Origin of the sequence: Neisseria subflava (genome assembly GCF_024205745.1) — a bacterium.
Classification (GTDB): domain Bacteria; phylum Pseudomonadota; class Gammaproteobacteria; order Burkholderiales; family Neisseriaceae; genus Neisseria; species Neisseria flavescens_B.
In genome coordinates this window covers 1,897,825-1,955,495 of record NZ_CP073117.1, presented here as the reverse complement: position 1 = coordinate 1,955,495, position 57,671 = coordinate 1,897,825, and the positions used below count along the sequence as shown (strand labels likewise).

At 49.1% G+C, this 57,671-nt stretch carries 50 protein-coding genes and 2 pseudogenes (2 of these 52 only partly in view); 33 read left to right on the top strand and 19 right to left on the bottom strand.

Annotated features, from left to right (window positions below; translation table 11 throughout):
- Together corA and gshA are read right to left on the bottom strand one after the other, a co-directional pair.
- On the bottom strand, nucleotides 1-97 hold the start of the coding sequence (corA, locus tag KCG55_RS09340; RefSeq protein ID WP_254322853.1) for a magnesium/cobalt transporter CorA. Its footprint begins 974 nt before the window's first position; 97 of the gene's 1,071 nt are visible here — the first part of the coding sequence; the start codon lies at nucleotides 95-97; its stop codon lies off the left edge, out of view.
- A 101-nt stretch (nucleotides 98-198) separates the two neighbouring features.
- Nucleotides 199-1,557 carry a glutamate--cysteine ligase gene (gene gshA, locus KCG55_RS09335; protein WP_254322852.1) on the bottom strand — a complete coding sequence of 453 codons (1,359 nt, stop codon included), beginning with the start codon at nucleotides 1,555-1,557 and terminating at the stop codon, nucleotides 199-201.
- Between the two features lie 264 nt (nucleotides 1,558-1,821).
- Here gshA and leuC point away from each other — a divergent pair, with 264 nt between their 5' ends.
- From leuC to leuB, 7 genes are all read left to right on the top strand, one after another.
- A complete protein-coding gene (gene leuC / locus KCG55_RS09330) occupies nucleotides 1,822-3,231 on the top strand; it encodes a 3-isopropylmalate dehydratase large subunit (protein WP_254322851.1) in 1,410 nt (469 codons plus the stop codon).
- 129 nt (nucleotides 3,232-3,360) lie between these two features.
- Nucleotides 3,361-3,582 (top strand): hypothetical protein, encoded by a 222-nt coding sequence (locus KCG55_RS09325; protein WP_070644808.1) that lies wholly within the window; start codon nucleotides 3,361-3,363, stop codon nucleotides 3,580-3,582.
- Between the two features lie 103 nt (nucleotides 3,583-3,685).
- Nucleotides 3,686-4,051 carry a VOC family protein gene (locus KCG55_RS09320; RefSeq protein ID WP_254322850.1) on the top strand — a complete coding sequence of 122 codons (366 nt, stop codon included), beginning with the start codon at nucleotides 3,686-3,688 and terminating at the stop codon, nucleotides 4,049-4,051.
- Nucleotides 4,052-4,096: 45 nt separating this feature from the next.
- On the top strand, nucleotides 4,097-4,738 hold the full coding sequence (gene leuD / locus KCG55_RS09315; RefSeq protein ID WP_003677355.1) for a 3-isopropylmalate dehydratase small subunit: 642 nt from the start codon (nucleotides 4,097-4,099) through the stop codon (nucleotides 4,736-4,738).
- 64 nt (nucleotides 4,739-4,802) lie between these two features.
- Nucleotides 4,803-5,264, top strand: a complete 462-nt coding sequence (locus KCG55_RS09310; protein ID WP_254322849.1) for a YhcH/YjgK/YiaL family protein — start codon at nucleotides 4,803-4,805, stop codon at nucleotides 5,262-5,264.
- A gap of 38 nt (nucleotides 5,265-5,302) precedes the next feature.
- Nucleotides 5,303-6,166 (top strand): DUF1444 family protein, encoded by an 864-nt coding sequence (locus KCG55_RS09305; RefSeq protein ID WP_254322848.1) that lies wholly within the window; start codon nucleotides 5,303-5,305, stop codon nucleotides 6,164-6,166.
- A 66-nt stretch (nucleotides 6,167-6,232) separates the two neighbouring features.
- Nucleotides 6,233-7,303 (top strand): 3-isopropylmalate dehydrogenase, encoded by a 1,071-nt coding sequence (gene leuB / locus KCG55_RS09300; RefSeq protein ID WP_004520344.1) that lies wholly within the window; start codon nucleotides 6,233-6,235, stop codon nucleotides 7,301-7,303.
- A gap of 127 nt (nucleotides 7,304-7,430) precedes the next feature.
- Here the strand turns inward: leuB and KCG55_RS09295 are convergent, their stop codons facing one another.
- Nucleotides 7,431-8,840, bottom strand: a complete 1,410-nt coding sequence (locus KCG55_RS09295; protein ID WP_254322847.1) for a DEAD/DEAH box helicase — start codon at nucleotides 8,838-8,840, stop codon at nucleotides 7,431-7,433.
- 336 nt (nucleotides 8,841-9,176) lie between these two features.
- On the opposite strand from KCG55_RS09295, the gene KCG55_RS09290 reads away from it, so the two are divergent.
- From KCG55_RS09290 to gloB, 8 genes and pseudogenes are all read left to right on the top strand, one after another.
- Entirely contained in the window at nucleotides 9,177-10,121 is a 945-nt protein-coding gene (locus KCG55_RS09290) for a class I SAM-dependent methyltransferase (protein ID WP_254322846.1), read from the top strand.
- Between the two features lie 112 nt (nucleotides 10,122-10,233).
- The gene (locus tag KCG55_RS09285) at nucleotides 10,234-11,415 is read left to right on the top strand and encodes an aspartate aminotransferase family protein (protein ID WP_254322845.1); all 1,182 of its coding nucleotides are present in this window, start codon (nucleotides 10,234-10,236) and stop codon (nucleotides 11,413-11,415) included.
- A gap of 227 nt (nucleotides 11,416-11,642) precedes the next feature.
- The gene (locus tag KCG55_RS09280; protein WP_254322844.1) at nucleotides 11,643-12,578 is read left to right on the top strand and encodes a dihydroorotate oxidase; all 936 of its coding nucleotides are present in this window, start codon (nucleotides 11,643-11,645) and stop codon (nucleotides 12,576-12,578) included.
- A 90-nt stretch (nucleotides 12,579-12,668) separates the two neighbouring features.
- A complete protein-coding gene (gene rep, locus KCG55_RS09275; protein ID WP_254322843.1) occupies nucleotides 12,669-14,669 on the top strand; it encodes a DNA helicase Rep in 2,001 nt (666 codons plus the stop codon).
- Between the two features lie 306 nt (nucleotides 14,670-14,975).
- Nucleotides 14,976-18,871, top strand: a pseudogene (gene purL / locus KCG55_RS09270) (phosphoribosylformylglycinamidine synthase).
- Between the two features lie 301 nt (nucleotides 18,872-19,172).
- Nucleotides 19,173-19,991 (top strand): HNH endonuclease, encoded by an 819-nt coding sequence (locus KCG55_RS09265; protein ID WP_254322842.1) that lies wholly within the window; start codon nucleotides 19,173-19,175, stop codon nucleotides 19,989-19,991.
- Nucleotides 19,992-20,175: 184 nt separating this feature from the next.
- Entirely contained in the window at nucleotides 20,176-21,261 is a 1,086-nt protein-coding gene (locus KCG55_RS09260) for a hypothetical protein (RefSeq protein WP_254322841.1), read from the top strand.
- Between the two features lie 23 nt (nucleotides 21,262-21,284).
- Nucleotides 21,285-22,034, top strand: a complete 750-nt coding sequence (gloB, locus tag KCG55_RS09255) for a hydroxyacylglutathione hydrolase (RefSeq protein WP_254322840.1) — start codon at nucleotides 21,285-21,287, stop codon at nucleotides 22,032-22,034.
- Nucleotides 22,035-22,147: 113 nt separating this feature from the next.
- On the opposite strand, the gene KCG55_RS09250 is transcribed toward gloB, so the two are convergent.
- Nucleotides 22,148-22,498: a winged helix-turn-helix transcriptional regulator gene (locus tag KCG55_RS09250; RefSeq protein ID WP_070822122.1), complete on the bottom strand. Its 351-nt coding sequence runs from the start codon at nucleotides 22,496-22,498 to the stop codon at nucleotides 22,148-22,150.
- Between the two features lie 133 nt (nucleotides 22,499-22,631).
- Here KCG55_RS09250 and KCG55_RS09245 point away from each other — a divergent pair, with 133 nt between their 5' ends.
- Nucleotides 22,632-23,504 carry a pirin family protein gene (locus KCG55_RS09245; RefSeq protein ID WP_254322839.1) on the top strand — a complete coding sequence of 291 codons (873 nt, stop codon included), beginning with the start codon at nucleotides 22,632-22,634 and terminating at the stop codon, nucleotides 23,502-23,504.
- A gap of 134 nt (nucleotides 23,505-23,638) precedes the next feature.
- Here the strand turns inward: KCG55_RS09245 and guaA are convergent, their stop codons facing one another.
- The 3 genes from guaA to dut form a co-directional block, all read right to left on the bottom strand.
- Complete coding sequence (gene guaA, locus KCG55_RS09240) at nucleotides 23,639-25,204, bottom strand: glutamine-hydrolyzing GMP synthase (protein WP_250600435.1); 1,566 nt, start codon at nucleotides 25,202-25,204, stop codon at nucleotides 23,639-23,641.
- A gap of 148 nt (nucleotides 25,205-25,352) precedes the next feature.
- Nucleotides 25,353-25,679, bottom strand: coding sequence for a hypothetical protein (locus KCG55_RS09235; RefSeq protein ID WP_254322838.1), 327 nt, complete (start codon nucleotides 25,677-25,679; stop codon nucleotides 25,353-25,355).
- Between the two features lie 186 nt (nucleotides 25,680-25,865).
- Complete coding sequence (gene dut, locus KCG55_RS09230; RefSeq protein WP_003680707.1) at nucleotides 25,866-26,318, bottom strand: dUTP diphosphatase; 453 nt, start codon at nucleotides 26,316-26,318, stop codon at nucleotides 25,866-25,868.
- A 111-nt stretch (nucleotides 26,319-26,429) separates the two neighbouring features.
- On the opposite strand from dut, the gene pdxH reads away from it, so the two are divergent.
- The 4 genes from pdxH (at nucleotide 26,430) to KCG55_RS09210 (ending at nucleotide 30,897) form a co-directional block, all read left to right on the top strand.
- On the top strand, nucleotides 26,430-27,062 hold the full coding sequence (pdxH, locus tag KCG55_RS09225) for a pyridoxamine 5'-phosphate oxidase (RefSeq protein WP_049329035.1): 633 nt from the start codon (nucleotides 26,430-26,432) through the stop codon (nucleotides 27,060-27,062).
- A 159-nt stretch (nucleotides 27,063-27,221) separates the two neighbouring features.
- Nucleotides 27,222-28,280 carry a pseudouridine synthase gene (locus tag KCG55_RS09220; protein WP_254322837.1) on the top strand — a complete coding sequence of 353 codons (1,059 nt, stop codon included), beginning with the start codon at nucleotides 27,222-27,224 and terminating at the stop codon, nucleotides 28,278-28,280.
- A gap of 250 nt (nucleotides 28,281-28,530) precedes the next feature.
- Complete coding sequence (locus tag KCG55_RS09215; protein WP_254322836.1) at nucleotides 28,531-30,123, top strand: vWA domain-containing protein; 1,593 nt, start codon at nucleotides 28,531-28,533, stop codon at nucleotides 30,121-30,123.
- Nucleotides 30,124-30,201: 78 nt separating this feature from the next.
- The gene (locus tag KCG55_RS09210; protein ID WP_254322835.1) at nucleotides 30,202-30,897 is read left to right on the top strand and encodes an aldose 1-epimerase; all 696 of its coding nucleotides are present in this window, start codon (nucleotides 30,202-30,204) and stop codon (nucleotides 30,895-30,897) included.
- Between the two features lie 433 nt (nucleotides 30,898-31,330).
- Here KCG55_RS09210 and ygiD read toward each other — a convergent pair.
- From ygiD to KCG55_RS09190, 3 genes and pseudogenes are all read right to left on the bottom strand, one after another.
- Nucleotides 31,331-32,112, bottom strand: a pseudogene (gene ygiD, locus KCG55_RS09205) (4,5-DOPA dioxygenase extradiol).
- A 498-nt stretch (nucleotides 32,113-32,610) separates the two neighbouring features.
- Entirely contained in the window at nucleotides 32,611-33,183 is a 573-nt protein-coding gene (locus tag KCG55_RS09195; protein ID WP_254322834.1) for a DUF4276 family protein, read from the bottom strand.
- Nucleotides 33,177-34,406, bottom strand: a complete 1,230-nt coding sequence (locus KCG55_RS09190) for an AAA family ATPase (RefSeq protein WP_254322833.1) — start codon at nucleotides 34,404-34,406, stop codon at nucleotides 33,177-33,179. The genes KCG55_RS09195 and KCG55_RS09190 overlap by 7 nt, the downstream gene beginning before the upstream one ends.
- Before the next feature lie 238 nt (nucleotides 34,407-34,644).
- Here KCG55_RS09190 and KCG55_RS09185 point away from each other — a divergent pair, with 238 nt between their 5' ends.
- Nucleotides 34,645-34,803: a LysR family transcriptional regulator gene (locus tag KCG55_RS09185; RefSeq protein ID WP_254322832.1), complete on the top strand. Its 159-nt coding sequence runs from the start codon at nucleotides 34,645-34,647 to the stop codon at nucleotides 34,801-34,803.
- Between the two features lie 64 nt (nucleotides 34,804-34,867).
- Nucleotides 34,868-35,821 (top strand): L-lactate dehydrogenase, encoded by a 954-nt coding sequence (locus tag KCG55_RS09180; RefSeq protein ID WP_049351069.1) that lies wholly within the window; start codon nucleotides 34,868-34,870, stop codon nucleotides 35,819-35,821.
- Between the two features lie 372 nt (nucleotides 35,822-36,193).
- On the opposite strand, the gene rlmB is transcribed toward KCG55_RS09180, so the two are convergent.
- The 3 genes from rlmB to KCG55_RS09165 all read right to left on the bottom strand — a co-directional run bounded on the left by rlmB (nucleotide 36,194) and on the right by KCG55_RS09165 (nucleotide 38,021).
- Nucleotides 36,194-36,943 carry a 23S rRNA (guanosine(2251)-2'-O)-methyltransferase RlmB gene (rlmB, locus tag KCG55_RS09175; protein ID WP_254322023.1) on the bottom strand — a complete coding sequence of 250 codons (750 nt, stop codon included), beginning with the start codon at nucleotides 36,941-36,943 and terminating at the stop codon, nucleotides 36,194-36,196.
- A gap of 62 nt (nucleotides 36,944-37,005) precedes the next feature.
- Nucleotides 37,006-37,314, bottom strand: a complete 309-nt coding sequence (locus tag KCG55_RS09170) for an AzlD family protein (RefSeq protein WP_003680717.1) — start codon at nucleotides 37,312-37,314, stop codon at nucleotides 37,006-37,008.
- Nucleotides 37,311-38,021: an AzlC family ABC transporter permease gene (locus tag KCG55_RS09165; protein WP_254322831.1), complete on the bottom strand. Its 711-nt coding sequence runs from the start codon at nucleotides 38,019-38,021 to the stop codon at nucleotides 37,311-37,313. The genes KCG55_RS09170 and KCG55_RS09165 overlap by 4 nt, the downstream gene beginning before the upstream one ends.
- A 102-nt stretch (nucleotides 38,022-38,123) precedes the next feature.
- On the opposite strand from KCG55_RS09165, the gene KCG55_RS09160 reads away from it, so the two are divergent.
- Nucleotides 38,124-39,098, top strand: a complete 975-nt coding sequence (locus KCG55_RS09160) for a PhoH family protein (RefSeq protein WP_070590856.1) — start codon at nucleotides 38,124-38,126, stop codon at nucleotides 39,096-39,098.
- Nucleotides 39,099-39,218: 120 nt separating this feature from the next.
- The gene (locus KCG55_RS09155; protein ID WP_003680720.1) at nucleotides 39,219-40,205 is read left to right on the top strand and encodes a malate dehydrogenase; all 987 of its coding nucleotides are present in this window, start codon (nucleotides 39,219-39,221) and stop codon (nucleotides 40,203-40,205) included.
- 474 nt (nucleotides 40,206-40,679) lie between these two features.
- Here KCG55_RS09155 and KCG55_RS09150 read toward each other — a convergent pair whose 3' ends face one another.
- Nucleotides 40,680-42,116: an NAD-dependent succinate-semialdehyde dehydrogenase gene (locus KCG55_RS09150; protein ID WP_254322830.1), complete on the bottom strand. Its 1,437-nt coding sequence runs from the start codon at nucleotides 42,114-42,116 to the stop codon at nucleotides 40,680-40,682.
- Between the two features lie 329 nt (nucleotides 42,117-42,445).
- Here KCG55_RS09150 and dnaG point away from each other — a divergent pair, with 329 nt between their 5' ends.
- Both dnaG and rpoD read left to right on the top strand, forming a co-directional pair.
- Nucleotides 42,446-44,218, top strand: a complete 1,773-nt coding sequence (gene dnaG / locus KCG55_RS09145; protein ID WP_107723327.1) for a DNA primase — start codon at nucleotides 42,446-42,448, stop codon at nucleotides 44,216-44,218.
- A 194-nt stretch (nucleotides 44,219-44,412) separates the two neighbouring features.
- Nucleotides 44,413-46,365, top strand: coding sequence for an RNA polymerase sigma factor RpoD (rpoD, locus tag KCG55_RS09140; protein ID WP_254322829.1), 1,953 nt, complete (start codon nucleotides 44,413-44,415; stop codon nucleotides 46,363-46,365).
- A gap of 116 nt (nucleotides 46,366-46,481) precedes the next feature.
- On the opposite strand, the gene KCG55_RS09135 is transcribed toward rpoD, so the two are convergent.
- Nucleotides 46,482-47,834, bottom strand: coding sequence for a polynucleotide adenylyltransferase PcnB (locus KCG55_RS09135; RefSeq protein ID WP_254322828.1), 1,353 nt, complete (start codon nucleotides 47,832-47,834; stop codon nucleotides 46,482-46,484).
- Between the two features lie 216 nt (nucleotides 47,835-48,050).
- Here KCG55_RS09135 and KCG55_RS09130 point away from each other — a divergent pair, with 216 nt between their 5' ends.
- From KCG55_RS09130 to KCG55_RS09110, 5 genes are all read left to right on the top strand, one after another.
- Nucleotides 48,051-48,236 (top strand): DUF3460 family protein, encoded by a 186-nt coding sequence (locus tag KCG55_RS09130; RefSeq protein WP_003680728.1) that lies wholly within the window; start codon nucleotides 48,051-48,053, stop codon nucleotides 48,234-48,236.
- A gap of 12 nt (nucleotides 48,237-48,248) precedes the next feature.
- Nucleotides 48,249-48,917: a class I SAM-dependent methyltransferase gene (locus KCG55_RS09125; protein ID WP_254322827.1), complete on the top strand. Its 669-nt coding sequence runs from the start codon at nucleotides 48,249-48,251 to the stop codon at nucleotides 48,915-48,917.
- A 14-nt stretch (nucleotides 48,918-48,931) separates the two neighbouring features.
- A complete protein-coding gene (locus KCG55_RS09120; protein WP_254322826.1) occupies nucleotides 48,932-49,687 on the top strand; it encodes a tetratricopeptide repeat protein in 756 nt (251 codons plus the stop codon).
- Between the two features lie 79 nt (nucleotides 49,688-49,766).
- Nucleotides 49,767-50,252: a 5-(carboxyamino)imidazole ribonucleotide mutase gene (gene purE, locus KCG55_RS09115; protein ID WP_003686478.1), complete on the top strand. Its 486-nt coding sequence runs from the start codon at nucleotides 49,767-49,769 to the stop codon at nucleotides 50,250-50,252.
- 98 nt (nucleotides 50,253-50,350) lie between these two features.
- Nucleotides 50,351-50,683 carry a hypothetical protein gene (locus tag KCG55_RS09110; RefSeq protein WP_254322825.1) on the top strand — a complete coding sequence of 111 codons (333 nt, stop codon included), beginning with the start codon at nucleotides 50,351-50,353 and terminating at the stop codon, nucleotides 50,681-50,683.
- Nucleotides 50,684-50,765: 82 nt separating this feature from the next.
- Here KCG55_RS09110 and KCG55_RS09105 read toward each other — a convergent pair whose 3' ends face one another.
- A complete protein-coding gene (locus tag KCG55_RS09105) occupies nucleotides 50,766-52,559 on the bottom strand; it encodes a 2-isopropylmalate synthase (RefSeq protein ID WP_250590039.1) in 1,794 nt (597 codons plus the stop codon).
- A gap of 226 nt (nucleotides 52,560-52,785) precedes the next feature.
- On the opposite strand from KCG55_RS09105, the gene KCG55_RS09100 reads away from it, so the two are divergent.
- Entirely contained in the window at nucleotides 52,786-53,901 is a 1,116-nt protein-coding gene (locus tag KCG55_RS09100) for a methyltransferase (RefSeq protein ID WP_254322824.1), read from the top strand.
- A gap of 121 nt (nucleotides 53,902-54,022) precedes the next feature.
- On the opposite strand, the gene bfr (KCG55_RS09095) is transcribed toward KCG55_RS09100, so the two are convergent.
- Together bfr (KCG55_RS09095) and bfr (KCG55_RS09090) are read right to left on the bottom strand one after the other, a co-directional pair.
- Nucleotides 54,023-54,496 (bottom strand): bacterioferritin, encoded by a 474-nt coding sequence (gene bfr, locus KCG55_RS09095; RefSeq protein WP_003680736.1) that lies wholly within the window; start codon nucleotides 54,494-54,496, stop codon nucleotides 54,023-54,025.
- Between the two features lie 29 nt (nucleotides 54,497-54,525).
- On the bottom strand, nucleotides 54,526-54,990 hold the full coding sequence (gene bfr, locus KCG55_RS09090; protein WP_003680738.1) for a bacterioferritin: 465 nt from the start codon (nucleotides 54,988-54,990) through the stop codon (nucleotides 54,526-54,528).
- A 419-nt stretch (nucleotides 54,991-55,409) separates the two neighbouring features.
- On the opposite strand from bfr (KCG55_RS09090), the gene typA reads away from it, so the two are divergent.
- Nucleotides 55,410-57,221 (top strand): translational GTPase TypA, encoded by a 1,812-nt coding sequence (gene typA / locus KCG55_RS09085; RefSeq protein WP_070461822.1) that lies wholly within the window; start codon nucleotides 55,410-55,412, stop codon nucleotides 57,219-57,221.
- Between the two features lie 101 nt (nucleotides 57,222-57,322).
- Here the strand turns inward: typA and KCG55_RS09080 are convergent, their stop codons facing one another.
- Nucleotides 57,323-57,671, bottom strand: partial view of a cupin domain-containing protein gene (locus KCG55_RS09080; protein WP_254323659.1) — the end only. Its footprint extends 608 nt past the window's final position; the window shows 349 of its 957 coding nt (coding positions 609-957); the start codon falls outside the window, past its right edge — the gene reads right to left on this strand; its stop codon occupies nucleotides 57,323-57,325.

Here is a 57,671-nt window from a genome sequence, read left to right as displayed (position 1 = left end):
GAATGGCAGAACGCGGCGCATTGTCGGTATTGCTGCGCTGCATGGCTTGGTCTTGCAGAGAGTCGGTTGTCTCAACTGGATTGGCTGGTTTGCTCATAAAAATAAATCATGTTTTTTAGTTAGAATGAATTGTACAGACAGAAAAGGCCGTCTGAAAACTGATTTTCAGACGGCCTGACAATATCGATCAACGCTTTATTAGGCTTGAGGCGCGGTTTTCTCCAACTCCAATGCAGCGGCAAGCAAGGACAGGCGCGCCATTACGCCGTAAACATAGAGGCGGTTGTGTTCGTTGTCGACGTCGCAGTCTTTTTCAGAGCGCGGCATACCGAGTGAATCCCATTGTTCAAATACGCGTTTGCAGGCTTCGGGGGCTTCTTGAGAATTGTCACCGCTGCCGGTGGGGATGCTGTTGGATAGCGGAACAAACACCATACCGCCGGCGTTGAGGTTTTCGTCTGCACCACGGCCTTCGTGTACACGGAAGAAGCCGCCGATAACGAAACGGTCCATCATATAAACGACGGGTTCGCATACGGCACCGTTCATGGTTTCGTAGGTATAAATACCTTCTTGGACAATAACTTCGCTAACTTCCAAGCCTTCTTTGACTTTTGCCATTTTGTTGCGGTTTTTACGGTTCAAGCCGCGTACTTCATCGGCGGATTTAACGCTCATCACGCCCATACCGTAAGTACCTGCGTCGGCTTTCACAATAACAAAAGGCTGATCGGTAATACCCAATTCATCGTATTTGGCTTGAATTTTCGCCAATACACGCTCTACCGCGCCTGCCAACGCATCCTCGCCTTCACGCTCTTGGAAATCCAAACCGCTAATTTTTTCAAAATAAGGATTGATTTGCCATTCGTCGATGTCAATCAACTTGGCAAAGTCGGCAGCAACTTGGTTGTACGCGCCGAAATGTTCGGTTTTACGGCGAGTCGTCCAGCCGCCGTGCAATGGAGGCAATACGGTTTGACTGATGTCTTTAAGGATTTCAGAGACGCCCGCAGACAAATCGTTATTCAACAAAACAACGCAAGGTGAGAAACCGTCTGCAAGATGGACGCGCTCTCGGGTACGCAATAAAGGCTCAAGCAAAATTTTGTCGCCCAACGCGGTTTCAAACTCGGTCGGTTCAGTCACTTCAGGATTCAGGCTGCCCAAGCGCACTTCATACCCTGCCGAACGCAAAATCTCGCTGAGTGCGTAAACGTTTTGCAGATAGAATGTGTTGCGTGTGTGGTTTTCAGGAATAATCAATACGGATTTTGCCGTTTCGCAGGCACGCTGTACCGCATCTTGCGCGGCAACCGCCGCCAGCGGGATAAAGTTGGGATTCAAATTATTGAAACCGCCCGGAAACAGGTTCATATCGATAGATGAAATTTTGTAACCGGCATTACGGATGTCAACCGAACCATAAAACGGCGGACGGTGTTCGTTCCATTGCGAACGGAACCATGCTTCGATTTTGGCGTGGTTGCACAAGATTTTCGCTTCAAACGCCTGAAGTTGCGACAGATGTTCGGCAGCCATTACCGGTAATTTCATTCTCTATACCTCTTGGTAAGTGTGGATATTAAGTGAGAATGATAGAACTTTTTAGTGCATTTCGACAAGCATTCTTTCAGATAAGATGCATCTTTTTGTCAACAATTCTACAATTTGTCTAATTTTTAATAAGCATTTTTGAAACTTTGCGACAATTTTTAAAAATTGGACAAATTTCTATTGCGCAGCCCCTATAAAAAGCCTAAAATCCGCCCATAAACGCAAACCATCATTCATACCTAACAATAGCAAAGAATACTCATCATGAGCGCACAAACCCTTTACGATAAACTTTGGAACAGCCACGTCGTCCGCGAAGAAGAAGACGGCACTGTCCTGCTTTACATCGACCGCCACCTGGTTCACGAAGTAACCAGCCCGCAAGCATTTGAAGGCTTGAAAATGGCTGGCCGCAAACTCTGGCGTATCGACAGCGTGGTCTCTACAGCCGACCACAACACCCCGACCAGCGACTGGGACAAAGGTATCCAAGACCCGATTTCCAAACTGCAAGTCGATACTTTGGACAAAAACATTAAAGAGTTTGGCGCACTCGCCTACTTCCCATTTATGGATAAAGGACAAGGCATCGTACACGTTATGGGTCCGGAACAAGGCGCAACCCTGCCCGGCATGACCGTTGTCTGCGGCGACTCGCACACTTCCACCCACGGCGCATTCGGCGCATTGGCGCACGGTATCGGCACTTCCGAAGTCGAACACACCATGGCGACCCAGTGCATTACCGCGAAAAAATCCAAATCCATGCTGATTGCCGTTGAAGGCCGTCTGAAACCCGGCGTTACCGCCAAAGACGTAGCACTTTATATCATCGGCCAAATCGGTACGGCCGGTGGTACAGGCTACGCCATCGAATTTGGCGGCGAAGCCATCCGCAGCCTTTCGATGGAAGGCCGCATGACCTTATGTAATATGGCGATTGAAGCCGGTGCGCGCTCAGGCATGGTTGCCGTCGACCAAACCACCATCGACTATGTAAAAGGCAAACCTTTCGCACCTAAAGGCGAAGCGTGGGACAAAGCCGTCGAATACTGGCGCACGCTGGTGTCTGACGAAGGCGCCGTATTCGATAAAGAATACCACTTCAAAGCCGAAGACATCGAGCCTCAAGTAACTTGGGGGACCTCGCCTGAAATGGTTTTGGACATCAGCGGCAAAGTGCCTAATCCTGCCGAAGAAACCGATCCGGTCAAACGCAGCGGCATGGAACGCGCCCTCGAATACATGGGCTTGGAAGCCGGTACGCCATTAAACGAAATTCCTGTCGATATCGTCTTTATCGGCTCTTGCACCAACAGCCGTATCGAAGACTTGCGCGAAGCCGCCGCCATCGCCAAAGGCCGTAAAAAAGCGGACAATGTACAACGCGTATTGATTGTTCCCGGCTCCGGTTTGGTTAAAGAGCAGGCAGAAAAAGAAGGCTTGCACGAAGTATTTATTGAAGCCGGTTTTGAATGGCGCGAACCGGGCTGCTCGATGTGCCTCGCCATGAATGCTGACCGCCTGACTCCGGGACAACGTTGCGCCTCCACTTCCAACCGTAACTTTGAAGGCCGTCAAGGCAACGGCGGACGCACCCACCTTGTCAGCCCTGCCATGGCAGCCGCAGCCGCGGTTACCGGCCACTTTACCGACATCCGCACTATGGCTTAAAATATTTTCAGACGGCCTTTATTCATCAGGCCGACTGAAACAATACCTTGCTCAAACAAGTTTTCTTATTATATTGCGAAAAACGTCCGAAAACCTTCTTAATCATTGATAACTTGAAAGGAATCTAGTATGAAAAAACTGTTTGCATTGGCTGCCGCAGCCCTCATCCTGTCAGCTTGTTCCAGCACTTGGTCCGGCGCAAAAGACGATACCAGCCGCAATTGGGACAAAACCAAAGAAACCGCAGAACACGTTGCCGACAAAACTGGCGAAGCCGTTAAAAAAGGCGGCAATGCAGTAGGCCGCGGCATGAGCCATGTTGGAGAAAAAATCGAAGCCGCTACCGAATAATTCGGTAAATCAGGCCGTCTGAAGCTCCTAACTCCGTTTCAGACGGCCTGATACATTATTAATTTTTCAGACATTTTCACGATTCCAAGCAAAGGAAGAAACAATGAGCAATCCGTCAAGCTGGTTCGGCATCCATGCTCAAGATTTGGATCGTGCCAAGGCCTTTTACGAATCCGTATTTGACAAGCCCTTGCAAGATGTTGGCGGCAATGGATTCCGTTTCATCATTTTTCCGGCCGATTACACACAACACGGCACGGCAGGCATGATTTGGCACGACAGCAATGCCCAACCCGGCCACGGTGGAACGACCATTTTCTTCAATTGCCCGGATTGTGCCGAAACAGCAGAAAAAGCCGTTGCAGCAGGCGGCAAACTGTTACAAGAGAAATTCCGCATTGCCAACGGCTTTGCAGCATTTATCGAAGACACAGAAGGCAACCGAATCGGTTTGCACAGCACACACTAACCCGAATAGCCATAAAATTTCCCATTATTACTATAAGAATCTGACATGAAAGCCTTTACCAAAATTACCGCCATCGTCGCCCCGCTCGACCGCAGCAACGTCGATACCGATGCCATCATCCCCAAACAATTTCTGAAATCCATCAAACGCAGCGGCTTCGGCCCCAATGCCTTTGATGAATGGCGTTACCTCGACCACGGCGAACCGGGCATGGACAACAGCAAACGCCCGCTGAACCCCGATTTTTCCCTGAACCAACCACGCTATCAAGGCGCACAAATCCTGTTGACGCGTAAAAACTTCGGTTGCGGCTCTTCACGTGAACACGCTCCTTGGGCATTGGACGACTACGGCTTCCGTGCCGTTATCGCCCCCAGCTTCGCCGACATCTTCTTCAACAACTGCTACAAAAACGGCCTTTTACCTATCGTTTTGACAGAAGAACAGGTGGACCAGCTTTTCAAAGAAGTTGAAGCCAACGAAGGCTATCAGCTCTCCATCGACCTTGCTGAGCAAACCCTGACCACCCCTAGCGGCGAAACATTCACATTCGACATTACAGAACACCGCAAACACTGCCTCTTAAACGGCTTGGACGAAATCGGCCTGACCCTGCAACACGCTGACGAAATTCACGCCTTTGAAGAAAAACGCCGCCAAAGCCAGCCTTGGCTGTTTAACGGTTGATATACAAAAGGCCGTCTGAAAAATTTAAGTGTTTCAGACGGCCTTTAATCTACACAAATATATTATGATTACCGACACCATAAGCAATGCCACCCGCTACGCTGCCTTGCATCCCGACTTTGCCGAAGCCTTCCATCTGTTGCAGACCTTGGATTTTGCCAATCTGCCGGACGGCCAAGTGCCATGCGAGAATCCCAATATCCGTATTTTTATCGGCAGCGAGCCGATGAGGACGCAGGGAGAAGCCCAGCCTGAAGCGCACTTAAAACACATTGATATTCAAACGCCGATTGATGGCAGCGAAACATATGGCTGGATAGACAGAGGCCGTCTGAAAAACGGTTTAGGCTACAACGAAAAGCGCGATATCGAATTTTTCGACTGCGAGCCGGAAACCTGGTTGACCTTGGAGCCAGGCGAATTTGCGCTATTTTTCCCGAATGATGCGCATGCCCCATTGGTCGGCGACAGGGCGAACATACGCAAAGTTGTTTTTAAAATCCGTGTTGAAACCGAACGTCTATAATATTTCAGACGGCCTTATCCCCTTATTCAGGACACAATATGTCTTTTTTCAGCAGGTTGTTCCGCTCCAAACCTAAATTAATGGCTTGGCAGGAATTTGTCGAATACTTTGCCCGTCGCATTCAAGAAGAATTGGGTCTTGAGGCAAAAATCAACTGGGGCGAAACTATTGCTTCCTCGCCTATCATCGTCCATTTTTCTGAAGACGATGAAGCATCATTCAGCACATATTTGAGCAACCATTACACAAGTTATCTGCAAAATCCCGAGGCCTTGGAAGCTATTGTTGCTGCCAATTTAGCGGTTATCTATAAGATTCAAGACACTGATGCCAGTGTTTCAGCACAACAAATTCTTCCGACGATTAAAAATACGATTTATCTGGAAAATGCCAGACTGATTACAAATACGGACGAGGCCGAACCTGCCGATTATCTGGTATATAAACCGATTGCGGGCGATATCATGGTGCTTTATATGGTGGATATGGACGAATCCATGCATACGCTCAATCGTGAGCATATGAAAGAGGCCGGTATTGAAGATGAGGAAGCCTTATATCGTACCGCCATGGATAATTTGCGCCAACGGATGAATGGACGTGTTCAAATCCATCATGCCGAAGGTTGGTCATTGGCTCAAATCCATTTGGACAACGACTATGATGCTTCCCTGATTTTGCTTTTAGACGAAGTACTTAAAGACGATCATATGCTGCCGGCCAACCCTGTTTTTGCAGTCCCGGCACGCAACGCCCTGCTCGTTTGCAGCCCGTCCGATGAAGAGGCTTTGCAGGCGATGGCGAATATCACCCTGCAGGCATTTGAAGAATCTGCCTACGCGATTTCTACCCAGCTTTACCAGTACCATAATGGTACAATCAGCGTTTTCAGAGCAAATTGATTTAAGGCCGTCTGAAAAACTGACGGCCTGCCCTTTACCTAAAACCTTCCCATAAGGAAACCCGAAATGACCAAACATATCGCTATCTTGCGCGGCGACGGCATCGGCCCTGAAATCGTTGCAGAAACCGTCCGCGTACTCGACAAACTTATCGAACAAGGTTTGGATGTCAGCTACGAATACGCGCCTTTGGGCGGCGAAGCCTATGACGAATACGGCCATCCTTATCCAGAATTCACGCAAAACCTTTGCCGTAAAGCCGATGCGGTCCTGCTTGGTGCAGTCGGTTCTCCGCAATACGACAATCTCGACCGTCCGCTGCGCCCTGAACGCGGCTTGTTGGCTATTCGTAAAGACTTGAATCTGTTTGCCAATTTGCGCCCTGCCATTTTGTATAAAGAGCTGGCCAATGCTTCTACTTTGAAACCGGAAATCGTCGCCGGTCTCGACATCCTTATCGTACGCGAACTCACCGGCGATATTTACTTTGGTGAACCGCGCGGCATCCGTGTTTTGGAAAACGGCGAACGCGAAGGCTACAACACCATGAAATACAGCGAAAGCGAAATCCGCCGTATTGCCCACGTTGCCTTCCAATCCGCCCAAAAACGCAGTAAAAAAGTCTGCTCCGTAGGCAAAGCCAACGTTTTGGAAACCACCGAACTGTGGCGCGAAATCTTTGAAGAAATCGGCAAAGAATACCCTGATGTCGAGCTTTCCCATATGTACGTCGACAATGCCGCCATGCAGTTGGTACGCGCGCCCAAACAATTTGACGTGATTGCTACCGGCAACATCTTCGGCGACATTCTGTCTGACGAAGCGTCCATGCTGACCGGCTCCATCGGCATGCTGCCTTCCGCTTCTTTAGACGAAAACGGCAAAGGCCTGTACGAACCGTCCCACGGCTCAGCTCCCGACATTGCCGGTCAAAACAAAGCCAATCCGCTGGCAACCGTATTGTCTCTTGCCATGCTGCTGCGTTACAGCCTGAACGACGAAGCACGCGCGCAACAAGTTGAAAACGCTGTACAAAAAGTACTGCAACAAGGCTTGCGTACCGGCGACATTTACGAAGAAGGTACCAAACTGGTTTCATGCTCCGAAATGGGCGATGCCGTATTGGCCGCTTTGTAAGAGGCCGTCTAAAAAAAGCGTGGGACCAATCCCACGCTTTTTTATATACAACAACTCGAAACCATCAAAAAGGACGTGTCTTCACACGCCCTTATGTCTCTTTCAGACGGCCTTAAGATTGAAAAAATCAACCTCTTTTGTGTTTGCCGCCAAAGCTGTCGTTAGACTTGCGCTTGCCTTTAAAGCCTTCGCCGCCTTTTTTGAAACCATCAGCTTTTTTGAAACCGTCTTTCTTAAAGCCATCTTTCTTGAAACCGTCTTTTTTATGGCCTTCGCCGCGAGCTTTACCGCCGAAACCTTCTTTAGCCGGTTTCTTATCACCGCGCCAGCCGCCGGATTTGCGATCACCCCAGCCGCCTTTGCCTTTCGGTTTGCCGCCGGCAGATTTGCGTTTGCGTGTCGGTTCCATGCCTTCGATGGTCAGCTCAGGCAATTTGCGGCCAATGTATTTTTCAATTTTGTGTACTTTGACGTATTCGTTCACTTCGGCAAAAGTAATCGCAATACCGGTACGGCCTGCGCGACCGGTACGGCCGATGCGGTGAACGTAGTCTTCAGCCTGTTTTGGCAAGTCATAGTTGATAACGTGGGTAATGGTAGGCACATCGATACCGCGTGCGGCTACATCGGTGGCAACCAAAATTTTGCAGCGGCCTTTACGCAAGTCCATCAGCGTGCGGTTACGCCAGCCTTGCGGCATATCGCCGTGCAGGCAGTTGGCGGCAAAACCTTTTTCATACAATTCATCCGCGATGACTTCGGTCATGGCTTTGGTTGATGTGAAGATCACGCATTGATCGATATTGGCATCGCGCAAAATATGGTCGAGCAGGCGGTTTTTATGGCGCATATCATCGCAGTACAACAGCTGCTCTTCAATTTTGCCTTGATCATCCACACGCTCAACTTCAATGGTTTCAGGGTCTTTAGTCAGTTTGCGCGCCAGTTTGCCCACCGCACCGTCCCAAGTGGCGGAGAACAACAAAGTCTGACGGTCGCTCGGTGTCGCTTCCACGATGGTTTCGATGTCGTCGATAAAGCCCATGTCCAGCATACGGTCGGCTTCGTCCAGAATCAGCACTTCCAAACGTTCAAAATCAACTTTGCCGCTCTGTATCAAGTCCATCAGACGGCCCGGAGTGGCGACAATCAGGTCAACCGGTTTGCTCAAAGCACGGGTTTGGTAGCCGAAAGATGCGCCGCCGACAATGCTGACAGTACGGAACCAACGCATATTTTTAGCATACGCCAGCGCGTTTTTTTCCACCTGAGCCGCCAGTTCGCGGGTCGGGGTCAATACCAAAGCGCGCGGGCCTTTGCCCGGTTTTTCGCTGCGCTTGGTCAGTTTTTGCAAAGTCGGCAGCAGGAAGGCTGCGGTTTTACCTGAACCGGTTTGTGCCGAAGCCATAATATCGCGGCCGTCCAATGCAAACGGAATCGCCTGCGCCTGAATCGGGGTCGGGCTTTCATAACCCTCGCTGCGTACGGCAGACAAAATGTTTTTATCAAGGTTCAAATCGGCAAATTTAATAGACATATCTATCCTAAGAGACAACAACGCGCACGCCTGAACAATTTCAGACGACCTGAAGCAAAGGAAAGTAACGATACGGGAAATGTGAAGTTACAGGGTTGTCGCAAGCATCTTGCTTGTGGTTAACATCGACGACAACCTGCACAGAAAAGGCTTTGCAAATATGCAAGCAATAAAAGAAACGCGCCCGAAACGGCGGTTTAGGTTGGATGACGATGGCTTCGTATCAAAAGGCGAACGGCGGATAATATAGATTTTATGGATAACAGTCAAGCAAAAAGGCATCAAGTGCGTTAAAATCCAAACCCTTCCCAATACTTATTCAGGCCGTCTGAAACCATGACCGACATTACCCCCTTTGCCAACCGCTTGGGCAAAAACATCAAACATCTTATGAAATGGGCCAAACGCAACAATATTGAAGCCTGGCGCATTTACGACCGCGATATTCCCCAATTTCCCTTTGCCGTCGATGTTTACGGCGACCAAATCCATCTTCAGGAATACGATACCGGCTGGCTGATGCAGCCCGAAGAATACGAAGCGTGGCTTGCCGATGTATTGGAAGCCATCGGTTTTGTGACCGGTTTTGCGCCCGAACAAATCCACCTCAAACGCCGCGAACGTCAAAAAGGTTTGCAGCAATACGAGAAAACCGGCAAAACTGGCGACGATTTCGTCATCACTGAAAACGGCCGCAAGTTTTGGGTCAACCTCGACAAATACCTCGACACCGGCCTTTTTCTCGACCACCGCAACACGCGCAAAAAAGTCGGCGAAACCGCAGCAGGCAAACGCTTCCTCAACCTGTTTTCCTACACAGGCAGCTTCACCGTCTATGCAGCCACCGGCGGCGCGGTATCCAGCGAAACCGTCGATTTGTCCAACACTTATCTCGATTGGGCGAAACGCAATTTCGAACTCAACGGCATCGACCCCGAACAACACCAAATCGTCCGCGCCGATGTGTTCCAATACCTGCAAAATGCCGCAGATGAAGGCAAAAAGTTCGACCTCATCGTCATGGATCCGCCCAGCTTTTCCAACAGCAAAAAGATGCTCGACATCCTCGACATCCAGCGCGACCATAAAAAGCTGATTGACGGCGCAATGAGCCTGCTCGCTTCAGACGGCATTCTGTATTTCTCCAACAATCTGCGCAGTTTTGTGTTGGACGATGCGGTCGCGGAACAATACGCCGTCAAAGACATTTCCAAACAGTCCGTTCCCGACGATTTCCGCAACAAAAAAATCCATCAATGCTGGGAAATCAAGCATAAATAAGCATCAGGCCGTCTGAAAGCCAGTTTTCAGACGGCCTGATTGCCATATTGAATCTCTCAATCAATAGGCGCATAATTCAAGAGATTGTTGACAATATCAAAAGGAAAAGAACATGCAAAACTACCTGACGCCCAATTTCTCATTCGCCCCCATGATTCCGGAACGCGCGCTCGGCAGCCGGGTTTGGGATACCGAAGGACGAGAATACATTGACCTGTCAGGTGGTATTGCTGTGAACGCGCTGGGCCATTGCCATCCAGATTTGGTCGCAGCCTTGGCCGAGCAGTCGCAAAAACTCTGGCACATTTCCAATATCTACACCACCCAACCGGCGCAAGAATTGGCCAAAAAATTGGTCGAAAACACCTTTGCCGACAAAGTGTTTTTCTGCAATTCTGGAGCAGAGGCCAATGAAGCCGCACTGAAACTGGCGCGCAAATACGGCCGCGATCATTTTGGCGAACACAAAACCGAAATCATCTCCTGCCTCAACAGCTTCCACGGCCGCACCCTGTTTACCGTATCCGTCGGCGGCCAGCCCAAATACAGCAAAGACTACGCGCCGCTGCCGGCCGGCATTACCCACGTTTCCTTCAATGATGTTGCCGCATTGGAAGCAACCATCAGCGACAAAACTTGCGCCGTGATTATCGAGCCGATTCAAGGCGAAAGCGGCATCCTGCCTGCCACCCAAGAATATCTGCAAGCCGCACGCCGTTTGTGCGACAAACACGGCGCTTTGCTGATTTTGGACGAAGTGCAAACCGGCATGGGGCATACGGGCAAACTGTTTGCCTACGAGCATTACGGCGTAACACCCGATATTCTCAGCTCCGCCAAAGCCTTGGGTGGCGGCTTCCCGATTGGCGCGATACTGACCACCGATAAAATCGCCCCAACCTTCGGCCCCGGAACGCATGGCTCGACCTTTGGCGGTAATCCGATGGCGTGTGCCGTCGGCAGCCGCGCATTTGACATCATCAATGCGCCCGAAACATTGGCACACGTTAAACAACAAGGCCAAAAACTTCAGATGGCATTGCGTGAATTGGGTGAAAAAAACGGCGTATTTAAAGAAGTCCGCGGCATGGGCTTGCTGCTCGGCTGTGTGTTGGCAGACAAATACGAAGGCAAGGCATCGGAAATTACTGCCGCCGCTTTAAAACACGGCCTGATGGTACTGGTTGCCGGCGCCAATGTGGTGCGCTTTGCCCCCAGCCTGCTGCTAAACGATGAAGACATGGCCGAAGGCTTGAAACGTTTTGAAGCGGCTTTGGACGAATGGTTGGCCTGATTTTTAAAACCCAATATCCAAATTAGCCGACAGCTTTTGTTCTTAATTGATACCATATAGTGAAGGCCGTCTGAAAGACCGTTTTGAGTTTTTCAGACGGCCTTTTTTCAATATTGAAAACAACATCCACCTACATGCTTTGTCATTTGATGTTTGTTAAAAATCGTACCTCCTCTTCGTGTTACGCTTGGTAAACAATTTGATTTTGCGAAGAAAAGGAACAGGAGATGGTATCGTTGAAAACACAAATCGCCGGTTTTTCTTTTGACAACTGTCTGATGAACGCAGCAGGTGTGTCGTGTATGACTGTCGAGGAATTGGAAGCAGTCAGACAGTCTTCGGCAGGCACTTTCATTACCAAGACTGCAACGCTTACCCCTCGTCAAGGCAATCCCGAACCGCGTTATCGGGATGTCCCTCTCGGCAGCATCAATTCGATGGGCTTGCCGAATCAAGGCATTGATTACTATCTGGATTACTTGCTTACCCTCCAAGAGTCTCAGCCGGAACGGACATTTTTCCTATCACTGGTCGGCCTGTCGCCCGGCGAAACACATATCCTGTTGGAAAAGGTGCAAAACAGCGGGTTCAACGGCATTACCGAACTCAACCTATCCTGCCCAAACGTCGCCGGCAAACTGCAAATCGCCTACGACTTTGAAACAACCGAGATGATTTTGGATAATGCCTTTACCTACTTCGACAAGCCCTTGGGCATCAAATTGCCGCCGTATTTCGATATAGCCCATTTCGATCAGGCGGCGGAAGTGTTCAACCGCTATCCCTTGAAATTCGTCAACTGTGTCAACTCCATCGGCAACGGCATGTATATCGAAGACGAATCCGTCGTGATCCGCCCGAAAAACGGTTTCGGCGGCATAGGCGGCCAATACATCAAACCGACTGCGCTCGCCAATGTCCACGCGTTCTATCAAAGACTGGAGCCGTCTATCCAAGTCATTGGAACAGGCGGTGTCTACAGCGGCCGTGATACGTTTGAACACATCTTGTGCGGCGCAAGTATGGTGCAGATCGGCACGGCGCTACACCAGCAAGGCGTAGACATTTTTGAACGGGTTTCCCTTGAATTAAAAGCCATCATGGCACAAAAAGGCTACGAAAAACTGGAAGACTTCAAAGGCAAATTGAAATATTTTGCATAGGGTTTACTCTAAAAAACGCCCAAGGCCGTCTGAAAATTTCAGACGGCCTTGTTGTATAATTGCTCCCCGCATTACCCGTCTTCCCCTTCAATGAAACTCAACCCCCAACAACAAGCCGCGGTCAAATATCTAGGCGGCCCCCTGCTCGTCCTTGCCGGTGCAGGCAGCGGCAAAACCGGCGTGATTACGCAAAAAATCAAGCATTTGATTGTCAATGTCGGCTATCTGCCGCATACCGTCGCCGCGATTACCTTCACCAATAAAGCCGCCACGGAAATGCAGGAGCGCGTCTCCAAAATGCTGCCCAAGTCGCAAACGCGCGGGCTGACGATTTGCACCTTTCACTCTTTGGGCATGAAGATTCTGCGCGAAGAGGCAAATCAAATCGGTTACAAAAAAAACTTTTCCATTCTCGACTCTACCGACAGCGCCAAAATCATCGGCGAGCTCTTGGGCGGTACGGGCAAAGAAGCCATATTCAAAGCGCAGCATCAAATTTCCCTTTGGAAAAACGATTTAAAAACGCCTGAAGATGTCGTTCAGACGGCCTCTAATGTGTGGGAACAGCAAACAGCGCGCGTGTATGCGAGCTATCAGGAAACCCTGCAAAGCTATCAGGCGGTGGACTTTGACGACTTAATCCGCCTGCCTGCCGTGCTGTTGCAGCAAAACAGCGAAGTGCGCAACAAATGGCAGCGGCGGCTGCGTTATCTGCTGGTTGACGAATGTCAGGACACCAATACCTGCCAATTTACGCTGATGAAGCTTCTGACTGGCGCGGAAGGCATGTTTACCGCCGTCGGCGACGACGACCAGTCCATCTACGCATGGCGCGGCGCGAACATGGAAAACCTGCGTAAAATGCAGGAAGACTATCCGCAGATGAAAGTCATCAAACTGGAGCAAAACTACCGCTCCACCGCGCGGATTCTCAAAATCGCCAACAAAGTCATTGAAAACAACCCCAAACTCTTTACCAAAAAACTTTGGTCGCAGTTCGGCGAAGGAGAAATCGTTAAAGTCGTTGCCTGTCAAAGCGAGCAGCACGAAGCCGACTGGGTTGTCAGCCAAATCGTCAAGCAGAAGCTGGTCGGCGGCGACAAAACCCAATACGCCGATTTTGCCGTGTTATACCGCGGCAACCATCAGGCGCGGATTTTTGAGGAAGCCTTGCGCAACGCACGCGTTCCCTACCAACTCTCCGGCGGACAGAGTTTTTTTGACAAAGCCGAAATCAAAGACGTTTTGTCCTACTTGCGCCTACTTGCCAACCCCAACGACGATCCCGCCTTCCTGCGCGCCGTAACCACGCCCAAACGCGGCATCGGCGACGTAACGCTCGGCAAACTCAACACCTACGCGCACGAACACGAATGCAGCCTATATGAAGCCGCGCAAACCGAAGAAGCGCTTGCCCTATTGAACCATACCAACCGCCAACACCTGCAAGCCTTCATGGATATGATTGAAAACTACCGTGCCAAAGCCGAAACCAGCGAAGCAGGTGAGCTTATTCATAACCTGCTGAAAGAAATCGACTACGAAAACCACCTGTTGGCTAACGAAGAAGGCAAAGCAGGCGAAATCAAATGGCGTAACGTTACCGACCTGACCGGCTGGCTGGAACGCAAAGGCGAGCAGGATGGCAAAAATATCATCGAGCTTGCCCAAACCATCGCCCTGATGACGCTTTTGGAGGGTAAAAGCGAAGAAGAAGTCGATGCCGTCAAACTCTCTACCCTGCACGCTTCCAAAGGTTTGGAATACCCCTATGTTTTCCTTGTCGGTTGCGAAGAAGGTATCTTGCCGCACAACGACAGCATCGAAGAAGACAATGTCGAAGAAGAACGCCGTCTGATGTACGTCGGCATTACCCGCGCCAAACGCCAACTTACACTGACCCACTGCCTCAAACGTAAAAAACAAGGCACATGGCAATTCCCCGAACCGAGCCGTTTCATAAACGAAATGCCGCAGGAAGACATCAAAATCCTAGGCCGCAAAGGCGGCGAGCCGATTGTGAGCAAGGAAGAAGGAAAAAGCAATCTGGCAGGATTACTGGATATGTTGGGAAACAAAAGAAAAGGATAAGGCAAGGTCGTCTGAAAGTAAGGTTTCAGACGGCCTTATTGTCAGCAAAATGTCAAAGTCAATAATCAAATAATTTTTACTTTATATCGTTACGCCTATTTATCCCCACCTCTCCCGATTCTTCAAAAATAAACAAAAATAATCTAATAATCAGGTACAAAATAAAAAACTGGGCGGCACGATTGCCTTATTCCCCTTCAATTTACAAGCAAAAATTGTCAACACTTGAAGTATAAATTCACAAGCAAAATTGCATTTTTCAGGTATAATAATGGATTCCCCAACTGCATTTTGTGAGCTGAATCCATGTCTGTTGTTCTGCCCTTGCGCGGTGTAACCGCCCTTTCCGATTTCCGTGTTGAAAAACTCTTCCAAAAAGCAGCCGCCCTCGGCCTGCCCGAAGTCAAATTAAGCAGCGAATTTTGGTATTTTGTCGGTAGCGAAAAAGCACTTGATGCCGCGACAGTCGAAAAACTGCAAGCCTTGTTGGCAGCGCAAAGCGTTGAACAAACGCCCAAAGCGCGCGAGGGCTTGCATTTATTTTTGGTAACGCCCCGTTTGGGTACCATTTCGCCTTGGGCTTCCAAAGCAACCAATATCGCCGAAAACTGCGGTTTGGAAGGCATTGAGCGTATCGAACGCGGCATGGCCGTGTGGTTGGAAGGTACGCTTACCGACGGGCAAAAACAACAATGGGCAGCCCTGTTGCACGACCGCATGACCGAAAGCGTGTTGACCGACATTGATGCAGCGGCGCAACTGTTCCACCACATCCAATCAGAAACCTTCTCCAGCGTAGATGTATTGGGCGGCGGCAAAGAGGCATTGGTCAAAGCCAATACTGAAATGGGCTTGGCGCTTTCAGCCGACGAAATCGATTATCTGGTTGAAAACTATCAGGCTTTAAACCGCAATCCGTCCGATGTTGAATTGATGATGTTCGCTCAGGCAAACAGCGAACACTGCCGCCACAAAATCTTCAATGCCGACTTCATCCTCAACGGCGAAAAACAACCGAAATCCCTTTTCGGCATGATACGCGACACGCACAACGCGCATCCCGAAGGCACAGTCGTTGCCTATAAAGACAATTCGTCCGTGATCGAAGGCGCGAAAACCGAACGTTTCTATCCAAATGCGGCGGAAAATCAAGGCTACCGTTTCCACGAAGAAGACACCCATATCATCATGAAAGTGGAAACACACAACCACCCGACCGCCATCGCGCCGTTTGCCGGTGCGGCGACGGGCGCGGGCGGTGAAATCCGCGATGAAGGCGCAACAGGCAAAGGCTCGCGTCCGAAAGCAGGCTTGACCGGCTTTACCGTCTCCAACCTGAATATCCCTGGCTTGGAGCAGCCTTGGGAACAAGCCTACGGCAAACCCGGCCATATTGCTTCCCCTTTAGACATCATGATTGAAGGTCCGATTGGCGGCGCAGCGTTCAACAACGAATTCGGCCGTCCGAACCTCTTGGGCTACTTCCGTACCTTTGAAGAAAAATTCGACGGTCAGGTTCGCGGCTACCACAAACCGATTATGATTGCCGGCGGCTTGGGCAGCATTCAGGCACAACAAACACACAAAGACGAAATCCCCGAAGGCGCACTGCTGATCCAACTGGGCGGCCCGGGTATGCTTATCGGCTTGGGTGGTGGCGCGGCTTCATCCATGAATACCGGCACGAACGATGCGTCTTTGGACTTCAACTCCGTACAACGCGGCAACCCTGAAATCGAACGTCGCGCGCAAGAGGTCATCGACCGTTGCTGGCAGCTTGGCGACAAAAACCCGATTATCTCCATCCACGACGTCGGCGCAGGCGGCTTGTCCAACGCCTTCCCCGAACTCGTCAACGATGCCGGACGCGGCGCGGTATTCAAGCTGCGCGAAGTGCCGCTGGAAGAACACGGCCTCAATCCATTGCAGATTTGGTGTAACGAATCGCAAGAACGTTATGTATTGTCCATTTTAGAAAAAGATTTGGAGACCTTCCGCGCCATCTGCGAACGCGAACGCTGCCCGTTTGCCGTAGTCGGTACGGCGACCGACGACGGCCATTTGAAAGTACGCGACGATTTGTTCTCCAACAACCCCGTCGATTTGCCGTTGAACGTTTTGCTCGGCAAACCGCCTAAAACCACGCGCACCGACAAAACGGTTACGCCGTCTGAAAAACCGTTTAACGCCGGCAATATCGACATTACCGAAGCCGCCTACCGTGTTTTGCGCCTGCCCACCGTAGCCGCTAAAAACTTCCTGATTACCATCGGCGACCGCAGCGTCGGCGGCATGACCCACCGCGACCAAATGGTCGGCAAATACCAAACCCCGTAGCCGACTGCGCCGTTACCATGATGGGCTTCAATACCTATCGCGGCGAAGCGATGTCTATGGGCGAAAAACCGACCGTCGCCCTGTTTGACGCGCCTGCTTCGGGCAGAATGTGCGTCGGCGAAGCCATCACCAACATCGCTGCGGTCAATATCGGCGACATCGGCAACATCAAACTTTCCGCCAACTGGATGGCGGCATGCGGCAACGAAGGCGAAGACGAAAAACTCTACCGCACCGTTGAAGCAGTTTCTAAAGCCTGTCAAGCATTGGATTTGAGCATTCCCGTGGGCAAAGACAGCTTGTCGATGAAAACCGTGTGGCAGGATGGCGAAGAGAAAAAATCCGTTGTTTCGCCGTTGAGCCTGATTATCTCCGCGTTTGCGCCAGTGGAAGACGTACGCAAGACTGTTACGCCTGAGTTGAAAAACGTCGAAGACAGCGTATTGCTGTTTATCGATTTGGGCTTCGGCAAAGCGCGTATGGGCGGCTCCGCGTTCGGTCAGGTTTACAACAACATGACCGGCGATGCGCCTGATTTAGACGATACAGGCCGTCTGAAAGGCTTCTACAACGTGATTCAACAGCTTGTCGCCGAAGACAAACTCTTGGCATACCATGACCGCAGCGACGGCGGCTTGTTTGCCACATTGGTAGAAATGGCGTTTGCTGCGCGGTGCGGCTTGAATGTGGATTTGACCTCGCTGGTTGCCAACCAAGCCGATGTCAACGAAGCCAGCATCCGCGCATTGTTCAATGAAGAGCTGGGCGCAGTGATTCAAATTGCCAAACAAGATGTAGCAGCCGTAGAAGCCTTGTTTAAAGAAGCTGATTTGGCACTGCATACCGTTGCAACCATCGGTACTGACGAGAAAATCGTTATCCGCAATCAGACAGGCATCGTATTGAGACAAAACCGCGCCGACCTGCAACGTGCATGGCAGGAAACCAGCCACGCCATCCAACGCCTGCGTGACAACCCTGCCTGCGCAGACAGCGAGTTTGCCCTGATTGGCGACAACGAACGCAGCGCATTGTTTGCCGACGTGAAGTTTGATGTAAACGAAGACATCGCCGCGCCGTTCATCAACAGCGGAGCAAAACCCAAAATCGCCATCCTGCGCGAACAGGGCGTAAACGGGCAAATCGAAATGGCAGCCGCCTTCACCCGCGCCGGTTTCGATGCCTACGACGTGCATATGTCCGACCTGATGGCGGGCCGCGTCCACCTTGCCGACTTCAAAATGCTGGCGGCGTGCGGCGGCTTCAGCTACGGCGACGTACTTGGTGCAGGCGAAGGCTGGGCAAAATCGATTCTGTTCCACCCTGCTCTGCGCGACCAATTTGCCGCTTTCTTTGCCGATCCGAACACGCTGACATTGGGCGTGTGCAACGGCTGTCAAATGGTCAGCAACCTTGCCGAGATTATCCCGGGCGCAGAAGCATGGCCTAAATTCAAACGCAACTTGAGCGAACAGTTTGAAGCGCGCCTGAGCATGGTTCACGTCCCCAAATCAGCCTCCCTGATCCTGAACGAAATGCAAGGCTCCAGCCTGCCTGTCGTGGTCAGCCACGGCGAAGGCCGCGCCGACTTCGCGCTTCACGGTGGCAATATTTCCGCCGATTTGGGCATTGCGTTGCAATATGTGGACGGTCAAAACCAAGTGACCCAAACTTATCCGCTCAACCCTAACGGCTCGCCTCAAGGTATTGCCGGTGTGACCAACGCCGACGGCCGCGTTACCATCATGATGCCGCATCCGGAACGCGTATACCGCGCCGCACAAATGAGCTGGAAACCGGAAGACTGGACGGAACTGTCCGGCTGGTACCGCCTCTTCGCCGGAGCAAGGAAGGCTTTGGGTTAACCGGCAGGTCGATTTGATTCGGCTTTAAAGAAAAGGTCGTCTGAAAACGATTTAGCGGATTCTGCTATATTCGTTTTCAGACGACCTTTATATGTTCTTTTGCGTATAAGACCGAGCCGACCGCCGTCATTCCCGCGCAGGCGGGAATCCAGACCCCTGCATTTCAGAAATATTTAAAGATTACTGTAAATCCAAACTTCTGGATTCCCGCCTGCGCGGGAATGACGGACTAGATTTTTTTGTCCCGAACCTATATACAAATACACTTAATTAAATTTATAGAAAAGATTTGGAGAAACTTATGTCTGACATAGTAATTTTTAAAAACATGCCGAATGATGATGAATTTATTGAATGGATTGAGAACAACCAAAATGGTTTTGTACTAAACATAAACAAAGGTAAAACCAAACCTATATACCCTATGTTGCACAAAGCTAGTAGTGGTTGTGGCAGCTTTCCAACTGAAAAAAAAGGCGAAAATTGGACAACAAAAGGTTCAGATTATTTTAAAGTTTGTTCCAACTCCCGAGAGAGACTCAGAAAATGGAGTTGGAATGAATATGATAGAGAAAATAGATGTAAAGCTTGTTTTAAAAAGGAATTAGACGAAGAAAATACAGCTTGGCTAACTGAAGAACCAAATTTTTACACAACTTCTATCCCACACTTAGGAAAAAATATAGCTGAACTCGAAAACCGTTTAGCCTCCGAAACTAGCCCAGAAAAGCAAACCGAACTAAAAAGCTTAATAAAAGTCCGCAGAGGGCAAAATCAATTCCGGCAAGACGTATTCAAACTATATCCGAGCTGTCCACTGACAGGTCTAGATATCGAGTCTTTACTCATTGCCAGCCATATCAAACCTTGGAGCAAGTGCAATAATGAAGAGCGGTTAGATCCCTTCAATGGTCTGATGCTCGCACCCAATATAGACAGATTATTCGATAAAGGACTGATTACGTTTGATCCCGACGGTATGATAAAAATCAGTCCAAAAATCGATCCGGGAAATCAAAAGCGGCTTGGAATTTCTCCCGATATGAAATTGAAAATTCGACCGAAAAGCAAAAAATATTTCGAGTATCACCGCAACCATGTCTTCCAAAAAGAAGAATGAATAGTGTTGAACAATCCGTTGATTTAAGGTCGTCTGAAAACGATTTAGCGAACCACGCTATATTTGTTTTCAGACGACCTTTTTGTGTCCTTTTGCGTGTAAAGACCAAACCCGTCGCCGTCATTCTGTATAATTCTCACTTTTAAACTATAATCGACATATTCAGACGGCCTTTTCTGACATTATGACTCGACAAGCCTTTATCCTCAGCGATTGCGAATTTTCCGAATGCGGAGAAAAGCCTTACGCCCTGTTGACCGCGAATCCGACGAAGGAACACCACTTCATCGCCCAAACCGAGCAGCGGCAGCACGCGCATAATCCGCAGGTCAGCCCGCAAAACCAAAACGTTTACCGCTTGCCGCTGTCTATGTTCCATACTGGCAAAAAAGCCCGCGTTAAAGAACAAAACCGCAGCGAAGCGATAAGCGTCAACATCATCGGCAACTTAGCAGCGAAAAACCTCTATACGCTGACCTTTGTCGAAGACTCCGCCAACCAATACAATCTGGAAAGCTGGTTCAACCGTCATGAAAGCGGCTACGAAGAGGCCTGCAACCACCTGCGCACCTTACCTGCAGGCCGTCTGAAAACACCTACGGCAAATGCCGATACCGTCAAAGTACCGGATGCCTTGTGGCGAATATTGCGGCTGAAGTTCCTCGGCATTCTGCGCAATCCGCACAACCATAAAAACCTGTTTGCCCACCGCCTGCACCAAACACTTCGGGCACGGTTGCCGGAAGTCGGTTTTGAATTTGTCCGCTTGATCAGCAAACGCGACCCCAAGCGTATCGAAGCCATTATGCAGGACTACCGTTTCACCTTTCTCGGCTATGTCGATTGGCTGGGCGGACTTTACGGTATGTTGAGCGAAGGCGTAGCGCAGCCGTCGCTGTTTGAACGGTTGTTTTGTAATATCTTTGCCGAACCCGAAGCTGTGAAAATCGAATTGTTCCGCTATCCGGAAAATACGGGGCTGTGCCTGTTTGGCGACAGCAGTTTCTGCCTGCAAGCCTCGACCAAGCTATTCAGTGTCGGCGTTAATATCTCGCACGATATGTTTGCCGTCGTCCATCTGCAAACCGACCGTTGGCACGCGTTTAAAAATACCTTTCATCACGACGCGCCCAAACTGCAAGGCCAAGTGCGGATTATCGACGGCAACCAAACCCAAAGATTGCTGTTCAACCGACTGTGCATCCATCAAGCCCATGAAGCCGTGTTCGGCCAAAGCCCGAATATCAAAGATTATTTAGAGGCCGTCTGAAACCCCAAACCAGAAGAAAGCATATGAAAATCACGCCAATCCAAGCCCTAAACGACAACTACATCTGGATGATTCAAGAAGGCAACCATGCCGCCTGCGTCGATCCGTCCGATGCCACACCCGTTTTGAAATTTCTCGTCCACAACCGCCTGATGCTGGCGCAAACATGGATTACCCATCCGCACCCCGACCATACCGGTGGCGCAAAAAGCCTGTTCCACGGCTTTTTGGAATCCCCAATCTATGGCGAAAGCGACATCGACGTGGCGACGCATACCGTTACCGCAGGTACGCAGTTCCCGTTTGGCGAAGGCTTGATCACCGTTTGGGCAACCCCCGGCCATACCGACCGCCATATCAGCTATCTGCTGGAAAATTCAGACGGCCTGCACGTTTTCTGCGGCGATACCTTGTTCTCCGCCGGTTGCGGCCGCGTATTTACAGGCACAATCGAGCAGCTTTACGACAGCTTCCACCGATTCAACCAGTTGCCCGAGGAAACGCTGTTTTATCCGGCGCACGAATACACCGCCTCCAATCTGCGCTTTGCCCAGCATATCGAGCCGGACAATGCCGACATTCAGACGGCCTTGGCCGCAGCCGAACACACGCCGACACTGCCTGTCAGCCTGGCGCACGAACGCAAAGTTAATCCGTTTTTCCGCGTACACCTGCCCCAAGTTCGGGCACGCGCCGAAGAATTGAGCGGACGAAAATTAAACAGCGAACTCGAAGTCTTCGCCGCTTTGCGTGAATTGAAAAATCAATTTTGATTGGGCTTAGCCCCCAAAGAATAAGGCCGTCTGAATAAGCGTGAAACCATGAATCACGCCTGTTCAGACGGCCTTAAAGCCTTCATCAATATCATAACCATAAAAGCATAAGCCTACGGCTGCTTTTTATGTTTCACACATTCCGCAGCATATTGTTCGCCCCAACGGTGCATGGCTTCGATCACAGGCATCAGCGTCCGTCCAAACTCAGTCAACGAATATTCTACCTTCGGCGGTACCTGCGGATACACTTCCCGATGAACGATACCGTCGTTTTCCAATTCGCGCAGCTGCAGCGTCAGCATCCGCTGGGTAATACCTGCCAACAAACGCTGTAACTCATTGAAGCGACGGGTTTCTTCATTTAAATAATATAAAATCAATACCTTCCATTTACCGCCGATAATATCCAAAGTATTGACAACCGGACAGCAAGAGCCGTGTGCGTGTTCTGTTTCCGACATACAAAATCTCCAAACCACAGTATAAAAAATGTGCGTACTTGTTATAAAGTTTGTACCCCCTATAATACAAGCATTCTGTAACAAAAGGCCGTCTGAAAGGCTTCAGACGGCCATAAAAAGAAGGAACTTTATCATGCGCAACATCAAACAAATCTACCGAGCCGACAGCCAACACTGGGTAGGCAACGGATTCCTCGTGCAACCTTTGTTCTCCCACATGGCTGACGACCGCGGCACCAATCCATTCCTGATGCTGGACTATGCCGCACCGTATGAGTTTGCACCCAACGAAACGCACAACCCCCGCGGTGTCGGACAGCATCCGCACAAAGGCTTTGAAACCGTTACCATCGCCTACCACGGCGAAGTGGCACACCGCGACTCCAGCGGCGGTGGTGGCATTATTTACGAAGGCGACGTGCAATGGATGACTGCAGGTTCAGGGATTATTCATGAAGAATTCCACTCTGAAAACTTCAGCAAAAAAGGCGGACTCTTTGAAATGGTGCAACTCTGGGTCAACCTGCCGGCTAAAGACAAAAACACCCCACCACGCTATCAACATCTTGCCAAAGCGAATATTCCCGTCGTCGAATTTCCCGACGAAGCCGGCTATTTACGCCTGATTGCGGGCGAACATAACGGCGTAAAAGGTGCGGCAGATACGTTTACTGAAATGAATGTTTGGGATATTGTGCTTCATGCCGATAAAGAAGCCGAATTGGAAGTACCCGACAATCACAATCTATCTATGGTTATCCTGCGCGGAGCAGTTACGTTTAATGGCAAAGAACAGGCGACAGCCGGAGAATTGGTCAATTTTGAGCAAACCGGTGGTAAAGTGCGCGTGAAAGCCGGTAGCGAAGAAGTCAAAATTTTGCTGCTTTCCGGTGTTCCAATTGATGAACCCGTAGTCGGTTACGGCCCATTTGTGATGAATACTGCCGAAGAAATCCGACAAGCCATCAGCGATTTCAAAAGTGGCAAATTCGGCCATATTGATTAAGGATTTGCTGAGTTTACTTAAACCGCTAACGGAAAGCTTGCTGATTGATTTCATTGTATGCGTTAACCAAGCTAATCAGTGCAAAAAAGGCCGTCTGAACAATATCTGTTCAGACGGCCTTTATTATTTAGGGATTATTCCCATTCAATCGTGGCAGGCGGTTTGCCACTGACATCGTAAACCACGCGGTTGATGCCTTTGACTTCGTTAATGATGCGGTTGGACACGCGGCCGAGCAGCGAGTATGGCAGCTCTGCCCAGTGCGCAGTCATAAAGTCGCTGGTAATCACGGCACGCAAGGCAACGACGTAATCGTATGTGCGGCCGTCGCCCATCACGCCGACGGATTTCACAGGCAGGAATACGGCAAAGGCTTGGCTGGTCAGGTCGTACCAAGATGTGCCGTTTTCATCGGTAGTATTGCGCAATTCTTGAATGAAAATATCGTCTGCTTGACGGAGCAAGTCGGCGTATTCTTTTTTCACTTCGCCCAAGATACGCACTCCCAAACCGGGACCCGGGAACGGATGACGGTACACCATTTCACGCGGCAGACCCAAAGCGACGCCCAATTCGCGCACTTCGTCTTTGAACAAATCACGCAAAGGCTCAAGCAGCTTGAGCTTCATGTTTTCAGGCAGGCCGCCGACGTTGTGGTGGGATTTGATGGCGTGGGCTTTTTTGGTTTTTGCGCCTGCAGATTCGATTACGTCAGGGTAAATCGTACCTTGCGCCAACCATTTGGCGTTGGTGAGTTTTTTCTCTTCAGCATCAAATACTTCAATAAATTCCGCACCGATGATTTTGCGTTTTTTCTCTGGGTCGGTCACGCCGGCAAGTTTCGCCAAAAACTGCTCTTCGGCATCAACGTGAATCACGCGTACGCCCAAGTTGCGGGCAAACATGTCCATCACCATTTTGCCTTCGTTCAAACGCAACAGACCGTGGTCAACAAACACGCAGGTCAGTTGGTCGCCGATGGCACGGTGAATCAGCGCGGCCGCTACGGAAGAGTCCACGCCGCCGGACAAACCTAAAATCACTTCATCGTTGCCGACTTGTTCGCGGATCTTGGCAACGGCTTCTTCGATGTAGTTCGGCATGGTCCAGCTGGGTTGTGCGCCGCAAATATCCAAGACAAAGCGGTTCAACAACGCGCGGCCTTGTTTGGTATGGGTCACTTCAGGGTGGAATTGGATGCCGTAGAATTGTTTCTCAGCGTTTTCCATCATGGCAATCGGGCAAGACGGGGTGTCGCCGATGACAGAGAAGCCGGTAGGCAGTTTGGAAACTTTATCGCCATGGCTCATCCATACGTCGAGCGTGTTTGGAGCATCATCTTGAATGCCGCGTGTCAGCTCGCTATCGATGGTTTTAACTTGCGCATAACCGAATTCGCGTTGGTTACCCGGGGTAACTTCGCCGCCCAAGTGGTGCGCCATAAATTGCATGCCGTAGCAGATGCCCAAGACCGGAATGCCCAAATCAAAAATACCGGTATCGGCTTGATAATCGGATTCGTAAACGGAATTAGGGCCGCCGGAGAGGATGATGCCTTTCGGGTTGAAGGCTTTGATTTCTTCCAAAGGCATGTCGAAAGAATGCAGTTCGCAATAAACGTGGGCTTCGCGCACGCGGCGGGCGATCAGCTGGGTAACTTGCGAGCCGAAGTCGAGAATAAGGATTTTGTCTTGGGTCATGGCGGAAACTTTGCAAAATGTAAGAAAACGGTGCGGCCGGGAGGGTAAATTTCAAACTTAAACCACAATAAAAAAGGCCGTCTGAAACGGCGGATTATACCATTGTTCAGACGGCCTTTATAGGGCAAAACCCAAATCTCTCATCTTTCTATTTTGTGTGTTTCTCAGGAATCATATCGCTGCGCGAGAGCAACAGCAGGCAACCCAACACGACCATGCCGATGGCCAGCAACGGCGAGAGGTAAATCCAGTAGCTCATGTGCAGATATATGACTGTACCAATATAAACCAGCATCGGGCCGGAAACGATGGACTGTTTGTTAATGCCGTCCATAATCAATACGGCAAAGCCCAAAATAATTAATGCACCGGCAATCATTGTCGATGTCGCAGGCAAAATATCCGTAGCGCGTAAAAACCAAATCGCACCAAAGATAATCAAAAATAAAGGCAGAAAAAGTGAGGGGCGGGACATAACAACGCTCCGTAAAGGTTTCAGACGGCCTGTATTATTGGGTGCGTCGGTCATACAGACAAGATATAAAAATGCAATCTTGTGTGTGATTATGCAAAGGTTGGCACAACAAAAAGGCTGTCTGAACAACAGCAAACCGAAATCGAATATTTCAATTTATCCTGTTTCAGACGGCCTTTTAAATCATCAGGCTTTGCCGGTGCTGCCGAATCCGCCTTCACCGCGCTCGCTAGCGGCAAACTCATCCACGACTTTAAACGCGGCTTGGACAACCGGCACAATCACCATTTGCGCGATACGCTCCATCGGCTCGATGGTAAACGCTTCTTTACCACGGTTCCACAAAGAAACCTTCAATTCGCCTTGATAATCCGAGTCAATCAAACCGACCAAATTACCCAAAACAATACCGTGTTTATGACCCAAGCCGGAACGCGGCAACAAAACGGCGGCGTAAGCAGGGTTGGCCAAATGCACCGCCAAACCGGTCGGAACGAGATATACATCGCCCGGCTGCAATACAACAGCTTCATCCAAGCAGGCACGCAAGTCCAAACCGGCAGAACCGGGCGTTGCATAAGCAGGCAGGGAATCGGCCATTTTCGGATTTAAGATTTTCAGTTCGACTTCGGTTTGCATGACAGGACTCCGTATTGTTCTATATTGGAAAGGGCTACGATTATACACAAATGCCCTTGAGGCCGTCTGAAAAAACGGAGTATGATTCAGTCAAACCTAAGGAGAAAAATCATGGATCTGCACAATATCCGCGAAGATTACAGCAAACGCGAGCTGTCGGAAGCCGAATGCCACGCCGACCCTATTGTCCAATTCGAGCAATGGCTGAACGAAGCGATTCACGCCGAAGTCAACGAGCCGACCGCGGTCAACGTTGCCGCCGTAGGCGAAGACGGCAGGCCCAACAGCCGCATGGTGCTATTGAAAGAAGTCAACCCCAAAGGCTTTGTTTTCTTTACCAATTACCACAGCCGCAAAGGCCGCTCCTATACGGCACACCCTTTTGCCGCCATGACCTTTTTCTGGCCGGAACTCGAACGCCAAGTGCGTGTTGAAGGACGCATTGAAAAACTCGACGCCGCCGCTTCGGACGAATATTTTGAAAGCCGCCCGTATACCAGCCGTATCGGTGCATGGGCAAGCGCACAAAGCGAAGTGATTTCCAGCAAAGCCGTATTGGTGACCAAGGCCGCGGCCGTCGGTGTCAAACATCCCCTGCATGTTCCCCGCCCGCCGCATTGGGGCGGATACCTCGTTATTCCCGACCGCATTGAATTCTGGCAAGGCCGACCCAGCCGCCTGCACGACCGCATTCAATACCGCCTGGTTGACGGCAACTGGATACGTGAACGCCTTTCGCCATAATTTTCGGATTTTCAAACAAAAATTTACTGGTTGAGTTACAATACAGCCTTTCATCAGCAGGCCGTCTGAATTTGATTTTCAGACGGCCTTTTCCCCCAATCCAACCCCTGCCGCAACCGCCGCAGAAGAACCGCTTTTTCAAGCGAGTTAGGAAAAATCATGTCCAAACAGCCTTCCAGCAAACGCCAATGGCGCGACGGCGTATCGTCTACCGCCAAAAAACCTTCCAAACCGGCCAAATCCTTTGCCAATAAAAAACGTCCCGACGACGAACGCAAAACATCAGGTAAACCTTACAACCAAAAAGTTTCAGACGGCCCTAAAGCTCAAAATACCGCGCCTAAACAACGTGCTGCCAAAGCCAAAAAACTGGTTGTCCGCAACCCCAACCAAAAAATTATGGAGCATGCCCGCGATTTGAAAGAACGCCGCAGCGACCTTTCACGCTTCGAGCCCGAACGCCTGCAAAAAGTCCTGGCCGCTTCCGGCGTCGGCTCACGTCGCGAAATGGAAGAATGGATCAGCAACGGCTGGGTAACGGTCAACGGCCGCGTAGCGCAACTGGGCGAAAAAGTTACGCCCGACGACCACGTTACCGTCAAAGGCAGCATCATCAAACTCAAATGGGCCGACCGCCTGCCACGCATCATCCTCTACTACAAACAAGAAGGCGAAATCGTTTCCCGCGACGACCCGCAAGGCCGCGTCAGCATTTTCGACCGCCTGCCGCAAGCAGCCAGCAGCCGCTGGGTAGCCATCGGCCGTTTGGACATCAATACCAGCGGCCTCTTGATTCTGACCACTTCAGGCGAACTTGTTCAACGCTTTGCCCACCCCAGCTTTGAAGTCGAACGCGAATACGCCGTGCGCGTATTGGGCGAGTTGACCACCGAACAAATGCGCGTCCTGACCGAAGAAGGGGTGATGCTCGAAGACGGTTTGGCAAAAGTCGAACGTATCTACGAACAAGGCGGCGAAGGCGCGAACAAATGGTACAACGTCGTCATCAAAGAAGGCCGCAACCGCGAAGTACGCCGCATTTTTGAAAGCCAAGGCCTGACCGTCAGCCGCCTCGTCCGCGTAGGCTTCGGCCCTATCGGCCTGCCCAACCGCCTCAAACGCGGCCAGTTCTACGAACTCAATCCGGCAGAAGTCGCCAACATCATCAAATGGGCAGATATGTTGCTACCTGGCGAACGTCGCCGCAAGAAAAGTTAATGTAAGATAAATCGGGGCTGAGGCCTTTACAAAATCGTCTCAGCCCGACAAAATCTTGCCTAAGTCATAAAAATAGTGGGTTAAGTTTAGACCAGTACTGCATTGCTCCGCCTTGTCCTGATTTAAACTTAACCCACTATTCACACATTAAAACTCAAAAAAGTGACTCAGCGCCAGCGTTGAATCTGCCAATACACTGCCAACAACACTTTTAACAATCAGCATGTGATCTTTCCCAGGAGCTTAAATCATGCCCCGTTTCTTCCTGAAAACCGTTTCCATACTCACTTTAGTAGCTTTGACAGCGTGTTCCGGTCCACTCGACCACTCAGACTCGTCAACCGAAAATCTTCATGATGCACCGGACTCAGCATTGCCTGCTGCTGCCGTTGCTGAAGAAAATCTGTCTCTTGCAGAAAACACTGAACGCTACCAAGAACAACCCGACCAACCGGTCAAATCCGTTGCCCAAGAGCCTATTTCTACATTCAGCATCGATGTCGATACCGGCAGCTACGCCAACGTCCGCCGATTTCTGAACAATGGAGAACAGCCGCCTAAAGATGCTGTACGGATTGAGGAAATCATCAATTACTTCCCTTATAACTATCCACTGCCTACTGACGGCCGTCCATTTGCCGTTCATACCGAAACCATTGATTCTCCATGGCAACCGGAAGCCAAGCTGATCAAAATCGGTATCCAAGCACAAGACACGGCAAAGAAAGACCTGCCGCCTGCCAATCTTGTGTTCCTCGTGGACGTATCCGGCAGTATGGATGAAGAAAATAAACTTCCGTTGGTTCAAAAAACGCTGCGGATCTTGACCCAACAATTACGTCCTCAGGACAAAGTTACCCTGATTACCTATTCATCAGGCGAAGAGCTGGTGCTTCCACCCACATCAGGTTCAGATAAAGAAACCATCCTAAAGGCCATCGACAAACTGGAGGCCGAAGGCTCGACCTCGGGCGAATCCGCTTTACGCATGGCCTACGAGCAAGCGCAAAAAGCCTTTGTACCCAACGGCATCAACCGTATCCTGCTGGCGACCGATGGCGACTTTAACGTTGGCGTATCTGATACTGAAACCCTCAAATCCATGGTTGCCGAAAAACGTAAAACAGGTGTTTCACTCAGCACGCTAGGATTCGGTACGGACAATTACAACGAAGACATGATGGAACAAATTGCCGATGCAGGCGACGGTAATTACAGCTATATCGACAATGAAAAAGAAGCGAAAAAAGTTCTGCAGCAACAACTGACTTCCACGCTTGCCACCGTTGCGCAAGATGTCAAAATCCAAGTCGAATTCAATCCTGCCACTGTCAAAGAATACCGCCTGGTCGGCTACACCAACCGCACCCTGCGCAATGAAGACTTCAACAACGACAAAGTAGATGCGGGCGATATCGGCTCAGGCCACAGCGTGACCGCCATCTATGAAATCATTCCGGCAGGCAAAAACGGCTGGCTGAACGAATCACGCTATCAAAAAGCCCCTGCCGTCAAAGGCAGTAAAAACGAATACGCCTTTGTCAAAGTCCGCTACAAACTGCCTGGGGAAAAAGACAGCAAGCTGATGGAACAAGCAATTCCTGTTGGCAGCAAACCACTTGACCAAGCCGATAAAGACACCCTGCTTGCCCTTGCCGCAGCCTCTTACGCGCAAGCCCTGCGTGGCGGCGAATACAACGGCAAACTGGGTTGGAGCGACATTGAAAAAATGGTACAGAAAGTCCAAGGCGATGATCCGTTTGAGCTGAAATCGGAATTTCTCCAATTGGTACGCATTGCCGCCGGTAGCGAAAAGAAATCAGGCCCTTTAGTTAAAGAATAAAACCTGAAAAAGGCCGTCTGAAAAACATTCAGACGGCCTTTTATACACCCTGCCCCAACCCCAATCAGGAGCCGCTTCATGTTCACACTCAAAACCGACAACGACCGCCTACTGCTCGCTTTCGCCGATTTACGCGCGGAAATTTATCTTTACGGCGGACTGCTCAACCGCTACGAAATCCGCCGCCCCGACGGCACATGGTTCAACATCGTCAAAGCTTACGACACCCCGCAACACGCCCGCGAGAGCCTGACCGAATGGTTCCGCAGCGGCAAACTCAGCCCGTACGCCTGCCGCCTGCGCCACGGCAAATACAGCTTCGACGGCAAAGCGTATGAGTGCAGCAAATTCAAACTCGCCGAACACGCGGCACACGGCTTGATGTATGACCGCGAGTTCGCCCTCGTCAACAGTCATGCCGACGAGCAATCCGTCGAAGTCGAAATCCGCGCAGATTACGCACAAGACGGCAGCGGCTATCCCTTCCCCTTCAGCCTGACCGTCCGCTACCGCCTCAGTGCAGACGGCTTAAGCATCCACTCCACCGCCCGCAACCAAGGCACGACTGCCATACCGCTCGCAAACGGTTGGCACCCCTATTTCACGCTCGGCGGCAAAACCGACGATTGGTCGCTGGAAATCGACAGCAGCAAACGCTTGAGCTTCGATGCCGATTTGGTTCCTGACGGCAACATGATAGACGACACCCGTTTTCAGACGGCCTCAAACCTGTCGGGTATCGAATTGGACAACAGCTTTGTCTTGGCACGCTAAAAACCCGCCGCCTGCACGCTTTCAGGCAACGGACTGACCCTGAGCATCTACCCCGACGCCTCCTATCCCTACCTGCAAATCTTCACCCCATCGACCCGCGACTCCATCGCCATCGAAAACCTCAGCGGCGCACCCGACTGCTTCAACAACGGCTTAGGGTTAATTGTTCTGAACGCGGGAGAAGAAGCCGCATTTGAAACGCGCTACCATATAGCAGCCAACCGTCCGTAAACAGCCCGAACCTTTACCGGCAAAGCAAAGGTCGTCTGAAAACGCCCAATCAGGTTTTCAGACGACCTTTTAATCAACTGATGCACTGGTTTCTTTGACTGAAAAACAAAAAATAGCCCGCGTCAGTAAACCTAGCATTTTCAATCAAATATGCTGTATTGAATCATAACCTGACCGAAATAGCGTTGCCATATTTTTTCTTTTACCCCACTAAAAGCGAAGTCATACTGAGCGAACCGGCGACAAGGTTGTCGTTGAAAAAAGTAATGGAATCATCCGGTTCGCGTAATGCCATAATGCAAAGAAAAGGCAAGTAATGCTCCGGCGTCGGCACGGAGAGCATCGCCTTTTCACCCAGCCGTTCGTAATGAATCAAAGTATCGTCATCCCGTTCAACAATCGCCTGATTGACCGCTTCGCGGAACGCAAACGCCCAATCATAGCCCGCACCAATTTGATTGATATGCGCCCTGCTCATCACGCTCAAATTATGAATAATATTGCCGCTGCCAATAATCAACACACCCTGTTCGCGCAAAGCGGATAATTTTTTCGTCAAATTGAAATGCCATTCCGCCGACTGCAAATGGTTGAGGCTGAGCTGAACTACGGGAATATCGGCATCAGCAGAAATTTCAACACTGCCCAAGTGCCGTGATCAAAACCGCGCGTCGGGTTCAGCTCAACATTTTCCGGCTGCAATAACGAGCGCACTTGCTCCGCCAACTCAGGCGAACCGGGCGCCGGATATTGCACTTGGCTGAGTTCTTCAGGAAATCCGTAAAAATCATAAATCATTTCAGGCTGTTCGCCTGATGTAACCTGCAAACCGCTGCTGTACCAATGCGCCGAAATCATCAAAATCGCTTTCGGTTTGGCAAATTTTTGCGTAATCAGGCTGAGATTTTGATTGAAAGGATTTTCCTTATCCAACACATTCATCGGACTGCCATGCCCGACAAACAATACAGGCATTTTTTTCATCACTTTCTCCTTAAAATATTTGATGAGGCGGATTGTACGGATAAATGATTAAGCAATAAATCTCAATTTATGAACAACATATTTTCCAAATAAGAAATGATGAAATAATTTTTGGCTTTGTTGCAAAGTTAAAAAGAGGTTCGAAGATTCGAATTTCGATAGCAATACCTAAATCAATCGAACAAATCTGCCTAAGAGCACTGCATTCTATGACTGATAACTCAATGTCAGAATATCATTTGTTAATAGCAAATTATAAAAAAAAATGTTGTCTGAAAAATAAACTTGGTTTTCAGACAACATTTTTATCTTAGAAAGATTAGAAGAATTTTCAATATAGAGATGGTAGAGCAATATTATTGGCCATCTTTAAACTATAGTGGATTAACTTTAAACCAGTACGGCGTTGCCTCGCCTTGCCGTACTATCTGTATTGTCTGCAGCTTCGTCGCCTTGTCCTGATTTAAATTTAATCCACTATATACATTCAGACGATTTTTATATATTAGATTGAAAATGTGCAACAACACATTTTGCACTCGGACAGTTTGGATGCGTGGCAGCATTTTCGATTGAAAATTCCCAATATTTAATCATCTTCTTAGCAAAGCCAACTTTGTTTCCTGGTCCTCTGGCAGAACCCGTTTCTTTGACAATTTCGCTGATTCTGTCCCAAGGCAATTCGGGCGTCTCTTCCGGAAACTGTTCTCCCGCAAAATCTTCAATTTCTAAAAATTTTTTCATAGCTTGAGTATCTGCTAGAAACCATGCTTCTATCGCTTTAACCGCAATAAAATAGGCAGTAATTTTCGCGTGATTGATTCTTTCCTTAACATCTTCAACAGGGAGTCCGTCCGAATCCGTCAAAATATACAGTCTTTCTGCTCCATTTGCTTCCAAAACACCAATAAAGGGCTCAATATTATGAGGCAATAAATTACCTGCGCCATTGGCATCAACAACAGGTTCAATCAATTCAAAATCATTCCTTTGTAAAAAGTCCTTGAATACCGCTGATTCGATAACAATCTTTTCGCATGCCCCTTCAACAATAAATCCAACTTTTACCATGGCAATCCACCTCCCAGCAGATTGGTCAACCAAGCTGTATCTAACGGAATTTTGTTTTTATCGACACCCGACTTCCGAACATCTTTAATTTGGGTTTTGCCTTGAGATTTACTGACAAAATATAATTCTTCCAATTCTAGGCTGCGCACTACTGATTCACTATGAGTTGTCAGAATAATGGGATGGTGAGCGCTTGCATGTTCACGAATAAAGTCAATGAGTTCGCCGATGGCTTTCGGATGCAAGCCTCGCTCAGGTTCTTCAATGATGGTAATACCAGGCTGTTTTACACGCGTTAAAACGGCAACTAGCAGGCACAAGGCATAAATTGTGCCGTCAGAAACCATATGGGCGGGAAAGCGATCGCCGCTGTCTTCCTCGAAAAATAGCCCTTTTGAATTGTCTATATTTTGTGTTTTAACAGAAACTTTCTTCATTTCGGGCACAATCACGCTCATCCATTCAATGATTTGCTCGCGTAATTCATTGTCTTTTTCAAGTTTTTCTAGAACTGCAGCAATATTGCTACCGTCACGGTTAAGTTCCGTAGGATTGTTGGCGGTACTGCGGCGATTTTTGATGGTAAAAGGGTCGATACGGAATATCTTGACGTTTCTTAAACCTTGAAATTTTTTATTTTGTCGGAGAAAACTGTCGTCAGATAAATATTTTCCATCGGTTAATAATTTTAATCCGATACCTGTCGCCACACCATAGATTATATCCTGACCGATTTGATCGCTATCTTGCAGTACACCCAAGATAAGACCTCTTAATGCACCTAGCAATCCTGCACCAATTAAATCATTTGATGTATTACTTTCTTTCTTTGCTTCTAGTTCTTTGCGGATTTTATCACTGTCAAAAATTATTTCCCCACTTTTAAGAATCTTTAGCGACTCTTCTTTGACTCTAGAAGCGATATTTTTCAAAGCAATCATTATTTCATATTGATAAATTTGTTTTTCAATTTCAAATTCTATCTTGTAGCTAATGTCTCCAGCCTTATGTTTAGGACTAATTAAATTTTCTATACTACCAAACTCAGATACCGCCTTACTCACTCCCATATCAATCACTTTTGATAAAAATGCCAAGGCATCGACAAAATTGCTTTTACCCGTACCGTTTGCCCCCGCTAAAACCATAAAAGGAGAAACATCTTTTAGCTCTACATTTTGGATACTTTTAAATCCTTTAATTTCCAAATAGTTAATTTTCATTTTTAATTCTCTTGAATTTATCAACAAAACGTGTTTGAAAGCATACAGAGCATTTCATAGGATGGCAACCTTTTTCTTGTGCAAAAATCAATCTATACTATTGTTTTAAAAAACATTATTCTTACATGAATTCTCAGATAAGTATCAACTTTGCTAGAACGCCGTTTTTAAAATATTGGTATAAAAATTTTTCCGAAACTCTTTTCAGACGACCTCGGCATCGCGTGGATAGCACAGTATGAGCTTGGCAGATGCACTCCATTCTGGACAACTGGTCGAGCTCTTCCCCGAATACGCCATTACTTACGATCCGCTTTACCTCTATTACCCCAGCCGCCGCGGGCATTCGAATGTGTTTAAGTTGATTGTGGATGTGCTGCGGGTAGAGGTCGTCTGAAATTTGACGCCACCCCGTCCAAGTGTTATTAATAATTCCTATTCACAAACAAACAGGAATAAACATGAAAAAAGTTGGTAACAAAGTAGTCGTTGTGGGCTTGGGTGCGGTCGGTGTCAGCTACGCCTATTCCATGCTCAACCAAGCCTTGTGCGACGACATGGTTTTAATCGACATCAACCGCACGCGCGCGGAAGGCGAGGCGCGCGACTTCCGTCACGGAATGCCTTATGCCGCCTCGCCTGCGCGCATTTACGTCGGCGATTACGATGATTGCTCGGATGCAGACATCGTGTGTATTTGCGCGGGCGCGGCGCAGGCTCCCGGCGAAACCCGTTTGGACTTAATCGACAAAAACCTGCGCATCTTCCACGACATCGTTTCGAAAGTCATGGCTTCAGGCTTTGACGGCATCTTCTTGGTTGCCTCCAATCCTGTGGACGTACTGTCTTATGCCGTTTTGCGCTTTTCAGGGCTGCCCAAAGAGCGCGTTATCGGCTCAGGCACCATCCTTGACTCCGCCCGTTTCCGCGTCTGTCTGGGCAACGAGTTCGACGTCGCGCCTTGGAGCGTCGATGCCATGATGATCGGCGAACACGGCGACAGCATCATTGCACTTTGGAGTACCGCCAACATCGCCGGTATGTCGGTTCAGAAGATGTTGGAACAATCAGAAGACGGGCAGGCGCGTATGGACAAAATCTATAACACCGTGCGCAATGCCGCTTACGAAGTCATCGCCGCCAAAGGCTCGACCAGCCACGGCATCGGCATGGGTTTGAGCCGTATTTCCAACGCCATCCTGCACAATCAAGGCGTCGTATTGCCCGTTTCCACCTTGCTTGAAGGCGAGTTCGGACAAAACGGCGTGTATATCGGCGTACCGACCGTCGTCAACCGCCAAGGCGCGGTCCGCATCATCGACCTGCAACTTTCCGACGATGAAACCGAACGCTTTGCCCGCTCGGCGGAGCTGTTGAAAAGCTATCAACGCAAAGTCGATGAAATGGTCGGATAAACAGAATCGCCTCTAAGTAAAACGTCGTCTGAAAACTGGAAATCTGGTTTTCAGACGACGTTTGCTATGTATGGGGAAGTTAATCCGTCAATATTCTAAATTCAAATAAAAAATACCTATATCTAAATTACTTTATTTTCGATACACAATTTACCGGTTGTCGTCATTCCCGCCCCCACCTACGCGAGGACAGGCTACGGTGGGAATCCATTTTTGAAATTCGGAAACTGTTTTTCAAATAAAGGTTTCTCAAGTTTTACGATGGATTCCTGCCTACGCAGGAATGACGGTACTAATCCGCCTATAACAAACGTCGTCTGAAAACCAAATTTCCAGTTTTCAGACGACGTTTTCTGCTCATAAACCTAAGCGTTATTTCTCTGCCTTCACCACCCGCTGACGGCGGGTTTCGCTCAACACCATACCCGCGCTGACGGAAACGTTCATACTTTCGACTGTGCCAAACATCGGAATCGATACCAGCATATCACAATGCTCGCGTGTCAGGCGGCGCATGCCTTCGCCTTCGTTGCCCATTACCCAAGCCACGCTGTCGGGCAAGTCGCAGTGGTAAAGGTCGGAGTCGCCGCCCATGTCCGTGCCGACGATCCAAATGCCGTATTCTTTCAGCTCACGCAAAGTACGGGCAAGATTGGTTACGGTAATATACGGCACGGTTTCCGCCGCGCCACAGGCAACTTTGCTGACGGTCGCATTCAGGCCGGCGCTTTTATCTTTGGGTGCAATCACGGCATGCACGCCCATCGCATCGGCAGTACGCAGACAAGCGCCGAGGTTGTGCGGATCGGTGATGCCGTCCAATACCAGCAAAAACGGCGGTTCGCTCAGGTTTTCCAACACATCTTCCAAGTGAACATGGTTTTTGGAAGCGTCGATAAACCCGACCACGCCCTGATGGCGCGCCCCTTTGCTGATGGCATTCAGGCGGTCGGCATCGGCAAAATGCACGCGTACGTTTTCAGAGGCCGCTTTATCCAATACATCGCGGGTGCGCGCATCGGATTTGCCCTCTTGGATATAGAGTTCGGTAATCGATTTCGGGTTTTGCCACAAACGGGCATTGACGGCGTGAAAGCCATAGATGAGTCGTTGGTTTGCCATGTTTTTGCTTTATCAAAAAATTCAGACGGCCATTATAACAAGTAAGGCCGTCTGAAAATTTTTTATTTCATCAAATAACCGAGTATGCCCGAAGTGCCAACGCCGATTAATACCGTTACCAACATCGAAAACCGGCTGGCGGCCAATACCGTCAAAGCAATGGCTATCAGCTCATGCGGTTTGTCCGATACAAAATAAGGCGCAATCACAGAAATCAACACACAGCCCGGCGCAGCCTCCATAACCACTTGCGCGCGACGGCTCAATGTACGGTTGCGCAATGCAAAAAAGCCGATTAATCGGGTTGAATAAGTAACGGCCAACATGCTTAAAAACAGCAGAAACGATTGCAGCGACAACAAATCCTTCATTTTTGCTCTCCCCACAAATATGCCGCCAACAAGCCTGATAACGTTCCAGCCGGAACATACCATGCGCCATCCACGGTCAAATAAGTTGCGCACGCCACAATCAGGCTGACAAACCAAGGGCGCGAAGCCGCAAAGCTCTTCCACATCCCGCGCAGCAACACCAAAAACACCGCAGGAAACGCCATGCCGAAGCCCCAAGCCGCCACATCGCCGAACATCGGGCCGACTGCCGCGCCAAATGCCGCAAAACCAATCCACGTTACATACAAAATAAAACACACGCCGACATAAAACGGCATATTGAATGCAGGCAAACCTGCCGCCTTACGCTTTTGAATTTCAGCAAACGCCATTGCCCAGCTTTCATCACACATAAAAAACAGCGCGGGCATCGCCTTTTTCAGCGGCATATCCCTCATATACGGCGCAATTGCCGCACCCATCAGGATATGGCGCGAATTAATCATAAACGTAACCGTTGCAATCAGCAGTATCGGCAAGGGATTTGCCCACAAATTGACTGCGGCAAATTCCGAACCTCCGGCAAAATTCATGCCCGTCATCAGCAGCATTTCCAGCCAACTCATTCCTTTCTGCCCGCCCTGCATGCCCAAAATCAGCGCCCACGGCAACAAACCGATCAGCATGGGGGAACATTCTTTGATACCGCGCAGAAATTCCGATTGGGGAGAAGCAGTGTGATTCATTTTGATTGAAACGGTTTATTAAAAAGAAGCGACGTATTATAAAGCAGGCCGTCTGAACAAGGGTATAATACGGAAAAATTAGATTTATTTACGGAAACCGATATGACCCACACCGTCCATCTGCAGTTTGAAGAAATTGACAATACCGTGTTGCAACGCCTGTGCGGCGCGCTCGACAGCAATCTCGAAGCCTTAGGCAAAGCCCTTGATATCCAAATCAGCCGCCGCTTCGAACATTTCACCTTCATGGGCGAACTGGCACACGCCGGCCGTCGTGCCTTGCTGTCGCTTGCCGAAGCCGCAGAAAAAGGCGACTTGGACGACAATGCCATCAGCCTAGCGGCCGTTGAAGCAAAAACAGCAGATGAAAAACACGAAGAAAAACACCACGACCAACAATACTATTTCCGCACCAAACGTGGCAGCATCGGTGGCCGCACCCCGCGCCAAAACGGCTATATCCGCGCCTTGCTCAACCACGATGTCGTGTTCGGCTTAGGCCCTGCCGGTACGGGTAAGACCTATCTTGCCGTTGCCGCCGCAGTCGATGCCATGGAAAAACACCAAATCGAACGCATCGTTTTGGTTCGCCCCGCAGTCGAAGCAGGCGAAAAACTCGGCTTCCTGCCGGGCGATTTAGCACAAAAAGTCGATCCCTACCTGCGACCCCTTTACGATGCACTTTATGATTTGATGGGCTTCGACCGCGTGACCAAACTGATGGAAAAAGGTTTGATTGAAATTGCGCCGCTGGCCTATATGCGCGGTCGTACCTTAAATGGCGCATATGTCATTTTGGACGAAGCGCAAAACACCACACCCGAACAAATGAAAATGTTCCTGACCCGTATCGGCTTCGGTGCCAAAGCAGTCATTACCGGCGACATCAGCCAAATCGACCTGCCGCGCAACATCAAATCCGGCTTGAAAGATGCACGCGAAAAACTTCGCGACGTAGAAGGCCTGTATTTCCACACCTTCACCAGCGAAGACGTCGTCCGCCATCCTTTGGTGCAGAAAATCGTCGAAGCCTATGAAGCAGCGGAAGAGCAAGCTGAAAAGAAAAGCGGCGAATAATCTTTTCAAACACTTCAGGCCGTCTGAAAATCAAATTTCAGACGGCCTTACTACATCATTCCCCTATAATACTGCTATAATCCGAAAATCAAGTAAAACAACGACTTCAAAAGGAAAAATATGACCCTCAAGCCACCCGTCCGAATCGCCGTAACCGGCGCGGCAGGCCAAATCGCCTACGCCACCCTCTTCCGTATCGCCGGCGGCATCATGCTCGGACGCGACCAACCCGTTATCCTGCAGCTGCTCGACCTGCCGCAGGCACAACAGGCATTGCGCGGCGTGATTATGGAAATGCAGGATTGCGCCTTCCCGCTCCTTGCCGACATCTTCGCCACAGACGACCCCGAAGTCGCCTTCAAAGATGCCGACATCGCCCTCTTGATTGGAGCGCGCCCGCGCACACAAGGCATGGAGCGTGCCGACTTGCTGCACGCCAATGGCGAAATTTTCAAAGTACAAGGCGCGGCGTTGAACAAAGTTGCCAATCGCAACGTTAAAGTCCTCGTCGTTGGCAATCCGGCCAATACCAACGCCTACATCGCCATGAAATCCGCACCTGACATCCCGCCGGAAAATTTCACCGCCCTGATGCGTCTCGACCACCACCGCGCCGTCAGCCAAATTGCCGAAAAAATCAACCGCCCGATTACTTCCATCGAGCAAATGTGCGTCTGGGGCAACCACAGCCCGACCATGTACGCCGACTACCGCTACGCCACCAGCAACGGCGAGTCCGTCCAAGACATGATTACCGAACCCGACTGGAACACCGAAGTCTTCATGCCGAAAATTGCCGGACGCGGTGCCGCCATTATCGCTGCGCGCGGTTCATCGTCCGCGGCCTCCGCAGCCAATGCCGCCATCTACCACCTGCGCGACTGGTTGCTCGGCAGCAGCGGCAAATGGATAACCATGGGCGTTCCATCCGATGGCTCTTACGGCATTCCCGAAGGTTTGATTTTCGGCTTCCCCGTCATTTGTGACGAAGGCAGCTACCGCATCGTCCAAGGCTTGGACTTATCGGACGAATTCAGCCAAAAACGTATTGCCGCCACACTGGCCGAATTGGAAGAAGAACGTTCAGCCATCCAGGATCTACTCTAAAACAAAGGCCGTCTGAAAACCAAATTTCAGACGGCCTAAATAATTAAATGCCCGTTCTACAATCATTTTTAAAAACTAGAATGGCACTCTTTGTCCTTGTTTATCTTTAAGATGCCATTGACCTGACGGTTTACAACCACCACCACTACCGCCGACAGCATAATGATCACAATTCGGGTCAAGCCGTTTCCCTTGAGAATATGAGCCATTTGTCAAACCGTTCCCATCAAAGGAACTGCATGCGCCGATAAAAGCTACACAAAACAGAACTAAAATTTTCTTAAACATTTACATTACCATTTTTTTGTGAAAGTAATACCAATCATAGAACTATGACTTTTGTTTTTAATATAGTTCTTTAATTTTTGTTTTTTATGCAAATAATTAATAATGATATAAGATTGATTAGTAAGTTTTCTGCGTTTGAAAAAGGCCGTCTGAAATCAAATTTCAGACAACCTTTACCGTGCAGCCTTATTCCGCTACATCAATGCACAAATATTTCAGTTCCAAATACTCATCCGCACCATATTTGCTGCCTTCACGTCCTAAACCGCTGCGTTTCACGCCGCCAAACGGTGCCACTTCATTACTGATTAAGCCCGTATTGATACCGACCATGCCGTATTCCAAGGCTTCGCCGACGCGCCACTGACGGGCGGTATCAGCCGTATAAAGGTAAGCAGCCAAACCGTATTCCGTATTGTTTGCAGCCTCGATGACTTCGGCTTCGGTTTCAAAACGGAACACTGGACACAAAGGCCCGAAGGTTTCCTCGCGAGCCACCACCATTTGCGCCGTAACGCCGCTTAAAACAGTCGGCTCAAAAAACGTTCCGCCCAATGCACTGCGTTTGCCGCCGGTCAGACAACTTGCGCCTTTAGACAATGCGTCGGCGATGTGCTGCTCGACTTTCTCCACCGCTTTTTCCTCAATCAGCGGCCCTTGGTTCACACCATCCTCCAAGCCGTTGCCCAACTTGAGCGCGGCCACTTTTTCACTCAATTTGCGGCAAAATTCGTCGTAAATGCCGGACTGAGCATAAACACGGTTGGTGCAAACGCAGGTCTGGCCGCTGTTTCGGAACTTGCTGGCCAGCGCGCCTTCGACGGCTTTGTCTAAATCGGCATCGTCAAATACGATAAACGGTGCGTTGCCACCCAGTTCCAAACTGAGTTTTTTAATGTCTGCCGCGCTATCGGCAAAAATTTTCGCACCGACTTCGGTTGAGCCGGTAAAGCTAATTTTGCGCACAGTCAGGTTCGTAGCAAATTCATGGCTGATTTCCGACGCACGACCGCTGACAACAGGCAATAAATCCTGAGGCACGCCCGCTTCATAAGCCAGTACGGCCAACGCATACGCACTCAAAGGCGTGAGCGATGCAGGTTTGACAATCATCGCGCAGCCCACCGCCAAAGCAGGCGCAGCCTTGCGTGCAATCATCGCAGATGGGAAGTTCCACGGCGTAATCGCAGCGGTAACGCCGACAGGCTGTTTCAATACAACCAGTTTTTGCGACGCTTTCACACTCGTCAATACATCACCGTCAATCCGCCGCGCCTCTTCCGCAAACCAGCGCACAAACGAAGCCGCATAGTCAATTTCGCCACGCGCCTCAGTCAGACTCTTACCCTGCTCCATCGTCATGATCCGCGCCAGTTCTTCTTTGTTTTCTTTAATCAAAAAATACCAACGCCACAACACATCGGCACGCTCCAATGCAGTTTTTGCCGCCCATAATTTTTGTGCAGTCTCCGCCTTTTGAATCAAAAGCTTCAGGCCGTCTGAATCAGTCTTACGGACAAATGCCAAAGCCTCACCGGTTGCAGGGTTATCAACTTTAATGGCATCTGGGATCGGAGAAAAGGAAATATCGGGATGGTTGAGCAAACGGGCAAAATCTTTCATGAGAAACGACCTTTCTAAAACCGAGGATATACGTTCATTATCATATTCATACCATGAAAGCGCAACTGAATCGCAAAATAAGACAACAGCAAAGGCCGTCTGAATATCTTACAGACGGCCTTTGCTTTAACGACATCATATCTATCTTAATAACGAATGAAATACGATTATTAATACCCTACCTCAAAAGGATAAGACACATGTATTACAACAATTTGCTATAATACAAAACTCATTTTAACCCTTATCCAAAATTCCATTTTCAGACGGCCTTTGTCTGTTTATAAGGCCGTCTGAAATATTTTCCGTCCATCCTCTTCTGCCGAACCATGATTCCATCTGATTTCATTGACGAGCTTTTGTCCAAAGTCGATATTGTCGATATTATCGACGAGCAGGTTCCGCTGAAGAAAGGCGGGGCAAACTATATGGCCTGCTGTCCGTTCCACAAGGAAAAGACGCCGTCGTTTTCGGTCAGCCCGACCAAGCAGTTTTACCATTGCTTCAGTTGCGGGGCTCATGGTTCGGCGATTGGTTTTGTGATGGAACATCAGGGGCTGTCGTTTCCGGAGGCGGTGCAGTTTTTGGCTGATCGCGTCGGTATGACGGTGCCTAAAGTTCGCGGGCAGGAAGACAATCCCGAAATCCGTGCCGAACGTAAAAAAAAGCAACAAACTTTGGAAGAAACAACAGCGGCGGCAGCGGATTTTTATGCGCAACAGTTGAAATTCAATCCAGCGGCGAAGGCTTATTTAGACAAGCGCGGCTTGAGTGCGGAAGTCATCGCGCATTATGGCTTAGGCTATGCGCCTGACGGTTGGCAACCTTTGGCGCAAGTATTCCAACCCTATCCGAATACTGCGTTGGTGGATACAGGCATGGTCATTGACAACGAAGGCAAACATTACGACCGCTTTCGCCATCGGATTATGTTCCCTATCCGTAATCCGCGTGGGCAGGTCATCGGCTTTGGCGGCCGCGTATTGGACGACTCCAAACCCAAATACCTGAACTCTCCTGATACGCCTTTGTTCGACAAAGGGAAAAACCTTTACGGACTATATGAAGGGCGTGCCGCCGTAAAAGAGGCCGGACGGATTTTGGTGGTCGAAGGCTACATGGACGTGGTTGCATTGGCGCAGTTCGGTGTCGGCTACGGCGTAGCGGCTTTGGGTACGGCAACCACGGCAGAACACGTCAAAATCCTGATGCGTCAGGCAGACAGTATTTATTTTTGTTTCGATGGCGACAGCGCAGGACGTAAAGCGGCTTGGCGCGCGCTGGAAAATGCGTTGCCACAATTAAAAGACGATAAATCGCTGCATTTTCTATTCCTACCTGAAGAACACGACCCAGACAGCTACATCCGCGCCTATGGCAAGACCCAATTTGAAGATGCCCTGTTAAACCAAAGCAAGCCTCTATCCGAATACTTTTGGGAACATCTTTCAGACGGCCTCAACCTCAATACGCAAGAAGGCAAAGCAGAATTGGTCAAAACCAGTTCTCCGCTTTTGGCTCAGATTACTGCGCCGGCCTTAGGCTATCTTCTGAAACAAAAACTCAGCGAACTGGTGGGCATTGACCCGGACAACCTCGCCCAGTTACTCGGACAAGAAGCGCCAAAGCGGCACGTCAAACAAAAAAGTTACAAACTGCCGCCTATTTCTGTCAAACAGCCAACCATGCTGACACTGGTTCAAAGACAGATACGCAGCCTCTTGATAAATCCGGCTTGGGCTTCATATATAGACCTGCCCGATTATCTGGCTTTAAGTGGCGACTTTGCCTGCCTTGCCAATTTGGCCGAAACCATCAAGCATCACGATACGACTCCTGCAACTGCACAAGTGCTTGAATATATGCGCGGTTCGCCCTATGAGGAAACCGTCAATCAAATCTTTTTATCGACCCTTCACTCTGAAGAAATGGAAGGGGATAACGAAGAAGATTGCGAAAGTTTCCAAATCGGCATGAAAAAGTTGTTAAATGAATTAAAATACAGTCAAATCGAAACTTTAAAGCAAAAAAGTATTCAAACTGGTTTGACCGAAAATGAAAAAAGACTATTGCTGTCACTTTTGACGGCAAAGCAAAACTAACCCCTCAGGCCGTCTGAACAATCTAAACACACGCTGCGAAACATGACACGCAGAACACTCCATCTGTAATATTTTCAGACGGCCTCAGAGTATTAAAGTGAAATCTGATTTCACAACAAAAAGCTCTGCTCCGCCTTCAGGTACGGCCACATCACCGTAAACCGTCGGCATCCTATCAACCTAGAGAGCAATCCATGTCTAAAAATCAAAACTACGAAGAATACCAAGACCAAGACGACAACCGTCCATTGAGTATCGAAGAGCAGCGCGCGCGTCTGCGCCAACTCATTATCATGGGTAAAGAACGCGGCTACATCACTTATTCCGAAATTAACGACGCCCTGCCCGACGATATGTCCGATGCCGAGCAAATCGACAACATCGTCAGCATGATTTCCGGCTTGGGTATCCAAGTAACCGAGCAAGCCCCCGATGCTGAAGACATCCTCTTGAGCGACAACGCCGCTGCCATAACCGACGACGATGCCGTTGAAGAAGCCGAAGCAGCACTCTCCAGCGCAGATTCAGAATTCGGCCGCACTACCGATCCTGTGCGTATGTATATGCGTGAAATGGGTCAAGTCGATTTGTTGACGCGCGAAGACGAAATCATCATCGCCAAAAAAATCGAAAATGCACTGAAAAACATGGTGCAGGCAATCTCCGCCTGCCCAGGATCGATTGCCGAAATTCTGGCTTTGATCGAACAAGTCCGTAACGACGAGATCCGTGTGGATGAAGTCGTTGAAGCCATCATCGACCCTAATGAAGTCTTATTGAACGAATTGGGCTTGGGTCATTTGGAAAATGCCAAACCAGATGACGAAGAAGGCGAAGCCGATAGTGACGAAGAAGATGGCGACGAGGAAGATGAAGACGATTCAGGTAGCGACTCCGATGCCATGTCCGCCGCCCACTTGGCCGAACTGAAGCAAAAAGTTTTGGAACACTTCGCCTTTATCGAGAGCGAATACGGCAAAATGATCAAACAGTTGGAAAAACACGGCAGCCAACATGCCAACTACCTGAAACACCGCGATGCTATTGCCAACAAACTGTTGGAAGTCCGTTTTGCCACACGTCAAATCGAAAACCTGAGCAGCAGCCTGCGCAGCCGCGTTGAAAACATTCGCAAACTCGAGCGTGAAATCCGCGACATCTGTATCGACCGCGTCCGCATGGAACGCGACTACTTCATCAAAAACTTCCTGCCCTCCATTACTGATTTGAAATGGGTAGAAGAAGAAGTAGCCAAAGGCCGTGTATGGGCAAACGCGTTGGATCGTTTCCGCCACGCCATCCTCGAAAAACAAACCGAGCTGGCAAATATGGAAGCCGAAACCCGCATTTCCATCGAAGAGTTGAAAGAAATCAACAAAAACATGGTGTTGAGTGAGAAAGAAACCTCAGCCGCCAAACAGGAAATGATTCAGGCCAACTTGCGTTTGGTTATTTCCATTGCTAAAAAATACACCAACCGCGGCTTACAGTTCCTTGATTTGATTCAAGAAGGCAATATCGGTCTGATGAAAGCGGTGGACAAATTCGAATACCGCCGCGGCTACAAGTTCTCAACTTACGCCACATGGTGGATCCGTCAAGCGATTACCCGTTCCATCGCCGACCAAGCGCGTACCATCCGTATTCCAGTTCACATGATTGAAACCATCAACAAAATGAACCGTATCTCGCGCCAATACCTGCAAGAAACCGGTGAAGAGCCTGATTCCGCCAAACTGGCCGAGCTGATGGAAATGCCGGAAGACAAAATCCGCAAAATCATGAAAATCGCCAAAGAACCGATTTCGATGGAAACCCCGATTGGCGATGACGACGATTCGCACTTGGGCGACTTCATCGAGGATGCCAACAACGTTGCGCCGGCAGAAGCTGCGATGTACACCAGCCTGCACGAAGTAACCAAAGAAATCCTCGAAAGCCTGACGCCGCGCGAAGCCAAAGTTTTGCGTATGCGTTTCGGTATTGACATGAATACCGACCACACTTTGGAAGAAGTCGGCAAACAATTTGACGTAACCCGTGAACGTATCCGTCAAATCGAAGCCAAAGCCCTGCGCAAGCTGCGCCACCCGACCCGCAGCGACCGCCTCCGCAGCTTCCTCGACAGCGAAGAAAACAAATCGTAAAAGTAAACCGCAGGTTAAAAGCCTGCGGTTTTTATTGAAATACAAAAAGGCCGTCTGAAAAACCAAATCTCAAAAGATTTAATGGTTTCAGACGGCCTTAAATTTATTTTGATAATTTATTCAGTCTCAGTGGTTTTCTTTTTCGGACGGCGGCGACGACGTTTGGGTTTGCCATCAATTGATCCATTTTGTTTCTGACGCTTGTGATCATTGGCCGCAGTCATTTGCTGACGGGTTTCCTCATCGGCATGTTGGAAAGTTGTCCACCAAGAAGCCATCTCTTTATCAACCTCGCCAACCTCGCTACGCAAAATCAGGAAATCATAAGCGGCTCGGAAACGTGCTTGTGATAGCAGGCGATACGGGCGTGCGCCGCGCATATTGTCGAATTGCGGCTGAAATTGCCAAATTTCACGCATGGTTGCAGAAAATCGTTGCGGCACGCCCCAACCTTTCTCCACTGTATCCCGCATGGTGTTCATCGCATCCATCAATGCAGGGACTGATTTTTGTCCATTACTCAGATTTCGTTGCCACATAGCATTTAGTGTCGGCCACAATACCGCCGCCAATACGAAACCGACGGAAACGGACTTATCCGCACGGATACGCTCATCGGTATTTTTCAAGGCCAACATAATCATACGGTTTTCAGCCGCTTCGGCAGTTTTCAAGGCATCTAAAAGTGGATGGATGCCTTCGGGAATACCCAACTCATTTAGCCGTTTCAAACAGGCACGGGAATAACCGGAAAACAGGATTTTCAGAATTTCATCAAAAAGACGGGCCACCGGCTCATTTTTCAGACGTCCTGCATATTCGGCAATCGGCAAAGTAGTTTTCTCTTCCACTTCAAAACCCAATTTTCCCGACAAACGGACCGCTCGAAGAATACGGACAGGATCTTCCTGATAGCGTTCGGCAGGATCGCCTATCATCACCAATTTTTTATCGGCAACATCAGCCACGCCCTGATGGAAGTCCCAAATTTCCTCTTTAATCGGGTCGTAATACAGCGCATTGCAAGTAAAGTCCCGGCGCATGGCATCTTCTTCAATACTGCCGTAAGTATTGTCCTTCATAATGCGGCCTTGCGCATTTTGCTGAACCTTATCGCCACCGCGGAACGTCGTCACTTCAATGGTTTCAGGTCCGATCATCACATGAACGATTTGGAAGCGGCGGCCGATAATGCGGCTGCGGCGGAATACTTTGCGGATTTGCTCCGGCGTGGCATCGGTTGCAATATCAAAGTCTTTGGGCTCGACCCCGAGCAACAAATCCCGAACGGCACCACCCACAACATAAGCCTGAAAACCGGCTTCATGCAGGCGTTTGGCAATTTTCTCCGCGGCAAAGCTCAACATATCCGCGTGTATACCATGTTGCTCAAGCGGGATAATTTCCTTTTCGGGCAAAGATTTGACGTGTTTTTTAGGCAACACTTTATGCAGCCATTTTTTTAACATAAGCAGCTCTTTTCACAATAAAAAAGGCCGTCTGAAACTTGTCTGGCTTAAGCCTTTGCACAATATTCTGCCGCAGAAGGGGCAAAACATTGAGCAAAGGCTTCAGACGGCCTAAAAAAGACGTGCCATTATACCTTATGGAAGTTCGATTAATTAGCGTATTGGCAAAAAATATCGGCTATAATGACGGTCTGACAACGATTCAGGCAGAACATCATGTACCACTACAAATCCGAAGCTACCCAATTTCTCGACAAACTCATGGAAGACAATCCCGAAATGGAAGCGCAACGCCTCGAAAACCGCCATTTGCTGTGGGATGTTACCCTCAATCCGACAGAGCAGGCCGAATTTGAAGCGGCCAAAGTCAACAAAAAACCTTACACCTACTATCAAGACTAATCCCGCATCGGCATGACGACCAACACGCACAATACCGATCCGGCATTACAACATTACCTCAACAGCATCGGTCAATCCGAACATCCCGTTTTGACCGCATTGCGCGAGCGTACCCAATCACATCGTCTGGGAAAGATGGCTATCGCCCAAGAGCAGGCAGCCATGTTGGTGTGGCTGGCCAAATTATTAAATGCTAAAAAATATTTGGAAGTTGGCGTCTTTACCGGTTACAGCAGCACCGCCATGGCGCTTGCCCTCCCCGAAGACGGCAAAATCACGGCTTGCGACATCAATGTAACCTTTACCGATATTGCCCGCGAAACATGGCAGGCAGCAGGCGTAGCGCATAAAATCTCGCTTCATCTGCAACCGGCTTTGCTGACTTTGGACGATTTGATTGCGAAAGGAGAATCAGAAAGCTACGACTTGGCACTTATCGATGCCGACAAACCGCCTACGCCGCAATATTTTGAACGCTGTTTGCAACTGGTACGGAGCGGCGGCGTAATTGCCATCGACAATATCTTGTTAGGAGGACGTGTTATGAATGAAGCTGCAGAAAATGATCCGCCCAGCTTGAACATCCTGCGCCATTTCAACCAAAATCTGCCGCACGATACACGCATTATTCCCATTACCCTGCCTGTCGGCGACGGTTTGACATTGCTACTAAAAAAATAAAACGACACAATCCGATGAAAACATTATCACATTCCCTGTTTCTTTTGCCGCTTACTCTATTAGCCGCATCGTGCGCCGTTTCCCATCCTCCTCAACCTGCCGACAATCCCAACTTTGTCCTGCCGGATATTCCGCGTGAGCCTTTGCATGAAAAAAGTATTCCCTATCCGCGTTTGGACGCACAAACCCAGATTGACCACTTAGGTATACAAATTGCCCGACTGGAACGCACGGTTGAAAAATTAAATCAACGCTTGCACACATTGGAACAACAACGAAATATCAAGCGTCCGACTACTTCGGCTTCCAACCCCAAAGCCCAGCGATTGGACGACCGCAAGCTGAAAATGAATTATTTGGCCAATGGTGGCAGCGTGCCGTCTGAAACAGACTCAGCTTCGCAAAACGAACTGCGCCTTTATAATCAGGCGCAAAAATACTATCAGCGTAACAACTATTCCGCCGCAGTGGCCATTCTAAAAGAAGCTGACGGCGGCAACGGCAGCGAAATTGCCCGCCGCAATATGTACCTGCTCCTGCAAAGCCAACAACGTCTGGGCAACTGCGAATCTGTTATCGAAATCGGCAACCGCTACGCCAACCGATTCCGCAACAGCCCACAAGCTCCTGATGCCATGTACAGCATCGGCCAGTGCCAATACAAGCTGCAACAAAAAGACATCGCCCGCAGCACATGGCGCAAACTGATACAAAGCTTCCCCAACAGCGAGGCGGCAAAACGCGCTTCCATCAGTCTCAAACAAAGATAAACGTTCAGACGGCCTTGTCATCCCCAAGGCCGTCTGAATATTTTTTACCCTTAATCCATTCAAGCAAAAGGAACTCCTCATGATCCAAGTCGGCATTATTATGGGCAGCAACAGCGATTGGCCGGTGATGCAGCAGGCAGCACAATTTCTCAAAGAATTCGGCGTTGAATACGAAGCGCGTGTCGTCTCTGCACACCGTACGCCTGATTTGATGTTTGAATACGCCGAAACCGCCCGCGAACGCGGCATCAAAGCCATCATCGCGGGCGCAGGCGGCGCAGCGCATTTGCCGGGCATGGTTGCCGCCAAAACCACGGTTCCCGTCTTGGGCGTTCCCGTTCCCAGCAAATATCTGCGTGGCGAGGACTCCCTGCTTTCGATTGTGCAAATGCCTAAAGGTGTTCCTGTTGCCACATTTGCCATTGGCGAAGCCGGTGCGGCCAATGCAGCGCTGTTTGCCATTTCACTTTTGGCCAACGAAAATCCTGAGTTGGCTGAAAAACTGGCGGCCTTCCGTGCCAAACAAGAACAAACTGTTCTAGCCATGGAATTGCCCGAAGCATAAGGAACTAAGGCCGTCTGAAAGTTGTAAATGGAAACTTTGATTTCGTTTTACGATTATTCAGACGGCCTTTTTTTCTTTTATCAAATTAAACTAATACCATGAAAACCCTAGTATTCGTCCTACTCACCACCCTGCTTTGTGCCTGCCAAAGCCCAAGCACTCCAGCTCAATCAACTGCCACCCCATCTCAGCAACAAACCCAAGATACTACCGGCAATCTGATTATCTTCTATGATACGCAAACCGGTTCTGCGCCATTGCTAAAAGCAGTGAAAACCTCCGGTGCAACTTTGGTTTACGAATACAAAAACCTGTACGGCATTGCTATCCGTCCGTCTTCCAAGACTAATATTGAAGATGCCATTGCCTATTTCAAAAAAGTAAACGGCGTATTGTCTGTCGAACAAGACCGGTTGCTTAAACTTCAATAAACAAACTATTTTTTAACCAAATAAAAAGGGCCGTCTGAAACGTATCACTACGATTCCAGACGGCCTTTATCTCTTCAATAAATTAAATCATGCCACTGCCTTGTGCTTTTGGCTTGGCTTGACCGAATTCCAATTTGCTCAGTGCAGACAGATAAGCCTTGGCAGTCGCCACCAACACGTCGGTATCAGCGCCTTGACCGTTGACCACACGATCGCCACGTTGTAGGCGGACAGAAGTTTCGCCTTGGCTTTCGGTACCTTGCGTCACCGCGTTGACAGAGTAAATTTGCAAGGTCGCGCCACTTTGAGCCACGCTTTCAATGGCTTTAAAGATCGCGTCAACAGGGCCGGAGCCGGTAGCGGTAGCGTGTTTTTCTTCGCCGCGAATACTGAACACGATATTGGCACGAGGCTCTTCGCCGGTTTCGGTGCTGATTTTTTGAGAGATGAATTTGTAGCTTTCAGCATTCAGGCTGCCCATTTCATCAGACACTAATGCGTGCAAGTCTTCATCAAAGATTTCGCGTTTCTTATCCGCCAGCTCTTTAAAGCGTGCAAATGCCGCATTCAATGCCTCTTCGCTTTCCAACTCGATGCCCAAATCTGCCAGCTTGGTTTTGAAAGCATTACGGCCGGACAATTTGCCCAAAGTCAGGCGGTTGGTTGACCAGCCGACTGATTCGGCAGTCATGATTTCATAGGTTTCAGGGTGTTTCAACACGCCGTCTTGGTGGATGCCTGATTCGTGCGCAAAGGCGTTTGCGCCGACTACTGCTTTGTTTGGCTGAATCGGATAGCCGGTGATAGTAGACACCAGTTTGGAAACCGGCACGATTTGCGTGGTATCGATGCCGGTTTCCAAGCCAAACAAATCATGACGCACTTTCAACGCCATCACGATTTCTTCAAGGCTGGCATTGCCTGCGCGTTCTCCCAAACCGTTGATGGTACATTCCACCTGACGCACACCTGCCTGAACAGCAGCTAATGAGTTAGCAACCGCCATACCCAAGTCATTATGGCAGTGGGTCGACCAAACTACTTTGTCGCCATTGGGAACGCTTTTGATGATGTTGCTGATACGCTCGTACCACACGGAAGGGATGGAGTAGCCGACGGTATCGGGAATATTGATGGTGGTCGCGCCCGCTTCGATAACCGCCGTAAAGATTTTGGCGAGGAAGTCCAAATCCGAACGCACGGCGTCTTCGGCGGAAAATTCCACATCGTCGGTGTATTCTTTGGCGATTTTTACCGCTTTGACCGCCGCATCGATGACCTGCTGCGGCTTCATTTTTAGTTTGTGCTCCATGTGGATGGGGCTGGTGGCGATGAAGGTATGGATGCGTTTTTTCGGAGCGGGAGAAACGGCTTCGCCCGCTTTGCGCACATCGTTTTCAACGGCACGCGCCAACGAACAGACCGTGGATTTGGTGATGATTTTGGCAATCGCATTGACCGACTCGAAATCGCCCGGACTGGCTGCTGCAAAACCTGCCTCAATCACATCGACACCCATCTTTTCCAACTGGCGGGCAATGCGGATTTTCTCCTCTTTGGTCATGGATGCACCAGGCGACTGCTCGCCGTCGCGCATGGTAGTGTCAAAAATAATTACACGATTGGTTTGTGTCATTTCTGTTCTCTCCAGAGATTCGTTTTTTTGTAAAAAAGCATTCAAATCAAGCGGTCTGCCTTGCGCTTCCGCCAAAGCGGTCAGTTTTTGCAACTGAGCCAAAGGCAGGGAACCGCGTGTACGCCATTTGTAGATAGCCGCTGTGGTTGCAGCATTTTCCGGGTCGTGCTGTTTCAGGGCTTCGGCCAGCGCGTTTACGCCGCCAAAATAGGCAACCAAACGGTCAATGTCTAATTGCATGATATTCCTTGTCCAAATCTGATTAAGATTATTGTGTTCTGGTTGTGCATTATACTCATTTTAGACAAAACGACAATCTATTTTTATCAAAATATTGGTATAAATTTTAAAACCTGAGAAATTTTTATACATTTTGTCTAATTTAGACTATTAAAAGCTCCTCTCAAACCGAACCCATCCTAAATATAGTAAACTAATCCCCTATTTCCCCGATTTGAAACACATTATGCCCCACACCATCCCTACCAACCGTTCCGACATCGAATGGCGCACCGAAAGCACACAAAAACCGCCTAAACAGGCGGTTTACATACAAGAAGCAGGTGCAGCAGAAATCTTAAAAAATGCCCACGCGCAAACTGCAACCGTTTGGACTGGCGATTTTCACAATGCCAAGCAAGTCTTATCTGCAATGAAAAAACGTATCCGCAGGCCGTCTGAAAAAAAGAAAGACGCACCTGCCAATATTCAGACGGCCTTTCACGCCCACCGTATGAAACAGGCGCAGCAAAGCCGTTTGCTCAATATGCTTGCCGTTGAAATCCAACCGAATTTTCAACTGGACAATGCGCGTGCACCCGATATCTACGCCGCCCTTCGCGATGTTTACGACACACCTAACGACAAGCCATTTCTTTTGCCGCTAAATCAACTGCTAGGCTTTATAGGTGCACACGAATGGCACAAAAAAGGTATAGACATTCCGCAGCTAGATGGAAAAATCCATGTTCCTTTCGGCGTATTCTCTCCACTGCGTGGCGAATATTTGGATTTAATCGCCCAAGCGCCACTCGCTCCCAATATTCAGACGGCCTTTGACATCGGCACCGGCTCAGGTGTTATTGCCGCAATTTTGGCCAAGCGAGGCATACCCGACATCATTGCCACAGACACCAACCCAAAAGCAATAGCCTGCGCCACAGCAAACCTCGAACGCCTAGGCTTGGATAAAGCTGTCAGTATTCAATCGATTGATTTATTTCCCGAAACTTGCGCCGACCTTATCGTCTGCAATCCGCCTTGGCTGCCGGCAAAACCGACCTCCGCTATTGAGACTGCCCTTTACGATCCCAATCATGCCATGCTGACCGCGTTCCTCAACGGCGTACGCCAGCACTTAAATCCAAACGGCGAAGCCTGGTTGATTATTTCCGACTTGGCAGAACACTTACATTTGCGCGACAAAGACTTTCTAAACCAATACTTTCAGACGGCCTCACTCAATGTAGTCGATATTTTGAAAACCAAACCGCAACACAAAAAAGCAATAGATGAATCCGATCCTTTGGCGTTTGCCAGAAACAAGGAAACCACTTATCTATACCGTTTGAAAGCGATATAAAATCAAGGCCGTCTGAACATTCAGACGGCCTTTAAGCATTTCCACAAAAGAAAACGGCATATCCGTAAAGATATGCCGTCAATGGGAGCAGGGACTGCTATATTTGGCAGTGGTTTGTGTTTTAGTCCTCTTGCGCCGCTGTTTGCAGGTAGTTTGGCAAACCAACTTTGCCAATCAATTCCTGCTGAGTTTCAAGCCAGTCGATATGTTCTTCGTTGATGTCTTTTTGTTTTTCCAACAAATCACGGCTGACGTAGTCTTGTTGCTCTTCTGCAAGAGCGATGGCTGCAACCAGAGCATCATGTTTTTCATACTCTTTTTTCAGATCGCAGGCAATGATCTCTTCGGTAGATTCACCGATCAGCAGTTTACCCAATTCTTGCAGATTAGGCAGGCCTTCCAAGAATAAAATACGCTCGATCAAATCGTCTGCGGATTTCATTTCACGGATGGACTGTTTGAAGAAATGTTCGCCCAATTCTTCAAAGCCCCAGTTTTTCAAAATGCGGGCATGCAGGAAGTATTGGTTAATGGTAATCAGCAACAAACCTAAGTTTTTGTTCAGCTCGCGAATAACTAAGCGATCGCCTTTCATATTCAGCTCCTTATATGTTATACGCTAGATTACAGTTGGCTTTGGTAGTAGTTGCCTTCGCCGACCAATTCGATCAGACGCAGTTGTTGTTCCAACCAGTGAGCGTGATCTTCTTCAGTGTCTTTCAGTTGGGCAACCATCAAATCGCGGGTAACATAGTCTTGAGCTTCTTCGCACAATTTGATGCCTTTTTTCAACGCATCGCGTACTTCGTATTCAGTGTTCAAGTCTGCTTTCAGACAAGAGATTACGTCAGTACCGATGTTCAGTTCGGCACGAGTCATTTTAGGCGTACCGCCCAACATCAGGATACGACGGATGAAGTCTTCGGCGTGAGTGGTTTCTTCTTCCATCTCGTGGTTCAGACGTTCGAACAGTTTGGTGTAGCCCCATTCGGAGTACAGGCGAGAGTGGATAAAATATTGGTCGCGAGCAGCCAACTCGCCAGACAATAATTCGTTCATGTAATCAATAACTGCTTGGTTGCCTTGCATAATTCTTTCTCTTTCTTTTAAAAGTTGATGATCACGAAATGAAGATTCGTGTGTTGTTATGGAATGAGGTAATTGTATGCATAAGTAGCACTTTTGACAAATTTTCTATTTAAAATACAAACAATTATCAAAAAATTTAACCCGTCTAAAAGGCCGTCTGAAAAACTAATCCCCTGTTTTTAATAACATTTTTTTGACATTAGTATTAAGAATCCATTGCATTATTCAAAAACATTTACATTCGTTAACCATAAATAAAAGCAAATAATCCAACAAAATCAATCAAATTTAATTATGAATTATTCTCAACTGCTTTTGCCTCATTTTTTTGAATCTTCTACTCGGTCAATACTTAGGAATCGTGCTATAATTACCAGTTATCTTTTTTTTAAGCACCTAGCTGAAACACATAAATCATCATGAAACAAATCCGCAATATTGCCATCATCGCCCACGTCGACCATGGCAAAACCACATTAGTTGACCAATTGCTGCGTCAGTCCGGCACATTCCGTTCCAACCAGCAAGTAGAAGAGCGCGTAATGGACAGCAACGATCTTGAAAAAGAGCGCGGCATTACCATTCTTGCTAAAAATACCGCCATCGAATACGAAGGCTACCACATCAACATCGTAGATACCCCGGGACACGCCGATTTTGGTGGCGAAGTGGAACGTGTATTGGGCATGGTTGACTGCGTCGTACTGTTGGTTGACGCACAAGAAGGCCCTATGCCGCAAACCCGTTTCGTGACCAAAAAAGCCTTGGCTTTGGGTCTGAAACCTATCGTTGTTATCAACAAAATCGACAAACCGTCTGCCCGTCCAAGCTGGGTTATCGACCAAACATTCGAATTGTTCGACAACTTGGGCGCAACTGACGAACAATTGGACTTCCCTATCGTCTATGCTTCCGGCCTGTCCGGCTTTGCCAAACTGGATGAAAACGACGAGAGCAGCGATATGCGTCCTCTGTTCGAGACCATTTTGAAACACACGCCTGCACCAAGCGGCAGCGCGGACGAAACGCTGCAACTGCAAATTTCCCAACTGGACTACGACAACTATACCGGCCGCCTCGGTATCGGCCGCATCCTGAACGGCCGCATCAAACCCGGCCAAGTCGTTGCCGTTATGAACCATGAAGAACAAGTTGCCCAGGGCCGTATCAACCAACTATTGGGTTTCCAAGGCTTGGAACGCGTACCTTTGGAAGAAGCTGAAGCCGGCGACATCGTGATTATTTCCGGTATCGAAGACATCGGTATCGGCGTAACCATTACCGACAAAGACAATCCTAAAGGCTTGCCTATGTTGAGCGTAGATGAGCCGACCCTGACCATGGACTTTATGGTTAACACTTCTCCTTTGGCCGGTACTGAAGGCAAATTCGTGACTTCCCGCCAAATCCGCGACCGCCTGCAAAAAGAATTGCTGACCAACGTTGCCCTGCGTGTTGAAGATACCGCCGACGCTGATGTATTCCGCGTTTCCGGCCGCGGCGAATTGCACCTGACCATTTTGTTGGAAAACATGCGCCGCGAAGGCTTTGAATTGGCAGTCGGTAAACCGCGCGTGGTATTCCGTGAAATTAACGGTCAAAAATGCGAGCCTTACGAAAACCTGACTGTGGACGTACCTGATGACAACCAAGGCGCCGTTATGGAAGAGCTTGGCCGTCGCCGTGGCGAATTGACCAATATGGAAAGCGACGGCAATGGCCGTACCCGTCTGGAGTACCACATTCCTGCACGCGGCCTGATCGGTTTCCAAGGCGAGTTCCTGACCTTGACCCGCGGTACCGGCTTGATGAGCCACGTTTTTGACGACTACGCACCGGTTAAACCTGATATGCCCGGCCGTCACAACGGCGTACTGGTTTCTCAAGAGCAAGGTGAAGCCGTTGCTTACGCCCTGTGGAACTTGGAAGACCGCGGCCGTATGTTCGTTTCTCCAAACGACAAAGTCTACGAAGGTATGATTATCGGTATTCACAGTCGCGACAACGACTTGGTGGTAAACCCTCTGAAAGGTAAAAAACTGACCAACGTCCGTGCCAGCGGTACAGATGAAGCCGTGCGCCTGACTACGCCGATCAAATTGACTTTGGAAGGTGCAGTTGAGTTCATCGACGATGACGAACTGGTTGAAATTACGCCACAATCCATCCGCCTGCGTAAACGCTACCTGAGCGAATTGGAACGTCGCCGTCATTTCAAAAAACTGGATTAATTCTGTTTGATTGATACGTTTTAAAACTAAGGCCGTCTGAAAAGTGTTTTAGAAATCCTAGATTTCATTTCTACACTTTCAGACGGCCTTTTATCATCTGTTCAAATAAAGTAAATCGGCATTTCTTCCGCTTGTACTGCAGCTTCATCAGCGCGATCATTCTTACGATATTGCCCCGGCGATATCCCATATTGCTTTTTAAATGCCTTGCCAAAATGCGTTTCCGATTGAAAACCCACCGAGAGCGCAACTGATAAAACCGAATCCGCCGTCTGTTTCAACAATAATGCCCCCTGTTGCAAACGGATACTGTTTACAAAGGCATGCGGGCTTGTTCCCGTCTGCTGCTTAAATACCCGCATCAACTGGGCGCGAGACAAATTGGCAATCGCGGTCATTTTCTCGATATTCCATTCCTCTTCCGGCTTATCCACTACTGCCTGAAGCAAA

Excerpts from the sequence above, each read along its gene's own strand:
- KCG55_RS09120 (WP_254322826.1), top strand. The coding sequence starts at position 48,932 with ATGAAAACATTATCACATTCCCTGTTTCTTTTGCCGCTTACTCTATTA.
- KCG55_RS09185 (WP_254322832.1), top strand. The coding sequence starts at position 34,645 with ATGAGCTTGGCAGATGCACTCCATTCTGGACAACTGGTCGAGCTCTTC.
- KCG55_RS09235 (WP_254322838.1), bottom strand. The coding sequence starts at position 25,679 with ATGTCCCGCCCCTCACTTTTTCTGCCTTTATTTTTGATTATCTTTGGT.
- KCG55_RS09295 (WP_254322847.1), bottom strand. The coding sequence starts at position 8,840 with ATGTCTATTAAATTTGCCGATTTGAACCTTGATAAAAACATTTTGTCT.
- bfr (WP_003680738.1), bottom strand. The coding sequence starts at position 54,990 with ATGCAAGGCAACCAAGCAGTTATTGATTACATGAACGAATTATTGTCT.
- leuB (WP_004520344.1), top strand. The coding sequence starts at position 6,233 with ATGACCAAACATATCGCTATCTTGCGCGGCGACGGCATCGGCCCTGAA.
- KCG55_RS09165 (WP_254322831.1), bottom strand. The coding sequence starts at position 38,021 with ATGAATCACACTGCTTCTCCCCAATCGGAATTTCTGCGCGGTATCAAA.
- KCG55_RS09325 (WP_070644808.1), top strand. The coding sequence starts at position 3,361 with ATGAAAAAACTGTTTGCATTGGCTGCCGCAGCCCTCATCCTGTCAGCT.
- KCG55_RS09150 (WP_254322830.1), bottom strand. The coding sequence starts at position 42,116 with ATGAAAGATTTTGCCCGTTTGCTCAACCATCCCGATATTTCCTTTTCT.
- KCG55_RS09160 (WP_070590856.1), top strand. The coding sequence starts at position 38,124 with ATGACCCACACCGTCCATCTGCAGTTTGAAGAAATTGACAATACCGTG.
- rlmB (WP_254322023.1), bottom strand. The coding sequence starts at position 36,943 with ATGGCAAACCAACGACTCATCTATGGCTTTCACGCCGTCAATGCCCGT.
- KCG55_RS09125 (WP_254322827.1), top strand. The coding sequence starts at position 48,249 with ATGACGACCAACACGCACAATACCGATCCGGCATTACAACATTACCTC.
- KCG55_RS09110 (WP_254322825.1), top strand. The coding sequence starts at position 50,351 with ATGAAAACCCTAGTATTCGTCCTACTCACCACCCTGCTTTGTGCCTGC.
- KCG55_RS09260 (WP_254322841.1), top strand. The coding sequence starts at position 20,176 with ATGACTCGACAAGCCTTTATCCTCAGCGATTGCGAATTTTCCGAATGC.
- KCG55_RS09280 (WP_254322844.1), top strand. The coding sequence starts at position 11,643 with ATGGTATCGTTGAAAACACAAATCGCCGGTTTTTCTTTTGACAACTGT.
- KCG55_RS09245 (WP_254322839.1), top strand. The coding sequence starts at position 22,632 with ATGCGCAACATCAAACAAATCTACCGAGCCGACAGCCAACACTGGGTA.
- rpoD (WP_254322829.1), top strand. The coding sequence starts at position 44,413 with ATGTCTAAAAATCAAAACTACGAAGAATACCAAGACCAAGACGACAAC.
- rep (WP_254322843.1), top strand. The coding sequence starts at position 12,669 with ATGAAACTCAACCCCCAACAACAAGCCGCGGTCAAATATCTAGGCGGC.
- KCG55_RS09170 (WP_003680717.1), bottom strand. The coding sequence starts at position 37,314 with ATGAAGGATTTGTTGTCGCTGCAATCGTTTCTGCTGTTTTTAAGCATG.
- KCG55_RS09285 (WP_254322845.1), top strand. The coding sequence starts at position 10,234 with ATGCAAAACTACCTGACGCCCAATTTCTCATTCGCCCCCATGATTCCG.
- KCG55_RS09100 (WP_254322824.1), top strand. The coding sequence starts at position 52,786 with ATGCCCCACACCATCCCTACCAACCGTTCCGACATCGAATGGCGCACC.
- KCG55_RS09320 (WP_254322850.1), top strand. The coding sequence starts at position 3,686 with ATGAGCAATCCGTCAAGCTGGTTCGGCATCCATGCTCAAGATTTGGAT.
- KCG55_RS09250 (WP_070822122.1), bottom strand. The coding sequence starts at position 22,498 with ATGTCGGAAACAGAACACGCACACGGCTCTTGCTGTCCGGTTGTCAAT.
- KCG55_RS09180 (WP_049351069.1), top strand. The coding sequence starts at position 34,868 with ATGAAAAAAGTTGGTAACAAAGTAGTCGTTGTGGGCTTGGGTGCGGTC.
- pdxH (WP_049329035.1), top strand. The coding sequence starts at position 26,430 with ATGGATCTGCACAATATCCGCGAAGATTACAGCAAACGCGAGCTGTCG.
- dut (WP_003680707.1), bottom strand. The coding sequence starts at position 26,318 with ATGCAAACCGAAGTCGAACTGAAAATCTTAAATCCGAAAATGGCCGAT.
- KCG55_RS09290 (WP_254322846.1), top strand. The coding sequence starts at position 9,177 with ATGACCGACATTACCCCCTTTGCCAACCGCTTGGGCAAAAACATCAAA.
- purE (WP_003686478.1), top strand. The coding sequence starts at position 49,767 with ATGATCCAAGTCGGCATTATTATGGGCAGCAACAGCGATTGGCCGGTG.
- dnaG (WP_107723327.1), top strand. The coding sequence starts at position 42,446 with ATGATTCCATCTGATTTCATTGACGAGCTTTTGTCCAAAGTCGATATT.
- KCG55_RS09155 (WP_003680720.1), top strand. The coding sequence starts at position 39,219 with ATGACCCTCAAGCCACCCGTCCGAATCGCCGTAACCGGCGCGGCAGGC.
- KCG55_RS09130 (WP_003680728.1), top strand. The coding sequence starts at position 48,051 with ATGTACCACTACAAATCCGAAGCTACCCAATTTCTCGACAAACTCATG.
- KCG55_RS09305 (WP_254322848.1), top strand. The coding sequence starts at position 5,303 with ATGTCTTTTTTCAGCAGGTTGTTCCGCTCCAAACCTAAATTAATGGCT.
- KCG55_RS09215 (WP_254322836.1), top strand. The coding sequence starts at position 28,531 with ATGCCCCGTTTCTTCCTGAAAACCGTTTCCATACTCACTTTAGTAGCT.
- KCG55_RS09310 (WP_254322849.1), top strand. The coding sequence starts at position 4,803 with ATGATTACCGACACCATAAGCAATGCCACCCGCTACGCTGCCTTGCAT.
- KCG55_RS09190 (WP_254322833.1), bottom strand. The coding sequence starts at position 34,406 with ATGAAAATTAACTATTTGGAAATTAAAGGATTTAAAAGTATCCAAAAT.
- gshA (WP_254322852.1), bottom strand. The coding sequence starts at position 1,557 with ATGAAATTACCGGTAATGGCTGCCGAACATCTGTCGCAACTTCAGGCG.
- bfr (WP_003680736.1), bottom strand. The coding sequence starts at position 54,496 with ATGAAAGGCGATCGCTTAGTTATTCGCGAGCTGAACAAAAACTTAGGT.
- leuD (WP_003677355.1), top strand. The coding sequence starts at position 4,097 with ATGAAAGCCTTTACCAAAATTACCGCCATCGTCGCCCCGCTCGACCGC.
- KCG55_RS09135 (WP_254322828.1), bottom strand. The coding sequence starts at position 47,834 with ATGTTAAAAAAATGGCTGCATAAAGTGTTGCCTAAAAAACACGTCAAA.
- guaA (WP_250600435.1), bottom strand. The coding sequence starts at position 25,204 with ATGACCCAAGACAAAATCCTTATTCTCGACTTCGGCTCGCAAGTTACC.
- KCG55_RS09210 (WP_254322835.1), top strand. The coding sequence starts at position 30,202 with ATGTTCACACTCAAAACCGACAACGACCGCCTACTGCTCGCTTTCGCC.
- KCG55_RS09105 (WP_250590039.1), bottom strand. The coding sequence starts at position 52,559 with ATGCAATTAGACATTGACCGTTTGGTTGCCTATTTTGGCGGCGTAAAC.
- typA (WP_070461822.1), top strand. The coding sequence starts at position 55,410 with ATGAAACAAATCCGCAATATTGCCATCATCGCCCACGTCGACCATGGC.
- KCG55_RS09220 (WP_254322837.1), top strand. The coding sequence starts at position 27,222 with ATGTCCAAACAGCCTTCCAGCAAACGCCAATGGCGCGACGGCGTATCG.
- gloB (WP_254322840.1), top strand. The coding sequence starts at position 21,285 with ATGAAAATCACGCCAATCCAAGCCCTAAACGACAACTACATCTGGATG.
- KCG55_RS09195 (WP_254322834.1), bottom strand. The coding sequence starts at position 33,183 with ATGGTAAAAGTTGGATTTATTGTTGAAGGGGCATGCGAAAAGATTGTT.
- leuC (WP_254322851.1), top strand. The coding sequence starts at position 1,822 with ATGAGCGCACAAACCCTTTACGATAAACTTTGGAACAGCCACGTCGTC.
- KCG55_RS09265 (WP_254322842.1), top strand. The coding sequence starts at position 19,173 with ATGTCTGACATAGTAATTTTTAAAAACATGCCGAATGATGATGAATTT.